Below are 57671 nucleotides of genomic sequence, written 5' to 3' on the forward strand. Positions count from 1 at the left end.
GAACTTAACACAGCGATCAAAGCAGTTTAAGTATAGCGATTTAGACTGCTCTCACGTGATGCACACAATTCAATTTCGATAGTACACAAATTTCTTTTTCGGAGGAATCCAGATCATGCGGAAACTGCTGAGTTTAATGCTTGCCTCAATTATGTTGCTGACGATGCTCGCAGCATGTGGCGGCGACAGCACTCCAACCACTGCACCATCAACCGCAGCGACAGCGACTACTGCTGAAACTGCTGCAACTACTGCACCAACCACTGAAGCTGCTGCAACTCCATCAGTTGAAGCAACCGCTGAAGTTCCCGCTGGTGGTTTGGCCGAAGTCGACCCAGCAACGGTGCAAGGCGATATTGTGAGCGCTGGTTCATCAACGGTCTATCCGTTGAGCGAAGCCGTGGCCGAAATCTTCGGCGAAGATGGCTACAAAGGCAACATTACGATCGATAGCATCGGCACGGGTGCTGGCTTCGAGCGCTTCTGTACTGCCGCCGAAACCGATATCGCCAACGCCAGCCGCGCGATCAAAGACGAAGAAGCCAAAGCCTGCGCCGACAAAGGCCGCGACGTGATTGAATTCCGCGTCGGCACCGATGCCTTGGCTGTCGTGGTCAGCAGCAAAAACACCTTCGTCAGCAATTTGACCGAAGCCCAAGTCGCCGACATTTTCTCCGGCACCTACAAAACTTGGAACCAAGTGGATTCCAGCTACCCAGCCGAAGCGATCAAGCTCTATAGCCCAGGCACCGATAGCGGCACCTTCGATTACTTCGTCGAACACTTCTACGCGAAAGAACAAAAATACATTTTGGGTGCCAACCCCCAGTTGAGCGAAGATGATAACGTGTTGGTCACGGGGATCGAAGGCGATGCCAACGCGATTGGCTACTTCGGCTACGCCTACTACAACGAAAACAAAACCAAACTGAAAGCTTTGACGATTGATAGCGTGGAACCAACCGAAGCGACCACCGAAGATGGCAGCTATCCGTTGGCACGTCCGTTGTATATCTACTCGGCCAAGAACATTTTGGCCGAAAAGCCCCAAGTAGCAGCCTTCATCAACTACTACTTGAGCAATGTCAACGACGTTATCGTCGAAGTTGGCTACTTCCCAGCTAGCGCTGAAGCGTTGGCCGAGGCCAAACAACACTTGGTTGATGCTTTGAGCGGTGGCAGCAGCAGTACCGGTGGCAACACCAACACTGGCAGCGCCGTAACCCTCGAAGAAGTTGATCCAGCAGCGGTGCAAGGCGATATTGTGAGCGCTGGTTCATCAACGGTTTATCCGTTGAGCGAAGCCGTGGCCGAAATCTTCGGCGAAGATGGCTACAAAGGCAACATCACGATCGATAGCATCGGCACGGGTGCTGGCTTCGAGCGCTTCTGTACTGCCGCCGAAACCGATATCGCCAACGCCAGCCGCGCGATCAAAGACGAAGAAGCCAAAGCCTGCGCCGACAAAGGCCGCGACGTGATTGAATTCCGCGTCGGCACCGATGCCTTGGCCGTCGTGGTCAGCAGCAAAAACACCTTCGTCAGCAATTTGACCGAAGCCCAAGTCGCCGACATTTTCTCCGGCACCTACAAAACTTGGGACCAAGTGGATGCCAGCTACCCAGCCGAAGCGATCAAGCTCTATAGCCCAGGCACCGATAGCGGCACTTTCGATTACTTCGTCGAACACTTCTACGCGAAAGAACAAAAATACATTTTGGGTGCCAACCCCCAGTTGAGCGAAGATGATAACGTGTTGGTGACGGGGATCGAAGGCGATGCCAATGCAATTGGCTACTTCGGCTACGCCTACTACAACGAAAACAAAACCAAGCTGAAAGCTTTGACGATTGATAGCGTGGAACCAACCGAAGCGACCACGGAAGATGGCAGCTATCCGTTGGCTCGTCCGTTGTACATCTACTCGGCGAAGAACATTTTGGCCGAAAAGCCCCAAGTAGCAGCCTTCATCAACTACTACTTGAGCAATGTCAACGACGTTATCGTGGAAGTTGGCTACTTCCCAGCCAGTGCCGAAGCCTTGAACGAAGCCAAACAACACCTGCTCGACGCAACCAAGTAAGCACCAAGGGTTTATGGTACCATGGCACAGGCTGCGGAGTTTAGCTCCGCAGCCTGTTGACCTACACAAACCCCGATTCAAAACCGGGAGGTTTCAATGGACGATAAGGTGAGTATTGGTATGGATAGCCGTCGTATTACGACCTCGCAACGTGAGACAACTCGCCCGTTTAGCCTGAAAAAGCAGTCGCGCCTTGGTGAAAACATCATCCAAGGATTTTTGCTCTTTTGTGGCGTGCTTTCAATGTTCACAACCATCGGGATCGTGATTGTGCTTGGCTCAGAATCAATTGCATTCTTTCGCCAAGTCAGCATTGTCGAGTTTTTGACCAACACGGTTTGGTCGCCCCAAATTGATGAGTTTGGGATTTTGCCCTTGCTGCTCTCAACGTTGCTCACTTCAACCATCGCAATGTTTATTGCATTGCCAACCGGCCTCGCTGCGGCAATTTATCTCAGCGAATACGCTTCGCGCCGCGCTCGCAGCATTCTCAAACCAGTCCTGGAAGTCCTCGCAGGCGTGCCAACCGTCGTTTATGGCTACTTTGCGCTTAAATTTATGACTCCCTTGCTCAAGTCGGTCTTTGGTGAAGCCAATGTCAATATCTATAACATGGCTTCAGCAGGCTTGGTGATGGGGATTATGATTATCCCGCTGGTGTCGTCGATGAGCGAAGATGCGCTTAGCGCTGTGCCACGGGCCTTGCGTGAAGGTGCTTATGGCTTAGGCGCAACCCGCCTTGAAACCGCAATCAAAGTGGTGTTGCCAGCAGGCATTTCGGGCATTATTGCAGCCTTTGTGGTAGCAATTTCTCGGGCAGTTGGCGAAACGATGATTGTAGCCGTGGCGGCTGGTGCCAAACCAACCTTCACCTTCAACCCATTTGAAGCCGCCGAAACCATGACTGGTCACATCGCGCGGATTAGCGGTGGCGACTTGAGTTATGCCAGCATCGACTATAACAGTATCTTCGCGATTGGCTTGACCCTGTTCTTGATGACCCTCGGCCTCAATATGATCAGCCGTCGCTTGGTACGCCGCTTCCGTGAGGTATACGAATAATGACAACACTGAATGAAGATGTTAAATCAGGGTTGCCTCAAGGTGAAGCGTCGCGCCGCAATATAGCTAGCCGTCGCCGCAAAGGCGCAATTTGGCGCACTATCTTTCTTTCGGCAACCATCTTTGGCTTGATTGCCCTGAGCTTGTTGATTTATAACGTCGCCAATGAAGTTTTTGGCTATGTTGCGATCGAATATGCAGTTGATCCAGCGACGCTCAGCGATAAACCGCTTGATGAACTCAACAAGGATGAGTTGGTCGCGGTGTTGCAAGGCAATATGCGCAAGAACGCCTTTCGCACCTTGGAAAACGAAAAACCCATGGCCAACCGCAGCGATAGCGAAGTCTACGATTTGGTGGTTGAACGGGTGTTAAAGCCCCAAACCCTTGAAACTTGGACGCTGCGCGATTCGTGGTTCAACAAAGCGGCAATCGATGCCCAAGTTGCTAGCGATTTTCCCGAAGCGAAGCTTGAATTCCGTTCGTGGATTTCGACCAGCTTTTTGACCACGCCAATGTCGAGCGACCCGTTACGCGCTGGCGTGCGCACGGCCTTGCTTGGCTCATTGTGGATGATCGCAATCACGATTTTGTTTGCCTTCCCAATTGGGGTTGGCGCGGCAATTTACCTCGAAGAGTATGCCACCGACAATCGCTTTAACCGCATCATCCAAACCAATATTAATAATTTGGCTGGCGTGCCATCGATTATTTATGGGATGCTTGGTTTGGTGATTTTTGTGCGCACGCTTGAGCCAATTACCAGCGGGCGAATGTTCGGCGCTGATAGTGGCAATGGCCGCACGATTGTGGCTGCCTCGCTCACGATGATGTTGCTGATTTTGCCAATTATGATTATCAACGGCCAAGAAGCAATTCGGGCTGTGCCGTTGTCGCTGCGCCAAGCAAGCTATGGGCTTGGGGCAACCAAATGGCAAACAATTTGGCATCATGTGTTGCCAAACGCCTTGCCTGGCATCTTCACTGGCACCATTTTGGCAATTTCGCGGGCAATCGGCGAAACCGCGCCCTTGATTGTGGTTGGTGCGTCGACCTTTATCGTGACCGATCCCGATGGCCCATTTGCCAAATTTACCGCCCTGCCGATTCAAATTTACAACTGGACATCGCGACCACAACCAGAATTTGCCCATATTGCGGCCTCGGCAATTGTGGTGTTGTTGGTGATGTTGCTATCGCTCAATGCCATTGCCGTCGTGTTACGCAATCGCTTCAGCAAACGAGGTTAAGCCATGACCGAGAAACAAACTGATACCGCTCAATACACCTTGGTTGTGCGCAATATGAATGTCTACTATGGGGCATTCCGCGCCATCAATAATGTTTCGCTGAACATCGAACGCAATAAAATTACCGCCTTGATCGGTCCTTCTGGCTGTGGCAAAAGCACGGTGCTGCGCTCGCTCAACCGCATGAACGATTTGGTCAATGGCGCGCGCGTCGAAGGCGAAGTGCTGTTTCACGAGCAAAACTTGTATGCTAACGATGTTGACGCGGTCGAAGTGCGCCGCCGCATCGGCATGGTCTTCCAAAAGCCCAATCCATTTCCCAAAAGCATTTACGATAACATTGCCTTTGGCCCACGGATCAACGGCTGGAAGGGCACCAAAAGCGAGATGGACGATTTGGTCGAGCGCTGTCTGCGCCAAGCCGCCTTGTGGGATGATGTGAAGGATAAGTTGAAGGAAAGTGGTTTGGCGCTCTCTGGTGGCCAGCAACAGCGCTTGTGTATTGCTCGCGCCTTGGCCGTCGAGCCAGAAGTTATTTTGATGGACGAGCCATGTTCGGCGCTCGACCCCATCAGCACCTTGAAAATCGAGGAGTTGATGATGGAGTTGCGCCAACGCTATACGATTGCAATTGTGACCCACAATATGCAACAAGCAGCTCGTGCCTCCGATTACACGGCCTTCTTTTTGATGAACGATCAACGAGCAGGCGAGTTGGTCGAATACGGCCCAACCGGCGATTTATTCACCAACCCCAAAGACAAACGCACCGAAGATTACATCACTGGACGCTTTGGCTAATTTGCCAATAGGCTGCTACATCGAGCAATGAGCAACGGACAATGTTCGTTGCTCTTGTATATCTGCCACCACGTGGCTGCGAGGTTCGAATGCGCGAACGTTTTCTGCATGCCTTGGCCGAGCTAGAAGGCCAGATTCGTGATATGGGCAATCGGGTTGCTTTGGCCGTGCGCGATGCGTTGTGGTCGCTTGAACGCAACGAGCCGATTTTTGCTCGCCAAGTTATCGCCAACGATAATGTGATTGATGAGTTGCGCTATCAGATTGAAACCAACGCCCTGAGCGTCATCACCCGCCAACAGCCCATGGCCCGCGACCTGCGGGTGGTCAGCATGTTTTTGGAGCTGGCCTCGGAGCTGGAGCGCATTGGCGATTATGCAGAGGGCATCGCCGAATTGGTGATTCGCTGTATTGAATTGCCGCAATTGGCCCAGCCCCCGCAAATTAAAACCATGGCCTTGAAGGCCCAAGCCATGTTGCGCGATGCCCTCGATGCCTTGCACAATCGCGATCCCCAAGCAGCAGAGCGGCTCGAACTCTCCGACGATGAGATTGATGGGCTATATCGCGAGACCTTGGCTTGGACGTTTGCCACCATGCGCAGCCAGCCCGACCATGTTGAGCGTGCAATGTATTATTTGTGGATTGCCCATAACCTTGAGCGCATCGCCGACCGCACGATTAACATTGGCGAACGCACCAGCTTTATCGCCACTGGCATCATCGACAAACATCGGTTGCGCAAAGAAGAAGCCGATAAAGCCTAGTTTTTAGCCACGAATTCCACTAATTACACGAAAACAGGGCATCGGGGATTCGATGTTGGCTAAACCAGAACCACGAAGGGTTCAAAACGTAGGGGTTAAGGAAGCACAGCAACAATCTACAAAATGAATATTAGGGGTGCAGGGGGATGAAAACCCCCTGCGTCTCCCGCCGGCGGCGGGACGGAAGGATGGCGAAAAGAGAGTCTAGTAGTCAGGCGCGAGGGTTCAGGGTTCAGGGTTCAGGAACCGCGAAGCGCACCAAGAACGCGAAGGGTGGCAAACGAGAGGTCAGGGATTAGTCGCTAGCAGTGAAAACAATAATAATCCAGCAAACAAATATTAGGGGGTGCAGGGGGATGAAAACCCCCTGCGTCTCCCGCCAGCAGCGGGACGGAAGGGTGGCGAAATTAATTGAATTTAATATCCATTCAATGATTCATACCCGCGCACATAATCGATCTCAAATGTGTGAGGATAAGCGACTGTGCTTGATTGGCGCTGCGGCAAATCGTAAATCCCGAGCATAAATTGCATTGGATAGTTGGGCGATTGCTGAATCGTGCGCAATTGACGATTATCAAGGTAAATATCGATCTGGCTGGGTGTCCATTCGGCAGCATAAATATGATAATCGCCCACATCAAGCGCTACGTCATCCTCAAAAAACTCGTCAGTGAGTTGCGAATCGCCCCAAGGATGCACGCCATAGCCTAATTTCAAGCCCGCATCACCAATATTCCAGCCTTTGATCTCCATAATTGCTAGCTCGCCGGAATGTTCAGGCTGATCCTCGAAGCCAATCATCCACAAGGCTACCACGTTATTTGGTCCAATTGTGGCTTTGGCGCGCATTTCAAAATAGCCATACTGCGGCGTGTAAGTTCGCATCGAATCTTGCAGCTCGCGCACGACGCAGGCTTGGTTGAAGCGATGTTGGCCGAATGGGCTGCCCAAGGCTCCGCCAAACACCCCCGTTTGCAACGACGAGCAGCGAGTTTGGCCATCGAACTCGGGACACCACGGCGCTTGATCGGCCTGAATTTCGAGCACTAAACTGCTACTGACCAATTGATAACGCGGCGCTGAACGCTCACGCGAACTCCATTGCGGCAAATAAAACGGCAACCATTTGGCTTGATCAAGACTCGGGCTGTTAAATTCATCCTGAAATTCTAAGCGATAGCCAGCTTTTTCGACTGGGTTGGCAGGCATTGTAGTGGTTAAATCCATGGGCGCGAAATCCTTTGCTCACAGCATGTTTGGCCTATTCTAGGCTGCTTTATGATTTTTGTTAAGCCTCAAAGGCTGGTTCATGCTATACTCGCTGTGATGGTTCTCAGTGTGAGGAACGCCGATGCATCGTTCATATCATCGTTGGCATAGTTCAGCGCTTGGCCGCGACATGGAACTCCTGTTGTTTGGCCATCATGGTGCGCCAGTCTTGGTTTTTCCAACCTCAATGGGGCGTTTTTTCGAGTTTGAAGATCGTGGTATGACCGGGCTTTTGGCCGAGCACCTTGAGCGTGGTTGGCTGCAATTAATTTGTGTTGATAGCGTTGATGCTGAAAGTTGGTATTGCAAATGGGCGCATCCTAGCGGGCGTATTGGCCGTCATCTGCAATATGAGCAGTATTTGATCGGCGAAGTTGTGCCGTGGCTGCGTAATTTCAATCAAAATCAATTTTTGATGAGCCTTGGCTGCTCGTTCGGGGCCTTTCACGCGGTGAATCTTGCCTTGCGCCACCCCCACCTGTTTCGGCGTTGCTTGGGCTTGAGTGGTCGCTACAATATGCGTTCATTTATGGATGGCTATAGCGATGATCAGGTTTATTTCAACACGCCGACCGAGTACACGGCCCATTTGCACGATGCCAACCAACTAGCCCATTTGCGCCAGCTTGATATTATTTTGGCGATTGGCCGTGACGATCCTAGCTACCACAGCAACCAAGTGCTTTCGGATAATTTGTGGAATCACGGGGTGGGCAATGCCTTGCGGGTTTGGGATGGCTGGGCCCACGATTGGCCATATTGGGAGCAAATGCTACCCAAATATATTCAAGGCCACGATTAATGCTGAATTGGCGCTGGCACGGCGAGGCCACGGGCGTGCAATTGCTCAGTATAGCTCAACAGCACCCGCTCAAAGACCCGTTGTTGATCAAACTCACGCTCGGCAAATTGGCGAGCTAATTTGCCAAACGCCGCGCGCAAAACCCGATCATCGAGGATGCGGCCAAGGCTCTGGGCTAAGGCCGCAGCATCGCGCACTGGCACCAACATTCCATTTAGGCCATGGGCCACGGTTTCGCGGCAGCCACGAATAGCGCTAGCCACGATTGGCACGCCCATCGCGCTAGCTTCCATCGGCGCCCGCGGAAAGCCCTCACGATACGAGGGATGAGCCAATACATCCATCAAGTGATAGAGCACTGGCATATCGCGGCGCATCCCTGCAAAATGGCTGCGTTCAGCAATGCCATATTCTGCGGCAGTTGCGGCGGTTAGGCCATCGGCTTTATGTGGTTCTTCTGGTCCAACCACCAGCAAATGCAGATTTGGCCTCGTTGCCATCAGCTTTTGGCAAGCCCGAAACAACTCATGATAGCCTTTTTCGGCCACCAAGCGCCCAACCGCGCCAATCACCTGTGCATCGGCGGGAATACCCAAGGCTTGGCGAGCTGCTGTAACCTCGGTTTGGCTAACCGCCCGACGATCAAAGACATTGAGATTAATCCCATTGCCCAACAGGCTAATTTGCTCTGGGCGTGCGATTTTGGCTGCTACGGCTGTGGCCAGATCTTCGCGATTTTGCGAGAGAATCGCATGCGAACAGCGGGCGGCGATTTTTTCCATTGCAATGTAAAAGTTCCGTTGCTTGGCGCTCGAATGTTCATGAAAATAAAAGCCATGAATCGTGTTGATAATAATTGGCACGCCTGCAAGCCGCGCTGCTAGCTGGCCAAGCAAGCCAGGCTTGGGATTATGGGTGTGCACAATCGTTGGTTTAAGTTGGCGAAACAACCGCACCAACTTGGCGATGGCAACTAAATCACTCGTTGGCGTGACTGAGCGCGGCATGGTTACCACTTCAACCGGAATCCCAGCGGCCTCGACTTCAGTGCGATACGGGCCATCGCTGGCAACGCCGCGCACCTGATAGCCTGCATGCTGAATTGCCTGCAGCTGTTCGAGCAGCAAAAAGCGCAAGCCCATATCGGCAGTGGCAATATGCAACACCAACGGTTGATTCATAGCCGTCCCTCGCGATCAAGATAGATCCGTTGCCACAGTTCGAGGTTGAGCAATAGCCACAATAAGGTGTCGGCGACTTCTTTTCCATCACGATGAGCTTGGTAGATGCGCCGGACTTCGTGGGCGTTGAACAAACCTCGCGCCAAAGTGCGTTGATCAAACAAAATTTCTGCTGTCCAGTTGCTCAGTGCGCCGCGAAACCACGGATCGGTTGGCACTGCAAAGCCATGTTTGGGCTTGCGCAGCGTGCGTTGCGGCAGCATTTCACCAAATGCTTGGCGCAGCAACCACTTGGTTTGGCGACCACGCAATTTTAAGCTATTCGGCAAATTCATCGTCCATTCAACCAACGTATGGTCGAGAAACGGCACGCGCGCCTCAATGCTGGCGGCCATCGAAGCCTTATCAACTTTTTCCAAATAGGTATCAGGCAACCAGGTTTGCAAATCAGCCAAGCCCATGTTGGTCAAGGCTGCGCCGCTGCGGGGATACATCTGATCGTAGATTTGCTCCGGCGCATAATCACCAAGCGCTGCACTCAACTGCGGTTGCAGCAACCGCTGGCGCTGCTGAAGATCGGCAATTGTGAGCCAGGCAGCATAGCGCCGAGCAGGATCACGTTGCTCTAAACTGCGGATTGCTTGTTTCAAGCGGCGGTTGCGTGGCAATTGGCGAATCAGCGCGCCAAGCGCTTGGTGGCCAGGCACATATTGCAACATCCGGGCGAGTAATTCAGCTTGATAGCGCCGATAGCCAGCCCATTGTTCATCGCTGCCTTCGCCCGTCAGCACCACTTTGACATGTTCGCGGGCAAAACGCGAAACGAGATAGACCGGCAAGCCTGCGGCATCACCAAATGGCTCGTCGTAGTGATAGACCAAGGTTTGCAAAGCGCCAACCAAATCGTTGGCATCGAGCACTAATTCGTGGTGTTTAGTGCCAAAATGCTGCGCCACTAAGGCCGCATCGGGCAACTCATTAAAGCCTTGCTGATTGGCAAAGCCAACGCTAAATGTATTGATTGGCTCAGCTCCCAAGCGGCTCATCAAGCCCACGATAATGCTTGAATCGAGGCCACCGCTGAGAAACGCGCCCAGCGGCACATCGCTAATCAGCTGCAAGCGCACAGCCTCGCGCAAACGGCTATACACTTCGGCGGCAGCTTCGGCAGGCGCAATTGGCGTGATGGTGGGCTGCAAGTGCCAATAGCGTTGGTTTTGCATCGTTCGATTGGCAACATCCCAAGTCAGAATATGGGCTGGCTCGACTTTGTAAATATGTTGGAGCATGGTTTGTGGCGCGAGGCTATGGCCAAAACTGAGGTAGTTGGCCAAGCCGTGGAGATTAATTTGGCGTGGTACTGCCGGATGCGCCAAAATCGCCTTGATCTCCGAGCCAAAGACCAAGCGCTGGCCATCTGCATACCAGTAGAGTGGCTTGATGCCCAGCCGATCGCGTACCAGTGTGAGCCGTTGGGCTTGCTGTTGCCAAATCGCCAAGGCAAACATGCCATTCAAACGCTCAACACAACCTTTAATCCCCCATTGCTCGATGCCGCGTACAATCACTTCGGTATCGCTGTGGCTATCGAAGGTTTGGCCAAGCTGCTGCAATTGCTGGCGCAAAGCTTGAAAATTATAAATCTCACCGTTGAACACCAACGCCAAATCAGCATCGCGGCTGAACATCGGTTGCGCGCCATGCGCAAGGTCAATAATTGCCAAGCGGCGCATGCCCAGCGCAACCTGATTAACCCAAAAAAAGCCTGCACTATCCGGCCCGCGATGGCGAATTGCCTCGGTTTGTTGCTCAAGAATTGCAGCCTGAGCCATGCCATGCCATTCGAGATGGCCCGTGATGCCACACATACGACGCTCCAAACGCGGGTAATAGCAGGTACAGAATGTTGGAGCAGATTAACCAAAACCCTCTTAGATTAACTCAATAGGCTGATCTATTCCCTCGTAAACTCAACAGTTCGGATTGAGCAGAAGAGGATTGACAATCTAGCACGTAAATATTTGGGGGTGCAGGGGGCTGCAAACCCCCTGCGTTTCCCTCCGGCGGAGGGACGGAAGGGTGGCGATCCAAATAAGGACTGCTGGATACAATTGATAATAGATAGACTCTGCTTGTTAATTAGAGCAGGATTCTAATTACTTAATAGCGAGCGTAGCGTTCGCGTTCCAGTTTGGCGTTGGTCAAAACCACCCCAACCAAATGCGCATTGACCCGTTGCAACAAGGCCACAGCTTCGCGAGCACTATCGCGGCGCGTTTTGCCAGCCCGTGTCACCAGCACCACCCCATCGACTTTGGTGGCCAACAAGGCTGCATCGCTGGCGGCCAACACTGGCGGCGCATCGATTAACACAATATCTGCTTGCTGCTTAAGATCGCGCAGCATGCTATCGAAGCGCTTGGAGCTAAGCAAATCTGCGGGGCTGGGCGGGGTTGCGCCTGCTGGCAACAGTTGCAAGCCATCAATTTCGGTTTTGAGCAGTGGCAAATCGCTGTTTTGGCTCATCGCTTGGCTCAGGCCACGATCGTTGCTTACGCCAAACAAGCTGTGCAAGCTAGGCCGCCGCAAATCGCAATCGAGCACAATCACTCGCTGCTCTGCTTGGGCAAAGGTAACAGCCAAATTAGCCAAGGCAACGCTTTTATCTTCGTCGGGCACGCTGCTGGTGACCAAAATCGTATGCAATTTGCGCTCAATCGATGAAAATTGAATATTGGTGCGCAAGGTGCGATAGGCTTCAGCGGCGGCGGCCCGTGGATCGCGCAACGTGATTAAATCTAATGCCACAATAATACCTCTATCTAGTTGGTTGGCTCAGGCCGACGCTTAGTGTTCGGGAATGCTGCCCAAGGTTGGCAGGCCTGTCCAGCGTTCAATATCGTTGTTAGATTTGATCCGATCGTCGAAATATTCCAGCGCAAAGGCCACCAAAATGCCGATGATGCCGCCCAAAATCCCGCCAGCCAACACATTGATTTTGGTTTTTGGCGAGGCTAACTCAATATATTTGGCTGGCTGCTGAACGCGAATATTAATTGCATCGGTGCTCAAGCGCAGTGCATTCAAGCCAGCAACTTCGCTTTTGAGCGTTTCGCCCAAGGCATCAGCCAATTCAACTGCCTTTTTCGGATCAGGATAATCAACGTTGATCGTCAGCAGTAATTGATCGGGCTGCGGCTGAATTGCAATATATTTGCGCAAATAATCGGGCGTGCGATCCAATTGCAATTGGTTGCTAATTTCCTGCAAGCGCGCATCGGTCAATTGGCCAGGCCAGTTGCCCATGACGCTGGGCAATTGCATCGTCAAGCCCTGATCATAGCGGCTGGTGATCACATTATAGGTGGTTTGGGCGCGATACAAGGGTGTTTGCAATTTGCTAAATCCATAGGCCGCAGCGGCGCTAGCAAAGCCAATTAGCACAATCACCCACCAGCGCCGGAGCAAAATTGCCAAGTAATCTTGTGGTCGAAGCATTACGACTCCTTTGGAATAGCGCTGAGCACTGGCACATTCAACTGGGCCAAATCGCTTGGTTCGCGCACGGTACGGTCGAGGTAGTGACGCAAGAAGGCCAAGCCAAATCCGGCCACCAAGGCCAAAACTAAGCGCAAGGCCAAACGGGTGATTGGCTGCGGCCAGCGACTGAGGGCGGTAGCCGTGGTTGGCAATTCGAGGGTTTCGACCGCCAACGTGCCCCATTGCGCCCGATTCCACCATTGCAAGCCTTGTTCGTCGAGCACCGCAATGCTGCCAGCAGCAATCGCCGTGGCTTGATCGGCGGTATCAGCATCGACCAGAATTGTGGCAATGCGATGTTCTTGCTCAACCGCCGTGATCATGCCTTTAACTGCGCCAGCGTCGAGTTGCAGATTGCGATTGCTGGCAATCCAAGTGCTGACTGCTTGGGCAAAGGCTTCGGATCGCACGACTCCAGGCAAATCATCAACAATGAATTGGGTGCTTTGCCACGAATTGTAAATATTCATATCGGGCAGCACCTCGTTGCCGCCAACTGGCGCGTGAGTAATGGCAAACTTGGCGTTAGCCCGATAGCGCTGTGGATCAGGCTGAAAGCTGAGCAGCGACACCAACAGCACGAGCAGCGGCACACCGAGTACCAGCCACCACGAACGTTGGACAATCGCAAAATATCGGCGTAATTCCATAATTTATCCTTTTGATCCACGAAGGACACGAAGGTCACGAAGGGCTGAAACCGCGAAGCACGCGAAGATCGCGAAGATTTCTTAGCCACAAATTGCACGAATTTCACTAATTATTCTTCTAACCCCCGACCCCTAGCCCTAACCCCCGATGGTTATGTTCTATGTTCTATGCTCTCTGTGCTCTGTTCTAATGTTCATCCTTCATCCCTCATCATTCATCCTTCAACCAAGGCTATGTTGTATGCTCTCTGTTCTCTGTTCTTACTTAGCTCAAGAGCGTTTCAATTTCGGCGCGAATGCGGGCCTCGAAGGCTGGGCGGGCAAATTGCTCGGCATGAGCACGAATTGCCGCTGGATCGTAGTGATCGTTTTGGCTGGCAAGGATGGCGTTGGCTAAATCTTCGACCGTTTGTTGGCTGAAGAAGCGTCCAGTTTGGCCTTCGATCACGCTATCGAGTGCGCCACCTGCTTTGTAGGCGATGACTGGGCGGCCTGCGCCCATGGCTTCGAGCGGCTGAATGCCTGCATCTTCTTCGCCTGGCATTAAGTAGGCGCGACAGCGAGCATACAAACTGCGCAAACTTGCATCATCAACTTTGCCGACGAAGCGCACGCTTGGGCCAGCGACTTTTTCCAGTTCGGCCCGATCGCGGCCATCACCAAAAATCACCAAGGGCAAGCCAAGCTTGGTACAAGCTTTGATCGCCAAATCAAGCCGTTTGTAGGGCACGAGCCGTCCGCCTGCCAAATAAAAATCTTCGACTGGTTGTGGCGCGAATGGCTGCAACTCAACTGGTGGCGTGATGATCGTCGAAGGGCGTTTGTAGAAATGGCCAATTCGATCGGCAACAGTGCGCGAGTTGGCAATAAAACGATCAACCCGCGCCGACGATTGCACATCCCACAGGCGCAAATAGGTCAGAAAGAAGGGCAGAATCGCCCCAAAGATGCCGCTAATTTGCTCGCGTTTGACATAATCGTCGGTGCGCCAAGCAAAGCGCATTGGGGTGTGGCAATAGCACAAATGGCGCGCGCCGGGCTTGGTAATGACGCCCTTGGCATAGGCGCTCGATGAGCTAATAACCAAATCGTAGGCGCTGAGGTCGAAATGCTCGAACGCGCTGGGATAGAGCAAGAAGTATTTACGAAAATGTTTGCGCCAGCCTGGGAGCTTTTGCATAAACGAGGTGCGAATATCCCAACTGCGATATTCGTTGGGCATGGCCTCGGCATCGTAAATTGATGTATAGATTGGGGCTTGCGGAAACATGGCGTGCAACACTTCGAGCACCCGTTCCGCGCCACCATATTGATTCAAATAATCGTGAACTAAAGCTATTTGCATGGAACCTACTCAAACAAAAAGCCCATGGTTGGGCTATCCTGTGGGGTCATTATAGCGCACAACCAGGGCTTCAATGCTGAAAATTAGGTCATAACTGTGTAACTAAGTTGTTGCAAAGGCCCGTTTCATCAAGCGTCGTGCCCGATGAAGTATGCCAGTCAAAAAGGCGCTGCGTTCGCTGCCAAAGCGTTCTGCATATTCGCGGGCTGCTTGCACCGCCTGAATTTCCACGCCCTGACCGCGCAGCATATGCAAGTAATCGGTGATCAGCAAATATAAATCGCCAATCGTATGCTTGGGAAACATTTCGCCAATGTGTTGCTGGGCAATTGCTTGGGTCACTGGGCGATACACCGTGTCGTACCAGCTTTGCACCGCTTCCTCGAAGGTCACTTCGCGATCAAGATCTTTGCCCATAAAATATTGATGATCGATCACATGCAATTTGATGCGGGCATAATCGTTGTCGTTGCTGAGCGGAATGCGCACATCTTGGCGCAATAGATTAAGCTTGCTCCAATGCAAAAATTCTACTTCAACCGCACTTGGTGGATCAGGCAATTTAACCCGATTTTTGCGCTCGCCATAATGGCGGGTATAGTCGATCGCGGCGGTTTTCGGGCCGGGATCAATCCCCTCGGTTTGGGTCAGATAATGGCGGTGATCCATAATCCACAGATACAAGTCGGTGGCGGTGCGTTCAGGGAAGGCCGCCAAAATGCCAGTATCATAAATTTCGTCGATCAAGGGTTTATAAATATTGTCGTACCAGCTTAAAATCGCCTCTTCGCTGCTTGGGTCTTCGCCAAGCTCCAACGATTTGAAATAGCGATGGCCGTTGATATGCCGAATCAAATCTAAATAGCCGCTGGGCTTGGTTAGCTCAATAAATTGGGCTTCTGGCCGTAACTGGGCCAAATTTGTCCATTCCAAAAAATCTGAGCGTTCTTCCAATTGATTTAATTCATTTTGGGTCATGCTGGGCTTGATTGGCACATCGCTCAGCAATTCGATGACATGGGCATCGATAAAATCTTGGCCTTGTTGGCGGGCAACTGAAACTCGATGATTGCCATCGCGCACAAAATAAACCTCGCCAATTTGATAGAGCTCGATTGGCGGCAGCAATACATCGCTATAATGCGCCCGATCAACGTTTTTCCAACGGGCTTTGGTTACTTCGTGACGCGGCAAAAACTGGCGGTCGAAATCGCTATAGCGACCTTCGCTACCAATAATTGAAGCCAAGGGTACGATTTGCATGCCACGGTCGGTTTGGCTGCGAATATTCAGGCGGGCGCGAACCTCTTCAAATGGCAAAAGGGTTTGGGGTTCGTCGCGCAACCGCGCTTTTATGGCATTCAGAAAGGCGCTAAATCGCGCTTTTTGGAAATCACTATCAACTTGCTGATCGATCCATTGATTGTAGCCCATCTTAAGTTCCTCCTTGGTGTCGGCGAGCTTGGCCTGATATGACACCGTTGTGTGTTTGCTAGATTGTTGTTGTTACCACGATGGAACAATCTGCTGGGGCTGGCCCTCGGTGATCCGCCATTCGCGAATCTCGTAGGAATCCAAGCCTCGTGCTACTAATGGGTCTTCTTCGACAAGATCTCTTGCAGCTGCCAACGAATCGGCCTGCAATAAGACAAAGCCACCCCGACGGTCGGTGGCGGGGCCAGAGAGCAACAAGTGGCCAGCGGCTTTGAGCTGGGCCAAATATGCTAAATGATCAGGCAAATGTGGTTCATAGATTGCCCGATCGACGATAATGGTTAATGTTACCAAATACGTTAGCATTGCTGGCTCCCAAAGAAAAAAACGCTCCCCATTGGGAGCGTCATTGCATACTGTTCAACCTTGAAATCATTAACTGGCTCTGGCGTTGCTCAAGGCCGCCATTGGTTCAATATCGAGCAAGCGATAGCCATGGGTATTTACAATTAGTGTATCACCATATTGCAAAGGCCGTTGGTCGCCATAGCCATAATTTAAATGCACATGGCCATGGATAAGATAACGTGGTGCAATTCGATCAATAAAGCGCCGTAGCGCTTGCGGCCCGCGATGAGCGCCGATGCCATCGTGCAAGCCTGCTGGTGGCGTGTGGGTAATTAACACATCCAGCCGCTGGCGATGGCGCATTTGGGCAAAAAAGACCCGGGCGCTGAGCATGGTCATGCGCCAAGCCCATTCTGCTTCGCTATATTGATGTTCGCCTGGGCGATAGCGTAACACGCCGCCAGCCCCAGCGATTAATAGCCCATTCACCATTTCAACCCGCAAATCGAGGTTATCGCAGCCCTGTGGTTTGGTCGAAACTCTGCCGTCTTCATGTTGCTCAGGTGCATCATGATTGCCGTTAACGTAAAAGCAGGGAACGTTGAGCATTGAAACAAGATACTCAAGGTAACTTGGTGGTAAATCACCACAGCCGACAATCGCATCGATCGCCCCTACACGTTGGTGCAGCGCCGATGTTTGCAACATGCTAACTACTTCGTCACTAACCGACAGGAGCCTCATCGCGCCCTCCAGAACTTCCACGATCTACACTCGTTGCAGCATTGCGTTACTCAGCAGTATAGCACAGGTCATTCCAAGGGTGAAAGGAAGAGCATAGAACATAGAGCAGAGAACAGAGCCATCGGGGGCTAGGGGTCGGGGGTTAGAAGGATAATTCGTGCAATTCGTGCAATTCGTGGCTAAGAAATCTTCGTGCGCTTCGCGTCCTTCGCGGTTTCCGTCCTTCGTGCCCTTCGTGCTCTTCGTGGACATAATCCCAATAGCCTTCGTGTGCTTGCTGGAGCAAAAGTCGCAGGAACGTTGCGAAAGCTGCGACTTTTTTGCGAGTTTTTTAGGCTTGCTCGCTGCTATACTCCTACGTGAGCGAAGAACTTTGGAAACCATCAACATCGACAATCAAGGAGGTCTGAGTTACTGATAAGGGGTTTGTTGGTAGTGCGGTGAGAGGCGCTACCTCGGCTCGTAGCTGGTGCGGTGAGAGGCGTTAGCCAAGAGCAATTCTGCGCAATAGCGCCACGGGGTGGTGTGAGTGCAGCCTTATCAAGCATTCAAACTAAAACTGACATTTAGGTAATCGATCGTTTGAGCAGTGCTGCGGCGCTGCTCTTGGCTTTTTAGCTGCATCCTTGCAACAATCCTGCTTCAAATCTGCTCCTTGGCGAGCTGCTGAATCGCTATACTCGATGGTGAGTAGAATAGCGAACACGATTGAAAGGGCTCGCCAGATGCCAAGAAGATGGTTCAGCACAAGCATAGGATGGAGCGTTTTGAGTTTGGTGTTGCTCATGGCTTTCCCTCACTCAGCCCTCTCGCCCGTTGGAAGGTAGAGAGGGCTGGCGAGGAGCGCGGCTTTAGCCACTCACTTCTTGAGTGGCTTGGTCAATTGGCACGCCTTCCATGGTTTCGCGAATCAGCTGATCGACCACGGCTTTAATATCGCCAGTTTCTTCATAGGTTCGCAACTGGCGCTCGGCACTGGTGCCATGTTTGAGCACTTGGTCAATATAATCAATTGCTGCCCGCGAACCAAGGTCATCAACCACATCGTCGACAAACTCGCGCAACTCGACCATAAGATCATGGGCTGATAGCTCTTCGCGCTTGCCAAAATCGATCAACTTGCCACCCATTCCGTAGCGGGCAGCGCGCCATTTGTTCTCGTTGATCAAGGCGCGGCTGTAGACGCGGAAGGTTTGATTTTGGCGGAACAAGCTATAAATTTTGACAAAAATCGCTTGAATCAAGCCAGCAATCATAATCGCTTCATCGACCTTGGTGGCAATGTCGCAAATCCGCACTTCCAGCGTGCCAAACATCGGGTGTGGCCGCGCATCCCACCACACTTTTTTGCCATTGTCGATGCTATGGGTTTTGAGCAAAATGTTGATATATTGCTCAAATTCAGCATACGATTGGAAGGTGTCGGGAATGCCGGTGCGTGGGAAGTTGGTGAAGATGATCGAGCGATACGATTGAAAGCCAGTTTTGCGGCCCATCCAAAAGGGCGATGAGGTTGAAAGCGCCAACAAATGCGGCAGAAAGTAGCGCGCTACGTTCATAATTTCGATGCAGGTTTCGTTATCGGGCATCCCGATGTGCACATGCATGCCGAAAATCAACAAACGCCGCGCTGCCTCTTGCATCTCCTCAATCACGCCATAATAGCGCTCGTGGGGATAAATATCTTGCTTTTGCCACGACGAAAATGGGTGCGTGCCAGCGGCGGCAATCCGCAGGCCTTTGCTAGCAGCCAAACTGCCAATCGCCCCACGCAAGCGAATAATTTCGTTGCGAGCTTCATCGACTGTGCGACAGACGTGCGTGCCCACCTCGACAATCGATTGGTGCATTTCGGGCTTCATCTGTTCGCGTAAAATCAACTGACCTTCGTCAAGAATTTGAGTGATGTACGACTTCAATTCGCGGGTTTCAGGATCGATAATTTGATATTCTTCTTCGATCCCAATCGTAAACGGAAAGTTTGGATGCCCCGGATCACGATATTCCATAAGCTCCCCCGTTGGTGTGTCAGTTGATAGTGGGCTGTTGGTGGGTTGCTGCCTGTGGTAATGCCCATTAGGATAGTTGATGTTTTGGTGCTTGTCTACGCTGAGATTTAGCCTTGCTTCGCAACCTGAAAGGTTGGGGTGGTTGAGCCGCCGCCTGCGGTCACATTCAACAAGGTCACGGTCGATAAACGCGTCAGACAGCCTTGAACTTCGGTGCCAAATAAAAATGGATCGGTATCAACTAAGCGCTGGCTAATCTGCAATTGGCCATCAACCATAGCTGGATAATCTTCGTAGGCGATGACCACCCGCTCTTGAACCACAAATGGCTCAGTTAACGCATGCTCAACTGCCGCATCCCAAGCTTCGGCCTCGGTTTCCCAGCCAATCGTAATCCCATGGCCGCCGTAATCGTCATTGGGTTTGAGCAGCAGCCGATCGCGGTTTTGCTTGATAAATTCAAGCAATTCAACTTCGTTGCCAGCATAATCGGTGCGTCCCGCCGCGACCCGCCGCGTCCATGGAATGTGCTGGGCCAGCTGTTGCTGGGTGGTTTGGCTAATGCCCGCTGCACTAGTAATCGCTGGATCTGAGAGTAAGCCGAAGATCATTTTTTTGTGCAGCAATTTGGCGCGAAAGTTATTGGCCAAGCAAATCGCTCCATCGCGATAGGCCTGAGTTAATGGGTGCTCGAAGGCTTCGTTGCCCAAGCGCTGCAAAAACTCACTGGTCAATAAGCGTTTATACACAAAGTTAACTGGCGTATCATTGGCATACAGCGTGCCAGCGTGATAGCGCAATTCTTCTGGCGCACAAATCACGGTTTTCAAGCCATGCTCGCCAAAGTATTGCTGGAATAATTGAAACTCAGAGAGGGTTGGCAAGCCATGCCAATCGACAATCGCAATCTGTGGCTCGTCGGTGCCGCCCCATTCGCGATAAATTGCCAAAAATGCTTCCAACAAGCGCTGGCGGGCTGGCAAACTTGTAACCTGATAGTGGCGCTGAAACTCCTGCATAATTGGTAATTGCTCAAACACCTGCGAAAGAATATCCTCGTAGGCGATGGCGGCTGGGCTTTCGGCGTTATATTCAACAAATTGGAACGAGCTGCTATCGCTGGTTAAAAATGAATCCAGCCGCGAAGAAACGCTCAACTCGCGGTAACCAGGCTCATAGCTAATTAAGCGTTGTTCGCCCTCGGTTAAGGCCAGCAGATTGAGCACCGTGGGCGTGCGCAAGGCATATTCCACTACGCTGCGGGCTGCTTCGGCGACCAATTGCGAAACTGAGCTAATTAAGCTCGCTTGCTCAACGCTGAGAAAATGCGGGCGCAAGACATTGCACAACGGACGGGTGCCAAAAAAAAGATTTTCTTGTTGTTGCAGGCTGGTGAGACGTTCTTGGGAAGCGCGCGCGAGATCGGGCGTGAGGAGGGCGTGATAATCACGAATCGCTTGCTCTAACATAGGCCGCTCCATCAATCGCAGCAACGAGCATAGCCAAATAGAAAGCGGCTATGCTCGCGCTTGCTTAACCATTCTTATTCACTGGTTGTGGTTGAACGAGCTTTGGGTTTGCTACTCGCGGTGAGCAACGAGTTCCATTGATAGGTAACTTTGGATTGTTTGCGTTTACCTAAGGCATAATCGATACACATATCGGCCATAGCGTTGACCACCCACGGAAAGTAGTGGTCGGTCAACGAATTAATATCCATGTCGGGAGCTGGATTGGTAAAATCGATTGCATAGGCAATGCCATCTTTAATTGCAAACTCAACCGTGTTCATATCGTAGCCAAGCGCTTCGTTGAGCTTGCGCGCCCCATCCAATACCTGTTGGCCTTCTTCTGGGGTGAGGAAGCCAGGCTCGTGGAAATAGCGATGTGGCCATGGCGCATTGGCATCAAACTTCATCACCATAAAATGCTCTTTGCCAATACACATCACGCGGGCATATTTTTCCCATTCGATGCACTCTTGCAGCATCATACATTCGGTGCCAGTGGTGTTATAGGCATCGTACAACTGATCGTAGTTGTAGAGCTTGAACACCTGCTTGAAGCCACCGCCCCACGCTGGCTTGAGAATAACCGGAAAGCCGCCGACGGCCTCGACATGCGCTTCCCACGGAATCGGGTAAATCAAATTGCGCAGCGATTCATCGACCACGCCCTCGACATATGAATGTGATGGCAAGGCGATGGTTCGCGGATGCTTGACCCCGATTGCATCGGAAAGTGATGCGCCAAAAAACTTATCGTCAGCGCTCCACCAAAATGGATTATTGACGACAACCGTGCCTTGAAGCACAGCATTTTTGAGATAGGTTCGATAGTAGGGGATTTCGTGGGAGATGCGATCAACGATTACAGCGTACTCACTCGGCTCGTTCATGGCAGTGCCGCCCAATTGCAAATATTCGGCAGTTACGCCAAGATTGCGGCGGTTGACTTCCTCGATAAATGCCGGTGGCCACGACCATTCACGCCCAACCATAACCCCAATTTTCTTATCGGCTTTTTTTGCTTTTGCCAAGCAAAACCTCCTTGTATCGGTCTAGGCTTTGAGGGAAAATCCTGTGGGTATTTGTGCGGATGCTGCTTCGTTGCGAGGCGCATCATAGCATATCAAGCGCTGCTGTGCCAAAACACCCAAGCGAGGCTTGCCTCATGCGGGGCACTTACAAGCAGATTCTTGACCATCAATTGGGTTAATTGTTGCGCTTATCATCGTTGCGATCTTGCAAATCGCGCTGAAAAAGCACAAACTCATAGACTTGTTGACGCCTATCGGGGCTGAGCGTGGTGAAAATTGAAAGTAGCGCCTCTTGTTCGCGCCGCGAATCGGAGTAGATTTTGGTTTCGGACGAGGCTGCTTCGCTGATCATTTCCAAGGCGGTGGTGCGGAACACTTGGGCTACGCCTTCGACTTCTGCAATCCGCGGCGAGGTATTGCCTGCCTCAACTGCGCTAATATACGAGCCAGAAACCCCAACTTTTGCGCCTAAGTCGTTCTGGGTCAAGCGGTCGCGGGTGCGTTTGCGTTTGATGATTGCGCCAATTGCTTCACTCAAACTAGCCATGCCAATCTCCAATCTTGCTGCTAATTCGGTTGCGATTCCTTTGCATTGTACAAGAAAACCACCGCAAAAGGCAGCAGCCAGAAGAACAGAGAGCATAGAACATAGAACATAGGAATTGCATTATTGATCCACGAAGGCCAAGAAGCCTGAAACCGCCAAGGACGCGAAGAGCGCGAAGTGTACGCAGGCTATGGGCTATAGGCTATAGGCTTTTGCCTTTTGCCTTCTGCCTTTTGATTTTTGATTTTTGACTTTAAACAAAAACGCCCCTCGCCCAATTGCTTGGACAAGGGGCCGTTTGCGAGCTGAATTAAGCAGCGCTGCTGCCAGTTGCCAATTCGACCAAGCGATCTTGCAATTTCTTGTCGAGCAACGAGCCAGCAACTTGCGAGCGCAACTCTTTTTCGAGTCGGCGGCGGGTTGGGCCACGTTGCGCATCAGGGAAATCGTTCAAGATACGTTCGATTTCGGCATTGACTTCGCTATCATCGACGCTCAAGCCTTCGGCTTCAACGATTTTGCGCACAACCAACGACGATTTCAGGCTTTCTTCGCCACGGGGCAACAATTCTTGGACTGCTTCGTCGTGGGTTTTGCCAACGATTTGCAAATATTGCTCCATGTTGATGCCATAGCGGGCCAACGATTCAACTTGCTCGTGGAGCAATTCGTGGGCGCGATCTGCCACCAAGGCATCGGGCACATCGAAGGTGGTTGCAGCAACAACTTCTTCGAGGTATTTATTCAAAACGTTGCGGCGATGATGTTCGCTTGAATTCTTGACCAAGCGATCCATCAGGTCGGCCTTGTAGGCATCCAAGTCGCCTTCGAATTCTTCCAAGCCTGGAAGTTCTTCCCAAGCTGGCAATTGGCGATTTTGAATTTCGCTGACGGTTACTTTGAAGACAACATCTTTGTCTGCAACCCGGGCATCTGGATGATCGGCTGGCAGGTGAGCGCTAATTTCGCGGGTTTCACCAGCTTTGATGCCTTTCAAGCCTGCATAGAGTTCAGGCACGATTCGACGTTCTTCCATGATTAAGGTCGTTGGTTCGCCTTCATCATCGTCATCGTCGTCATCATCGTCATCGTCATCATCGTCATCGTCATCGTCATCATCGTCATCGTCGTCATCATCGTCATCATCGTCATCATCGTCATCATCGTCATCATCGTCATCATCGTCATCGTCGTCATCGTCGTCATCGTCGTCGTCGTCATCAGCATCGAGTTTGTGCAATGGCACGCCATCGACCAAAGTTTGGACGGTAGCGGTCAATTGATCGCCTTCGCCTGCTTCTGGCTCGCCTTCGGGAGCGCTTAACACGACGTGTTTTTCACGAGCTTGATCCAACGCCACTTCCAAGGTTGCATCGGTCACTGGTTCTTCAGTCAAGTCAACCGTGATCGCCTTGTAATCGGGCAAGTTAACTTCTGGCTCGACGGGAACCAAAATGCGGAAGCGGAATGGTTCAGCTTCGACTTTTTCCAATGAAGCTTGGGCAACTGGCGTAATTTTTTCTTGATCGAGGGCAGCGCGGAAGGCCACATTAATAATTTCGTCGGTAGCTTCTTCTAAAATCGCGGCCTTGCCGTAATAATTTTCAACGATAAAGCGAGGAGCCTTACCCTTGCGGAAGCCTGGAATCGCAACCTTGCTGGCAATCCGTTGGGCGGCTTTGTTCAACTCTTTTTCTATCGTCGCTGCGTCTGGCTCGATCTCAAGCGCAACAATGCGCTTTGGTAATTGTTCAGTTGTGACTTTCACACGATCTCCAAAGTATATGCTATTTAATCGATCTTTAACTATCGCCAACGAAGGCAGTCTAGCGTGACATTATACCAGAACATCGCCTAGCTTTGGCTAGCAATTCTGACGACGTTAATCCTCGCTCAACTACTCTTTTTAATTCCTATTTAACACGATTGCCAGCCATAAATTGCCCTTTAGGGAGTGCAGGGGGATTAAATCCTCCTGCGTTTCCCGCCTTGAGTCGGGACGGAAGGGTGGTGAGACCCAAACCGCTCTTAATTGATTGCTTAATAGACAGTTTGCTCAGCCAAGAAATGGCGATACATCGGCGAAACCGCCCGCAAGCGCTCAACAATGGGTGGCAATAATTCCAATACGCGCTCGATTTGCTCGGCAGTGTTATCGCGGCCAAGGGTCATGCGCAGGCTGCCATGGGCGCGTTCGGCGCTAATTCCCAAAGCCATCAAGACATGCGATGGGTCGAGCGAGCCGCTGGTGCAGGCCGAGCCACTTGAAGCATAAATGCCCTGTTGATCAAGCAACAGCAGCATGCTCTCGCCCTCAATAAAGTCAAACGAAATATTGACATTATTCGGCAAACGCTGGGTGCGATGACCATTCAGATACACATGCGGAATTGTTGCTTCAATCCCTGAAATCAGCCGATCGCGCAGGCTGGTGATGTGGCTGACACTTTGGGGCAGTTCATCGACCGCAAGTTGCAAGGCCTTGGCCAAGCCAACAATCCCAGGCACATTTTCGGTGCCCGCCCGCAAACGCCGTTCCTGCGAGCCACCATTAATTAACGGCAGCATTGGCACGCCGCGCCGCATATACAACGCACCAATCCCTTTTGGCCCATAAAATTTATGCGCCGTTAGGCTCAACAAATCAACATTCAATTCTTTAACATTAATTGGTTGTGCCCCGATTAACTGCACTGCATCGGTATGAAACAGCACATCGTGTTCGCGGCAGACCGCGCCCAATTCGGCAATTGGCTGAATTGTGCCAATCTCGTTGTTGGCCGCCATAATGCTGACCAAAACCGTGGTTGGGCGAATTGCAGCCCGTAAATCGGCAACCGAAACCAAGCCAGTGCTATCGACTGGCAAGATGGTTATTTCAAAGCCAAAGTGTTCAAGATATTCAACCGCATGCAGCACCGCGTGATGTTCAATCGCGCTGGTGATGATGTGATTGCCTTTGCCTGCGTCACGCTGAGCAAACGCCACGCCTTTGATCGCCAGATTATCGGCCTCGGAGCCGCCGCTGGTAAACACAATTTCTTTGCGTTTTGCGCCCAACAAGCTGGCGACAGTTTCGCGGGCCTCGTCTACGCCTTCGAGCGCGGCGCGGCCCAGCCGATAGATGCTTGATGGATTGCCGTAGGCTGTGTTGAAATAGGGCAACATCGCCTCAACGACCCTTGGATCAGTTGCAGTCGTCGCTGCATGATCGAGATAAATTGTTTCTGGTGCCATTCCAGACCACCTTTTGCTGCTAATTGCAAGTTTGTCGCTGGTTTGATTTTACCGCTGTTTAGCCCCAAATTGCTGTAAACATTTCGCTACATTCAGCATGGCCCTGCCAGCAGAATGGCAAAATCGTGGGCTTGGAGCACAGCTTGCAATCGCTGGTTTAGCTAGATTCAATGTGGGACTCCTACGACTAATGGTATGCTAAGAAGAGCTGAATCGCAATATTTGGGAGGCACAACTATGATTCAACGGCTTGACGTAGCAGTCATCGGCACAGGCAATTGGGGCACAACCTTGGCCTTGGTTTTGGCGCGTGGCGGGCGCAATGTCACGCTGTTTGGCCGTAATCAAGCAGAGGTTGAGCAACTGCAAGCTGCTGGCGAAAACAGCCGTTTTTTGCCTGGGCAGCGCTTTCCTGCCAATTTGGGCTTGGCGTTTGAGCCGGCGCTCGCAGCCAAAGCCCAAGTTATTTTGTTGGCCGTGCCTTCCAAAACGATTCGCAGCAATGCGCTACAACTTGCGCCGCTGCTTGCCCCCGACACAATTGTGCTTAGCTGCGCCAAAGGCATCGAGACTGGCAGCCTTGAAACGATGAGCGAAGTCTTGGCCGAGGCACTCAGCACCCATCCACGCGGCTTGATTGGCACACTCTCAGGGCCAAATATCGCCAACGAAATTGCCCAAGGCTTGCCCTCGACCACTGTTGTGGCTTTAAGTGATGATCAGGCTGGTCAGCGGGCGCAAAGCTTGCTCACCACCACATTAATGCGCATCTATCGTTCAAGCGATGTGATTGGGGTGGAGCTTGGCGGCGCACTCAAAAATATTGTGGCGCTTGGAGCTGGTATCTGCGATGGTATGGGATTGGGCGATAATGCCAAAGCGGCCTTTATCACCAGAGGTTTGGCCGAGATGACTCGCTTGGGTATGGCACGGGGTGCGCATCCGCTGACTTTTGCTGGCTTGGCAGGCTTGGGCGACTTAATTGCTACATGTGCCTCGCCACATAGCCGCAACCGCCGTTTGGGTGAAGCGCTTGCTCGGGGCCAATCGCTGGAAACTGCGTTGGCCCAGCTTGGCCAAGTTGCCGAAGGCGTGAACACCACCGCCACTGCGCGCCAACTGGCCCAACACTATAATGTCGAATTACCAATTGCCGATGAATTGTATCGTGTGTTGTTTGAAGGCAAATCGCCGCAACAGGCAGGGCTTGATTTGATGCAGCGCGACCCTAAAAATGAATTGGCAGGCTTGCAAGGGCTATTTGCTTAATCGAGGAGCTGAGCAATGCAAGAGTTACGATCATTTACCAAGCAGCATTTGGCCGAATTAGCGCCGTTGATTGCCGCCAGCAGCGCCGAAGGCTATAGCATGGTGCAACGACTGTATGACGAGTGGCAAAGTGGAGTCCAAACGTTTTCGCAGCCAGGCGAAGGCTTTTGGGGCATTTGGCAAGGCCAGCGTTTGCGGGCAATTGGCGGCATCAGCATCGATCCCTATCAACCGACAGCGACAATTGGCCGCATTCGCCATGTGTATGTGTTGCCTGCGTGGCGGCGGCATGGCTTGGCCCAACAACTTGTGCTGCACAGCCTGAAGCATGCAGCTGGTCATTTTGCCAAAATCAGTTTATACACCAATAATCCAGCGGCGGCGAAACTCTACGAGGCCTGTGGGTTTGAGCCAGCTACGGGCTTAGTGCGCAGCACCCATTGCTACAACTACCAAGGTTAGCAGCAATGAGGCTTTTAGCGTGTACTGGTTCATTGGATTGGCAGCATGTGCATTCTCGCACCCCAACCTTCTTCCAAACGTTGGTTTACGCTGCTCACCACCAAATCTGTAGGTTCATCACTGGATGTGGTTCAAACGCGGATTGTCCTTTTAGGGGGTGCAGGGGGGTAAAGCCCCCTGCGTCTCCCGCCTTGAGGCGGGACGGAAGGGTCGTGATCAATCAATGGGCGAGAGAAGGGAGTGGTTAAGGCTATAAACCAGTACCATATGGCTTTTAGCGCATTAGCATGAGCTATTTCGCTTAAGATTCTCATCCAGTTCTCATCCGAAATGTTAAATCGGCTTGACATATCGATTTGCACAGAATCGATTTTGCTGGTATACTCGCAGCCAATGTGCCGCGAATGACGTTGCACAGGGAAGGGTGGGAAAACCGGCATTCCCATGCCCAATTAACAAGGAGGCACACCGTGTCGCTGGATCAAGAAAAATCAACCGTTATCAATAACTATAAACTGCACGAAACAGATACTGGCTCGGCAGATGTGCAAATTGCCCTTTTGACCGACCGCATCAACCAATTAATCGAGCACTTGAAATTGCACAAGCAAGATCACCACTCACGTCGTGGTTTGCTGAAGTTGGTTGGTCGTCGCCGTCGCTTGTTGGCCTACCTGAGCAAAAAAGACAATGCTCGGTTCCGCGCTGTCAGCGAACGCTTGGGTCTGCGGATCAAAGCCTAAATTGGGTAAAGTGTTTGCTTGCAAAGCATGCTAAAATACACGTCTGGGAGTACAGTTGCTCCCAGACGTTTTTGTGTTGAGCCACAATAACGCCTCGTTGGCTCAATGATTGCAGTAAAGAGGCGCACTGATGGTTTTGTGGACGTTAGGAATTGGCGCGTGAACAGTGACCGATGTTGCTGTGCAGGCTCCAGTGCCTAACGATCCACGTTGTGAAGCACCCAAGTGGGGTGTTTGGAGGCATATTTTGACTGAACATCAAGTTCATAGTGTAACGGTGGAGCTTGCAGGTCGCCCATTGACGATTGAAGCAGGCCGCGTTGCTCAGTTGGCCAATGGCGCAGTTTTAGTTCGTTACGGCGATACGGTCTTGTTAGCAGCAGTTACTGCTTCAAATGAACCACGCGAAGGGATTGATTTCTTCCCTTTGACCGTCGATTACGAAGAAAAAATGTACGCCGCTGGTAAAATTCCAGGGTCGTTCTTCAAACGTGAAGGCCGACCAACCGAAACCGCGATTTTGACCTCGCGTTTGACCGACCGCCCATTGCGGCCTTTGTTTCCCAAAGGTTATTACAATGATGTGCAGGTTTCGATCACCACGCTTTCAACCGACCAAGTGAATGATCCAGGCCCCTTGGCAATTATTGGCGCTTCGGCAGCCTTGGTGATTTCGGATATTCCATTTGCTGGGCCAGTTGCCGCAGTGCAAATGGGCCATATCGATGGCGTTTTTGCAATCAATCCCGTGATGGGCTTGATGGAAAATAGCCGGCTCGATTTGGTTGTTTCTGGCACCAGCGAAGCAGTAATGATGGTCGAGGCCAGCGCCTACGAATTGACCGAAGCTGAAATGCTCGAAGCAGTCAAGCGCGGTCACGAAGCCATGCAATCGGTTATCCAAGCCCAGCTTGAATTGGCCGAAAAATGTGGCAAGCCCAAAAAAGAATTTGTGGCTCCTGTCGTCGATACCAGCCTACAAGATGAAATCAAAGCTTGGATGGGCAATCGCTTCTTAGAAGCCTTGAACAACAGCGACAAAACTGCACGCGAAGATGCAACCGATGCCTTGCGGCTTGAAGTGCTCGAAAAATTCAGCGCTGGTGCAACCGAAGAAGAATTGGCTGCTCGCGTTAAGACCGTTACCAAAGCCTACGATGGCTTGGTTAAAAATGAAGTTCGCTCTTCAATTCTTGAGCAAGGCATTCGGGTTGATGGCCGTAAGGTCAACGAAATTCGCCCAATCGCTGTTGATGTTGGGGTGTTGCCTCGGGTTCACGGCTCGGGCTTATTTACCCGTGGCCAAACCCAAGTGCTGACCGTGGCAACCCTTGGCTCGCCTGGCGATGAACAACGCCTTGACGATTTGGGAATTGAAACCACCCGCCACTATATGCACCACTACAACTTCCCTGCCTTCTCGACTGGCGAAGCTCGGCCTTCACGTGGCCCACGTCGCCGCGATATTGGGCACGGCAAGTTGGCAGAACGGGCTTTGGTGCCAGTGTTGCCAGAAAAAGATTCATTCCCTTACACCATGCGCTTGGTTTCGGAAGTGTTAGCATCCAACGGTTCATCGTCGATGGCCTCAGTTTGTGGCTCGTCGTTGGCTTTGATGGATGCTGGGGTTCCAATTAAAGCTCCAGTTGCTGGCGTAGCAATGGGCTTGATTACTGGCAAAGAAGCTGGCCAATTCAGCGTCTTGACCGACATCCAAGGCTTGGAAGATGCCTTGGGCGATATGGACTTCAAGGTTGCTGGCACCAGTGCTGGCATCACCGCGCTGCAAATGGACATCAAAACCACAGGCATCACCTACGAAATTATGCAGCAAGCCTTCGAGCAAGCGCGCCAAGGCCGCGTGTTCATTCTCGATAAGATGAATGAAATTATCAACACTGCGCGCAATGATATTTCGCAATTTGCCCCACGGATTATCACCCTGCAAATTGAGCCATCGAAGATCGGTGCCTTGATTGGGCCTGGTGGTAAGACGATTCGCTCAATTATCGAGCAAACTGGCGCTCAAATCGACGTTGAAGACGATGGCCGCGTATTCGTGACCACGCCTGACGCTGATGGCGCACGCTTGGCTCAATCGTTGATCGAAGGCTTGACCCGCGAAGCCAAAGTTGGCGAAATCTTCACTGGTAAAGTTGTACGGATTATGCCATACGGCGCGTTCGTCAACATTTTGCCAGGCAAAGATGGCATGGTTCACGTTTCCGAACTCGATGAAAAACGGGTCGAAAACGTCGAAGATGTGGTCAAAATTGGCGACGAATTGACTGTGATGGTGATCGATGTTGAGCCAGGCACTGGCAAGCTCAGCCTTTCACGCCGCGCAATTCTCACTGGCGAAACTGCTGAACAACGCAAGAGCAGCAGCAGCAAAGGCGGCCCACGCGGTGGTAATGGTGGCGGCGGCGACCGCGGCCCACGTCCAGGTGGCGATCGCGGCCCACGCCCAGAAGGTGGCGACCGTGGCCCACGCCCTGAGGGAGATCGCGGCCCACGCCCTGAAGGCGACCGCCCTCGTGAAGGTGGCGACCGTGGCCCACGCCCAGGTGGCAACGACCGCCGTGGTGGCGGCTTCCGCGGCTAAATCTACTCGTTAGTTGTTGATCCACGAAGCGACACGAAGAGCACGAATCTTCGCGTCCTTCGTGGATTATTTTTTAACGCAGAGGCATATTAAGGATGAGGGATGAGGGATGAAGGATGAAAGGCATAGAACAGCATCAGACAAATCTGGGTAATCTGTGGCAAAAAATACGTATTCGTGGTTTTTAACGCAGAGGCATATTAAGGATGAGGGATGAGGGATGAAAAGTATAGAATATAGGGCTATAGGCTTGAGGCTATCGAGCGATCTGTGGCTAAAAAATAATCTTCGTGTTCTTCGCGTTCTTCGTGGTTTCCGTCCTTCGTGCGCTTCGTGCCCTTCGTGGATCAAAACCGATCCCCAACAACTATTCCCCAACCCCCATTTCTACAAATGACGTAAAAAGCGATCAGGCTGGTTGAGAAAATCGCGCAACAACGTCACATGCTCAATTGCGTTATATTCAATTGGTTGCAAGCCCGCTGCGCTAATTTGCAGCAACTGGGCCTTGGGATAGGCCATAATAATCGGCGAGTGGGTTACAATCACAAATTGGCTTTGTTGCTGCTCAACTGCATCACGTATGAGCGCCAACAAACTCAATTGGCGAATGGGCGCTAATGGTGCTTCAGGTTCGTCGAGCAAATATAAGCCATTGGGCACAAAACGCGATTGAAACAAACGCAGAAAACTCTCGCCATGCGAAGCGTGATCGAGACCCTCGCCATAACGATGGCGCAGCTCGCCCAAGGTACGCGAATGGGTTTGGCGGGCTTGAGCACGAGCCAATGGCGAAAGCGTGGTATCGGCTTCGACCTCGCGCAAGCCAATTTCAGCCTCGATGCGTAATTGATTCAAGCGCTGAGCATAGCCAAAAAAATCTTCAGCCCGCAGGAAAAAGCCTCGCCCAGAGCGCTTGCGCCAACTCAGGTGCAAATATCTCGCCAAGCGTTGGGCTGAGGTCAGGCTTTGATCCTGCTCAAGATCGTAGGTGCCGACAGCGATTGAACGGGCAGCCACCGCCAAGCCTTCTAAAAAAGTCGATTTGCCAGAGCCATTATCGCCAACAATAATCGTGACTGGCGCGGTAAAATCGATTTCATGGTCAATCAAGGCCTGAATTGCTGGCACATTCAACGGAAATTGCTCGCGATCATCGGCGGTTGGTGCTTTGACTTTGAGGCTGGCTAATAACATCGCTTAATCTCGCAGCTCATCAATTGTGGCCTGAATTTGGCCGTGATGTAGTTGAATGCTGATTGTTTCGCCCACCGCAACTTGGTTGCGATTGGTGATGGCGTGGCCTGCGTGCAACACCACCGCATAGCCACGGGCCAAGGTGCGTTCGGGATTGAGTGCCACTAAACTACGCTCAGCAACTTGCACTTTCAAACGAGCCATTTCAAGCATGCGTTGCATGGCGCGTTGCAAGCGCTGTTGCTGGATGGTCATATGCTCATGGCCTTGTTGCAAGCGCAATTGGGGATCGTGACGGAGCAATTGTTGTTGCTGCTGGTTGAGTTCGCTGCGCAACAATTGCAAACGTCCTTGGAACAAACCATGCAATAACCCAACCTGATTGATCAATTCATCGCGCAGCGTGGCCAAATCGGGCGTGACCAACTCGGCGGCGGCAGAAGGCGTTGGCGCGCGCAAATCGGCAACAAAATCAACGATCGTTGTATCTGTTTCATGACCAACGCCCGTGACGACTGGTACTGGCGAGGCAAACACCGCGCGGGCTACAATCTCTTCGTTGAAGGCCCAGAGATCTTCAATTGAGCCACCGCCACGGGCCACAATAATCACATCTGGCTCGAAATCGAACAGCTCATACAAGGCCTCGACAATTGATGGCGCTGCATCTTCGCCCTGCACGAGGGCTGGCGCGATAATAACTTCGGCCAATGGAAAGCGACGGCGCAGCACATTCAACATATCCTGCAAAGCCGCGCCAGTAGGCGAGGTAACAATACCGATGCGTTGCGGAAAAAGTGGTAAAGGGCGTTTGCGCTCGGTTAAGCCTTCGGCTTCGAGTTGGGCTTTGAGCCGTTCGTATTGAGCTTGCAAAAGGCCTTCGCCAGCAGGGGTGATGAAATCGAGATACAGTTGCAAGCGTCCGTTATACAGCTCGACTTTGCCATGGCCCAAAATTGCCATGCCATCTTGCGGGAGGTAGCTAAGCCGTAAGGCAGTTGACCGCCAAATAACCGCATCGATCCGCGCATCGGCTTCCTTGAGCGTTAAATACCAATGGCCCGATGAATGGCGTTTGCAATTGGAAACCTCGCCAAAGACCCAAACGTCGCTGACGACGGGATCGCTGGTGAGCACCGCATTGATATACCCACATAATTCACTGACTGAAAGTTGTTCCATGGCTTGGCCTGCTTACTGAGGATAGTAGCACAATTGTACGAGGAATTAGCCAAAAAAACAATCGTCGATTGTTAAACCACTGAGTTAACCCACGTTCCAAAATAGTATTTCACGTAGATCATTCTATGATTACAATGCACAAATTGTCCTTTAGGGGGTGCAGGGGGATGAAAACCCCCTGCGTTTCCCTCCAGGGGAGGGACGGAAGGGTGGCGAAGCTTACATTCTTGTAAACATTAATGCCTTAACCCTCCCAAGAATATTTTGCAACTTAATCAAGCGGCACGATTGAAATCAGCACTTGGCCATACTCGACTGGCTGGCTATTTTCAACGTGAATGACTGCGACGCGGCCATGAATTTCGCTTTCAATTTCGTTCATCATCTTCATGGCTTCGACAATGCCGATCACATCGCCTGGATGCACTTCATCGCCAACTTTGACGTAGGGTGGATCTTTGGGCGATGGCGAGGCATAGAAGGTCCCAACCATGGGCGAGGTAATTGGCTGGCCGATTGATGCAGCTGGAGTTTCGGCGCTGCTGGCAGCAGGAGCCGCAGCTACGCCGCTGGTCACCACGACTGGGGCCGCCACAGCATAGGGCGTGCGCTTGACATGAATCTTGGCATCGCCACGCTCAAGGCTCAACTCGGTAATATCGGTTTGGGTGATTAAACGGAGCAACTCACGCACATCCTCGGTGAGTAAATTATGTTCTGGCGTTTGCTCACTCATGGGCTAACATCCTCAACTACACTTTTAGAAATGGCGACGGCGCAGGGAACGTGCCCAGCGCCGTGATGATCAGCTTTAAACTACGCGGCGCAACTCCACCTAGATCCGGGTGAGGTACTTGCCGTTGGTGGTATCGACCCGAATCCGTTCGCCGACGGCGACAAATGATGGCACTTGGACCACCAAACCGGTATCGGTTGTTGCAGGCTTGCCGCCACCTGAAGCGGTATCGCCTTTGTAGTTTGGCTCGGTTTCGACTACCGTCATCTCGACTGATGATGGCAACGAAATGTCCAATACTTCGTCTTCATAGGTCAAGACATCGAAGGTTTCGTTTTCGCGAATGTACAACAAGGCATCTTCGAGCAAATCCACGCTGACGGGGAATTGATCGTAGGTTTCGGTGTTCATCACGTAGATGTAGTTATCTTCGCGGTAGAGATATTGCACATTGCGGGTTGACAAGCGGGCTACTTCGAAGCGTTCGCCAGCCATAAAGGTTTTGACAGTGGTGGCACTGGTGCGGACATTGCGTAAGGTCAGGCGCAAGAATGCCGTCCCACGACCTTGCTTAACGTGGTTAGCTTCCATCACGCGGAACAATTCACCATCAATAATGAGGGTTAGACCTTTGCGTACTTCACCTGTTGAGACCATGATACAAAAACTCCCTTTGGGTTGTAATAAATTTTAGGCTTGCTCGATCACAATAATCGGGTCAAGTGGTGACTGTGTAAGAGTTTCAACGCCATTGGCATTGAGCAGAACCAAGTTTTCGAGCCGCACGCCGCCCCAATCGGGCAGATAAATACCCGGCTCGATGCTGAAAATTGAGCCAACTGGCAGCAGATCGTTGTGCACGCGGCTGAGCCGTGGCTCTTCGTGAATCTGCAAGCCAACCCCGTGGCCAGTGCCATGGCTGAAATATTCGCCATAGCCTGAGGCCTCGATGACATTGCGTGCCAAAGCATCAGCCTCTTTGCCTGTGGTGTTGGCGGTGATGCCGTTGGTGGCATCCGCAAGTGCGTGGCGCACAATGCCATAAATTTCGTCGAATTTGGCATCGGGCTGGCCCAGCACGAGGGTGCGCGTCATATCGCCATGATAGCCAGCATACAGCGCGCCAAAATCAATCACAATCGGTTGACCTTGGCCAAGTGGCGCGTTGCCAGCGTGATAATGGGGCAAGGCACTATTCAGGCCAGCACCCACGATAATCTCAAAGGCTAAGCCATCGCCGCCATGCTCCACAATCGCTTTATGCAATTCCCAAGCAACTTCACGTTCGAGCATGCTTGGGCGCAACATTGGCTTGACTGCTGCCAAGGCTTGATCGGTAATGTTAATTGCTTGACGCAAGGCCGCAACTTCTTCGCTGCTCTTGATCGCGCGGAGTTGCTCAGTCAACGAACCAATGGCAACCAAGGTTACATCAGCAGGCAAGGCTTGGCGCAAAGCATTGTAATCGGCAACGCTGAGTGTCGCTGGCTCGTAGCCCAAACGCTTGATTGGCGCAACATAGCGGCCAACGCAGCTATACAACGTTTCATCAAGCGTGCGCGTGATGGTTTCAAAGTGGCTGGCCTCTTGCGCTGCTTGCACGGTATAGCGGCCATCGGTAATTAATAATGCCCGTTGAGCATCAATTAATAACACGCCCGCCGAACCACTAAACCCGCTCAGATACCGCCGATTTTGGCTATTGACCACCAACAATCCATCAATTTGGGCTGCTTCAAAAAGCATCCGCAACGCTGCGAGCCGTTCTTGAGACACCGCGCACCAGCCTTTCAGCACACTACAAGCCCGCTTGGGGTTGCCAACGGGCTTTGTGTAGTATATATGCCATCAAAGATGCTTGTCAAACGTTTTTTATTGTAAAGCTATGATAGAGAACAGAGAGCAAAGAACATAGAACATAGGATGTTGGGGGTTGGGGATCAGGGGTCGGGGATTGGACGATAGGCTCTTGGCTTTGGGCTATTGGCTATAGGGTATGAAAAAATCATCTGGGCTAATCTGTGACAATCTGTGGCTAAAAGAACGATCATTCGTGCAATTCGTGCAATTCGTGGCTAAAAGAACGATCATTCGTGCTCTTCGTGCGCTTCGTGGATCAATCCGTTAACGCAGAGGCGCAGAGAGAAAAGATAAAGTATGAAGTATGAGGGATGAAGGATGAAATGTGGGGTATAGCAGGATAATCCAAACAATCTGTGGCTAAAAAATCGTTCTTCGTGCTCTTCGTGCGCTTCGCGGTTCCTATCGTTTGTGCAATTTGTTGATCAAAACCTTCCGATCCCCGACCTCCAACACCCGATCCTCAACTTCTACTGATAACTCGCTGCTAGGTGGAGACTGGCTTGGGCTGCGCCTGCAAAATCGCCTAATGCCTCGAAGGCTTGGCGGGCTGCGTCGAAACTAGCACGCGCCGCGAGCACATCGCCCTCCAACGCCCAGGCTCGACCAAGCCCAAGCATGCGCAGCGGCGTTGTTTCCAAGCTAAGCGCCCGTTGATAGAGTGTGACTGCTGCTTGGCCCGAGGCCATAATCAAGGCATGATAGCCAGCCATTTCTGCGTAGCGCGCTGCTTCGTGGGCATTGCCCGCAGCTTCATAATGGCTGGCCAATTGCACCGCCACTAGTGGCAACATACCCGCATAACTGGCGGCCAAAGCTTCGGCAGCCCGCCGATGAAACACTTGGCGCCGCGCCGTACTAAGCTGTTGCTGCCAAACTTCAGCAATCAGCGGGTGGGCAATTTGATATTGGCCCGTTTGCTCAGCCAAAATGCCTTGCTGCAATAAGAGATCAAGCATATCGAGGGCTTGATCTTCGTCGCAATGGCTGACCTGTTGCAACAATTCTAGCTTACTGTTGATGCCCAAAATCATGGCGGCTGAGAGCAAGGCTTGGGCAGCACTCGGCAAACTGATTAAGCGTAAGCCCAATACATCAGCCAACGAGCTAGGAATTTGCTCGCTGGGAGCTTGGATTAATTCATGCAAAAAGTAGGGATTGCCCCGGCTGCGCTGATAAAGTTGGGTGCTGCGTTGCATATCACCGCCGTGTTGGCGAACCAATTGGGCGCTTTCGCTGGCACTCAGCGGTTGCAACTCATGGCGTTGGGCGATGTGGTTGCGTTGCCAATGCCAAATCAAATTGGCCAATTCACCTTGCACCTGATTAGCTCGATAGGTCAGGATAATCAGCACTGGCTTGGATTGCAAGCGTTCCGCAGCAAAGCCCAGCCAACCAAGCGAAAGTTGATCGGCCCAATGCGCATCGTCAAGCACCAACACCAAAGGCTGATCGGCAAAGAGCATCAACACTTGCACCATGGCCTCGAAAATTCGCCGCCGTTCTTCGGCGGGCGTGGCAGTGCTCAGCGGCGGCACAATCTCGCGTTGCTTAAAATCGGGAATCAAGCGCGCCAACTCGCTCTGCCAGTAGGGCGCTAATGGTGATTGTGCGCCAAACAGCCAATCCAACAATGCAGTTTGGTCGGTCCAGGCTAAAAATGGCGCAAATGGTAGCAATTGGGTAATTTCCAGCCCGCGAGCCACAATCACCCGATGCACTTCGCGAATTTGGCCCAGCCATGTTTGCCACAAGCTGGTTTTGCCAATCCCTAGCTCGCCAGTGAGCAATACAACTTGGAGTTGCTGGTGCAAACTGGCTTGCCACGCTTGATGCAACAACGCGTAATCACGCTCGCGGCCAATTAATTGGGCCTTGTTGGTTGGAGTGGGCAAGTGTGGCGGTTGAAGCGGTGCGCTCGTTGGCGAGCCAAGAATTTGCATCCGCAGCGCTTGGGTTGCTGCTGCTGGATCCAAGCCTAGTTGTTGCTCAAGTTGATAGTGGAAATTGGTGTAGTGTTGTAAGGCATTGGCCCGTTGATCAAGCGCCAAGCACGCTTGAATCGCCGCTTGGACAAATGGCTCATGCAGCGGATCAATCGTCAGGCCATGGCTGGCAAGCTGGAGTTTTTGATGCCAATCATCGCAGCGTTGCAACCCCTGTTCAAGCAATTGCAGATAGTGCTGATGCAGCCGATTGCGCTCTTGCAGCAGCCACAATTCAAACTCTGGCGCATCGCGCAAATTCAGGCCATCGAGCAATGGGCCACGATAACATCCAAGCAGCTTTGTGAGATCAGGCTGATCGAATTGCCATAATGTGTGCAGATCGTTCCAGCACTCGCTGCCCAAGCTCAAACGATCATCGTGGCTGCGAATGCAATCGTTGCCCAGTTGTTGGCGCAACAGCCAAAGGCAATTGCTCAAGTTTTTGCGCGCCGCACTGCTGCTACTTTCGGCCCAGAGCAAACCCAAAATGCGTTCGCGCGGCTGTGGCTGTGGTTGGCATGCCAAATAGGCCAATAACGCTATGGCCTTGGCATTGGTCAGGTTAATCAATTGCTGGTTGTAGAAAATTTGCGGCTGGCCCAAAAAATAATAGCATCGTTGCATCGCCATTCCCAACCCAAAATCACCTAGCCAGCATTTTAAACCAAAATTGTATGAACTGGGAATGAACTAAGGAAACCAAACAGGAAAGTAGCTTGCAATAATAGTATGAGTGAATAGTGATTAATCGTGGAGCAACGCCCAATGACGACCGCAACCGCTGGCAAACTACAAATAGGCGACCGCGCCCCAAACTTTCGGCTGCCCAACCAAAATGGCGCAATCGTCGATCTCAACGATTTGCTGGGCAAGCAGCATATTGTGCTCTTTTTCTATCCCAAAGATGATTCGCTGATTTGCGTGGCCGAAGTCTGTGCTTTTCGCGACCAATATGAAGTATTCAAGCAAGCAGGCGCCGAAGTCATTGGCGTAAGCAGCGATTCGGTTGAATCGCATAAGCAATTTGCGGCCAAACAGCGCTTGCCGTTTACCTTGCTGAGCGATGGCGATAGTGCGGTGCGCAAAGCCTATGGCGCAACCACGCTGGGCATTTTTACTGGCCGCGTCACCTACATTATCGATCCGCAAGGCACGATTCAACATATTTTCTCATCACGCTTGAATGCCCAAAAACATATTGACGAATCGTTACGGATTCTGCAACAAGCCTAAATTTTAGTGGGGAGTTTTTAAGATGGCGACTGCAACCACTGGCAAACTGAGCGTTGGCGATCAAGCTCCAGCGTTTAGCCTGCCCAACCAAGCTGGCCAAATGATCGATCTCCAAAGCCTGATTGGCCACAAGAAAATCGTTTTGTTTTTCTATCCCAAGGATCATTCTGCTGGCTGCGTGGCCGAAGTGTGTGCTTTTCGCGACCAATACGAGGTATTCAAACAGGCTGGAGCTGAAGTGATTGGCATTAGCAGCGATTCAGTTGAATCGCACGAGCAGTTTGCCGCCAATCATCGGCTACCATTTACCTTGTTGAGCGATCGCGATGGCACGGTGCGCAAGCTCTATGGTGCAACGACCTTGGGTATTTTGGCAGGCCGCGTAACGTATATCATCGATCAAAAGGGCACGATTCAGCATATTTTCTCGTCGATGCTCAATTTCAACAAACACATCAGCGAAGCGCTGCGCATCATCAACGAGGCCTAACCACGAAGGCTATAGGCTATTGGCTTTTGATCCACGAAGGACACGAAGCGCACGAAGGCGTTAAAATTTCGCGTTCTTCGTGTCCTTCGCGGTTTCAAGCGTAATTTTGCCTTTTGACTTTCCTTCATCCCTCATACTTCATACTTCATCCTTTTACGTCAGGCTGATCAGTTTTTGGCGCACGGCGATGCTGACGGCCTCGGTGCGGTTGGTTGCGCCAAGCTTGCCCAAGATGTTTTGCACATGGACTTTGACTGTGCGCAGCGCAATATCAAGCTCTAGCGCAATCTCGCTGTTGGAGCGCCCACGGCCCAGCAGGTGCAGCACTTCTAACTCGCGCGGCGTCAACGATTCTGGCTGGGGATTGCTCACGCCAGCCACCAGTTTGGCGGCAATATCGGGCGCAAGATGGGTCATGCCACGGGCAACCGCTTGAATTGCCGAAACCAACTCATCAGCAGAAGCATCCTTGAGCAAGTAGCCCTTGGCACCCGCCCGCAAAGCCGCCCAAATAAACTCATCGGTGGCATAGGTGGTGAGCACCAGCACTTTGGCTTGGGGCCAGCGTTGGCACAGCTGACCAATTGCGGTCGGGCCATCCATCACCGGCATTTGCAAATCCATCAATACGACATCTGGTAGTTCTTGGGCATAAAGATGCAGCGCTTCTTGGCCATTGGCAGCCTCACCCACAATCGCAATGCTGGCTTCATCCTCCAAAACTGCAATCAGGCCCTCGCGAACAATCCGTTGATCTTCAACAATTGCAACTCGAATCATGGCAAAATCCTCGGCGATGGCGTTTTTAGCGCCGTACTATCAGCTAGCTATCAGCTTAACACGGGTCTCGCCCGATCTGATTATGCTATAATGGCGCTTATACGAGGGCCAAAAGCCCTTCTTTTTTGGATTAAATGCCCGCTTGCGGGGCTTGTGGCTCCGGCCTGCACCTTGACTTCCTGCCAACCATCCACGCGAGCGCTGCAGCAGAAAGATCATCGCACCATATATGTTTAGATCATTTTTTCGCTCATTTAGCCGCGATATTGGTATGGACTTAGGCACCGCCAATACTTTAGTCTATTTACGCGGCAAAGGCATTGTAATTTCCGAGCCATCAGTGGTGGCCATTGATAAACGCACGGGGATTCCCCAAGCTTTTGGCGCTGCGGCCAAAGCCATGGTCGGCAAAACCCCAGCCAATATTGTCGCAGTTCGTCCACTCCGCGATGGCGTAATTGCCGATTTCGATGTGGTCGAAAAGATGATGAAATATTTTTTCGACCAAGCCCACAAGCACGTTGGCGCAAGCATTGCTGGCCGCCCACGGGTAATTGTCGGCGTGCCCTCGGGCGTGACCGATGTGGAAAAACGAGCTGCTCGTGACGCTGCGATGAACGCTGGTGCCCGCGAAGCCTATGTCATCGAAGAACCAATGGCCGCTGCGGTTGGCGCAGGCTTGCCTGTAACCGAACCAACTGGCTCAATGGTTGTTGATATTGGCGGCGGCACAACCGAAGTTGCCGTGATCTCGCTGGGTGGGATTGTGATTAACCACTCGTTGCGCACCGCTGGCGACGAAATCGACGAAGCAGTGATCGCCTTTGCTCGCCGCGAATATAACTTGCTGATTGGCGAGCGTATGGCTGAAAAAGCCAAAATTGCCGCTGGCTCCGCCTACCCACTCGAAGAAGAAATCAAAGTCACCTTGCGGGGCCGCGATTTGCTGACTGGCTTGCCCAAAGCGATTGAAATTAGCAGTATTGAGTTGCGCGAAGGTATCGCTGGCCCAGTTGCTAATATTGTTTCCGAAGTGCGCACCGCCTTGGAAGAAACTCCGCCAGAGCTGGTCGCCGACATTATGGAACATGGCATTACCTTGGCTGGTGGCGGCTCGCTGTTGCGCGGCTTAGACCGCCGGATTGCCGCTGAAACCAAAATGCCAGTCCACATCGCCGAAGATCCACTTTCGTGTGTGGCTCGTGGCACTGGCAAAATGATCGAAGAATTTGATAAATACCGTGACACGATTCGGCGTTCGCAAGAATCGCGTCGCATCAAACGCGGGTAGCCATGTTAAATCGTTCAAGCAATGCCCAACGTGCCACCAAGCTCATTATTTGGCTGGCTTGTATTGTGGTTGTGCTACTATTGCTCGATCAACGGGGCATTTTGACTCCGGTTACTGCGAGCACGGCCCGCTTTTTGACACCTGTTACTCGAACCTTGACGAATATTCGTTTAGCAATTAGTGATACCTTTGGCGGCATTTTCGGTTCGTCGCAGGCAGCCCAAGATTTGGCGGCCATGCAACAACGCGTAACCGAGCTTGAAAACGAAAATCTGCAATTGCGCAGCGCCGCCGCCGAAAACGCAACCTTGCGCCGAACCGCAGGCATGCGCGAACGCTATGGCTGGCGCACCGTGATTGGCAACGTGGTCAGTCGCTCCGCTGATGCTGGCAATCGCTTAATTAGCATTGATCGTGGCACCGCCGATGGCTTGGCCGTGGGCATGCCGGTCGTCTCGCACGTCAATGGTAGCCCCGATGCGCTGATTGGCTTGGTCGATACGGTGAGCCAACATAATGCCACGGTCTTGCTCATTACTGATTCACGCTCGGTCATTAGTGGCCAAGTGCTAGCGCAAGTTGCTAACGAGCAAGAAGGCGGCATCATTAGCCAACCAATGGGCGATGTGCTTGGGCAATGGCAGCTTGGCTCACGCCTGATTATGCGCCATATCGATCGTGATGCGAAATTTAAGGTTGGCGACGATGTATTGACCGCTGGGATTAGCAAAGCCCTAGCCTTTGATGCGCCTGCAGCGCGGATTCCGCCTGATGTGCCAATTGGTCGCGTGAGCGCAATTCGCCCCGATGGCCACGGCCAACAAGCCGATATTGAACCATATTTTGATCCTGATGTGGTGCGGACTGTATGGATTATCGTCGGCGAAGATTAAGCGAGCGGCTGCGTGGGCAGCTTTGGTTGGCAACAAGCGTTGGATTAACCGTTATCGTGCAGACGACTCTTTTACCAACTGTGTTCAATGCCCACTTGAATTTGGTGTTGTTAGCGGTGGTTTGTTGGACGTTGCTTGCTGACGCCGCCAAGGGCGCGGCAATCGCTATGTATGGCGGCTTGTTAATCGATGTGGTCGGCTATTCGCCCTTTGGTAGCCATGCCTTGGCTTTATTGCTGGTTGCTTGGCTATGTAGCCTCGCCGCCGAGCGCTTTCCGCCTGATACATGGCCAACCTCGCTCTTGCTCACAATCGGCGCAACGCCGCTGTATCATTTGATTACCCAAATGTTTCGCGGTGGCACCGACGATTGGCTGAGTTGGGCGATTGTGGTGCTTGTGCCAGCCATGATTATCAATGCGATTGGGGTTTTGCCGACGTTTCTCGTTTTGCAATGGTGGAACGAACGGCAAATTCGCCACTAAACTTTATCATCAAGGAGAACCCATATGCGCGGTCGCCTGATCGGCTTACGGGTCGTGAGCTTAATTATATTCATTGCCTTGCTCGCCCGTTTGCAGCAATTGCAATTTGGCAGTAGCGCTGCAACCTCGCGGGCTTCGATTGAGCAAAATATTACCCGCCACGATTATATTGCGCCGCAACGAGGCGAGATTTTTGCCAGCGATGGCACGACCCTGCTCGCCGCCTCGGTGCCAACCTCGCTCTTAGGCATTCAAGCTGAATCGCTGCCGCGCAAACGCGCCGATCGCAACGCTGTCTATATGCGGCTGAGTATGCTGTTGCCATTCAGCGATACCTTTACGCTCTCGCCAACCACCAAAATGCAGGAAGATCCTGCTTTGGCTGCGGCAGTCTATGGCATTTCGCCAATTTTGCCCGCCGATACAAGCTTTGCGCCGCATCAAGCGATTACGGTGACGGTGCCAATGGGCAAGGCCTTGACTGCGTTGCAACTGAGCAAAGCCTATACCGATGTGATTACCTTGCAGCCAGGCGTGGAAAAAGCCCTTGCCAAAGCCAATTTGCCATCGTATTTGGTTGTGCCGGTGGCCAAAAATATTCCCAATGATGTGGCCTTGGCAATTCGTGAAAATGCGCTTGCTTTGCCCGGCGTGCGGGTTGTCGATGGTTTCCAGCGTGATTACCCGCTGAGCGCCGAAACCAAATCGCTTTCGCATTTATTGGGCTATATGATTCGAATTAACGATAAGCAACTGGCGCGTTACAATCCCTTGAATGATGCAGATGGCCCGCGCCAATACTTGGAAAGTGATTTGATTGGGGTTGATGGAATCGAAAATTATTACGAATCAACCTTGCGCGGCAAACTTGGCACCAATCAAATCTCGGTCGATGTGTGGGATCGGATTGTCGGCGAGCCAAAGGTGTTGCAACCAATGGAAGATGGCAAGAATCTGATTCTGAATATTGATATGGATTTGCAACGTGATAGCGAGCAGATTTTGCAAAAATGGCTCGATATTGCCGACCAACGCCGCATGCGCTTAGCCAATACGCCGGGCAAAGATCAAGTTAAATATGCCTCCTATGATCGCATCAACAAAGGTGTGATTATGGTGATGGATGTGAATACTGGCGCTGTGCTGGCCTCGGTCAGCTTGCCAGCCTACGATAACAATGCCTTCAATCGCGGCGAGGTCGAGGAAATTACCGATTTATTTACTGATGAAGAAAACACGCCTTTGCTGCATCGGGCGATTGCTGGTAAATATCCACCTGGCTCGACTTTCAAGCAGTTTACCGCTGCTGCCGCTTTGGATAGCGATATTATCAACCCCGATACGCGGATTCAAGACCCGGGCTTTTTGCTTGTGCGCAACGAATATAACGAAGCGCTGACCAACCAATATCCCAACTCCAACCGCCGTGCCAATGGCTTGATCAATGTTTCTGATGCTTTGAAAGTTTCGTCAAACGTCTTTTTCAACACGGTTGCTGGCGGGACTGATTACGTAACCAACCTCAAGCCAAACGATCCCCAAATTAAAGGCGGCTTGGGGATTGATCGCTTATACGAGACGGTTTCAGGCGAATTTGGCTTCGATAAATTAACTGGCATCGACTTGCCTGGCGAAGATTCGGGGATTATTCCCAACAAAGAGTGGAAGAAGCAGCGCCGCGAACGCTGGGGCGTTGGCGATACCTATATTGCGGCGATTGGCCAAGGTGATGTGCAAGTTACGCCATTGCAATTGCTGCGTGCGACCGTCGCCACCGCCAATCGCGGCACGGTTTATCAACCGCAAGTGGTCAAAGCAATTACCGATTTGAACCGCACCGATACGATTACGCTTACGCCAGTCATTGAACACACGATTAATCTTGCGCCTGAGCATTGGGCCGTGATTCGCGAAGGCATGCGGCGCTCGGTGCGCGATTCCGATGCTTATAATCGGATTGCCAATAGCAACAACAAACCAGCAGGCGCGATTCTCGCCGATCTTGATCGGCTGGATTTGGCGGGCAAAACCGGAACCGCCGAATATGCGGAAGGGCCATATTTGCGTTCGCACTCATGGTTTGTTGGCTTTGCGCCATTCGATAATCCTAAGGTCGCGATTTTGGCGATGCTCGAAGGCACTGGCGATTTAGGTGATGGTTCGGGGACGTTGGCCTTGCCTGCGGTTGTTGATGTGCTGCGGGCCTATAACGGCGAAGGCTTCCCCGATATTAATGGCAATATGCCTGCGCCTGCTGCTGGCAGCACTGGCCAATAGAGGAAACAGCGATGCAATTATCAGTTGCCTTGGGCCAAATTGATCTTGTTTTGGGCGATCGCGACGCCAACTTGGCAACTGTGCGCAAACTTGCAGCGCAGGCCGAACTGGCTGGCGCAGATTTGCTCGTGCTGCCAGAATTGTGGGGCACTGGCTATCTGCTGGAGCAAGCTCACGAGCTGAGTGATCCGCTCGGCAAGGGTTTGTTTGAAGAAGTGGCAGTTTTGGCAGCGCGCCATCATCTGGCAATTGTTGGCTCGCTGCTTGAGCGCGATGGCGAGCAGGTTTACAACACCGCCACGTTGTATGATGCTCAAGGCAAACGCCTACATCACTATCGTAAAACCCACCTGATTGGCCTGATGAACGAAGATCAATATTTGGGTGCTGGTCAGCAAGCAGAAGTTTTTGAAGCTGCCTGGGGCACAAGCGCCTGCGCCATTTGCTACGATTTGCGCTTTCCCGAGCTGTTTCGGCGCTACGCTTTGGCGGGTGCAGAAGTAATTATTATTCCTGCTGAATGGCCGACTGCGCGGATTGAACATTGGCGCACCTTGCTAGGAGCCCGAGCGATCGAAAACCAAGCGGTGGTGATAGCCTGCAATCGGGTTGGCAGCGACCGCGCTAACCAGTTTGGTGGCGCTTCGATGCTGATTGATCCATGGGGCACGGTCTTGGTTGAGGGCGATGATCAAGCTGGCTTGCTGACCGCGACCGTTGATCTCGACACTGTTGCCAAGGCCCGCAACTTCCTGCCAGTTTTCCGCGATCGGCGGGTTGATCTGTATTAGCCGAGGGGTCAGGTTTTGATCCACGAAGGGCACGAAGATTAATTTTTTAGCCACAGATTGCACAGATTCGTGTGATTTTGTTCTCATAGACCATAGCCAACAGCCCATAGCCATGGGTTCTCTGCGCCTCTGCGTTAAAAAAACACGAATACTTATTTTTTAGCCACAGATTGCACAGATTCGTGTGATTTTGTTCTCATAGACCATAGCCAACAGCCCATAGCCATATGTTCTATGCTCTATGTTCTATGTTCTTTTTGCCTTTTGCCTTCTGACTTTTGATTTCTGATACCATTTTGCCTTTCCTTCATCCTTCATCCCTCATCCTTCATACTTTTAAAGAGTGGTTGCGTAGTTCTGCTGAATGGTGGATAATCAACCAGCAGAATGCTGGCAGCGAACAAGTGTTGGAATCGTGTTAATATTGGGATGCAAGAGAACGGCCCTCTGCCATGCGCGAGGTTTTTCGGGTAGACTAGATGCATCGACCGAAGTGCGCCGACGCGCACCGTTGCAAGGAGGCTTGCTATGTCCTGGTTTCAATGGCTCTCACCTGCTCACGACATTGTGGCAGCGAAATCGCCCTCGATGGTTGTTCCCTACGTTGTAGAAACGAGCAGCCGCGGCGAACGAGTTTATGACATCTACTCACGTTTGCTCAAAGAGCGGATCATCATTCTCGGTACGCCGATTGATTCGCAAATTGCGAATGTGTTGGTAGCTCAATTATTGTTCTTGCAACACGATGATCCTGATCGCGATATTTCGATCTATATCAATAGCCCTGGCGGCGAAGTAAACGCTGGCCTTGCAATCTACGATACGATGCAAATGGTTTCGCCCGATATTGCGACTTGGTGTGTTGGTTTTGCTGGCAGTATGGCTACCCCAGTACTTGCTGGCGGTACCAAAGGCAAACGCTATTCATTGCCCAACTCAACCATCCACATGCACCCAGCAGGTGGTGGCGCTCGTGGCTATGCGCCTGATGTCGAAATTCAAATTAAAGAGTTGTTGCGTCTGCAAAACATTGTGCGTGGCTTGCTATCGAAGGATACCGGCCAGCCAATCGAACGCATTGCCCGCGACTTCGACCGTGACTTGTTTATGACACCAGAACAAGCAAAAGAATATGGTATCATTGACGAAATTACGACCCACATCGAAGCTGGGCAACAAGATTAATTGAGCAACAAGGATGATGACGCGAGCAGCGTGGCTCGCGTCGTCACCAATGGGAGCAATTCCAATGGCGCATTCCGCCTTTATGCCACCGACCTATTACTGCTCGTTTTGCGGGCGGAGCCAAGATGAAGTCGATCGCTTGGTCACAGGTCCGGGGGCATTGTTTATTTGCAACGAGTGCATTGAGTTATTAAGCGCAATTATTGCCAATGAGGAGCGTAAAGATGCTCCGAATACCCCAACCCTACCACCAACTTTGCCAATTCCCCACGCCATTCGCGACCATCTCGATGAGTACGTGATTGGCCAAGATCGGGCCAAAAAGGTGATGGCGGTTGCGGTCTACAACCACTACAAGCGGTTGCGTGCCCAAGCTCAAGGCGATACCGATGTCGAAATTCAGAAAAGTAATATTCTGTTAGTCGGGCCAACTGGCTCGGGCAAAACCTTGCTGGCCCAAACGCTGGCACGCATGCTCGATGTGCCGTTTGCCATCGCCGATGCCACCGCCCTCACCGAGGCTGGCTATGTTGGCGAAGATGTCGAGACGATTCTGTTGCGTTTGATTCAGGCCGCCGATGGCGATGTTGAGCGGGCACAGATGGGCATTTTGTATATCGACGAAATCGATAAGATTGCCCGCAAAGCCGATAATCCTTCGATTACCCGCGATGTTTCTGGCGAGGGCGTGCAACAAGCCTTGCTGAAAATTCTTGAAGGTGGCGTGGTGAATGTGCCACCAATGCCTGGCCGCAAACACCCACAGCAAGAATTTATTCCCTTTGATACCACCAATGTGCTGTTTATCTGCGGTGGAGCCTTCGAGGGTTTAGAGCACCACATTGCCCAACGCTTGGGCAGTGCTGGAACCTTGGGCTTTGGCAAAACTATCGTCAAAGAAGAACGGATCGAACGTTCAAAGAAATTGCTCTCGTTGGTCAATCCCGACGATTTGCTGCACTTTGGCTTTATTCCTGAGTTTATCGGGCGGATGCCAGTCGTTGCCGCGCTCACGCCACTCGATAAAGCTGCCATGCTGCGGATTTTGACCGAGCCGCGTAACGCAATTATCAAGCAATATCAAAAAATGTTGGCGCTTGATCACGTGCAGCTCGAAGTTAGCAGCGATGCCATGGAAGCGATTGTCGAACGGGCCTTGGCTGGCAAAACTGGCGCGCGTGGTTTGCGCACCGCCGTCGAGGAAATTTTGCTCGATGTGATGTTTGACTTGCCGTCGGAAACCGATGTTGTGCGCTGTGTGATCACTGCCGAAACCGTGCGTGATGGCGCAATGCCAACCTTGATTCGGCGCACAAGCACCCGCAGCCGCGCTGGCAAGCAACCAACAACCAAGGCTAGCTAAATTGCGTTTTGTTGGATCGATGCCTCGTTCTTGCTAAAGAACGAGGCATTTTGTTTTAGCATTTGTTGCCGTGGCTTGACACACTGCGTAAATCGCGGCATCCTGCTAGTAGCACACGTAATATGTGGCTTTTATGGAGGCTCTATGAAGGGTAAAGTTTGTTTGGTCACTGGGGCAACTGGTGGCATTGGTAAGGTGACGGCCTTAGAACTCGCTCGTCAAGGCGCGACGGTGGTGATTATTGGGCGGCATCCTTTGCGCACCGAAGGCGTTACCGAGATGATCAAACGCGAAACGGGCAATCCCAACGTTAGTTATATTCTGGCCGATTTATCCAAGCAGGCCGAGGTGCGCCGCGCTGCCCAAGAATTTCTCAGCAAGCACGATCAATTGCATATTTTGGTCAACAATGCTGGGGCTTTTTACAGCGCCCGCCAAGAAAGCACCGATGGGATTGAATTGACCATGGCGCTCAATCATTTGGCTTATTTTCTGCTGACCGATTTGTTGCTGGATACGATCAAAGCCAGTGCTCCTGCCCGTATCATCAATGTTTCCTCCGAGGCCCATCGCATGGGCACGATGGATTTCAACGATCTCGAAGGTAAGCGCAAATGGAGCGGTTGGCGCATGTATGGTCGTTCCAAATTGGCCAATATTCTGTTTACCAAAGAGCTAGCCCGCCGTTTGGCTGGCACTGATGTTACGGTCAACTGCTTGCATCCTGGTGTAGTCTCAACTGGTTTTGCTGCCAACAATGGCGTTTTTGGGATTGTGATGCGCAAGTTGATGGATCTTGGCTCGATCAGCGCCGAAAAAGGGGCCGAAACGACCTTGTATCTCGCCACCTCGCCCGAAGTTGATCATGTCACGGGCTTGTATTTCGACAAAAAGAAACCCCGTGAATCTAGCCCCATTTCCAACGATCAAGCTGCCGCCGAAAAGCTCTGGCAATGGAGCGAGCAAAAAGTTCAACAGGTCAGCGAACAACAAGCAGCCTAAGCAAGGATGAAGGATGAAGGATGAGGGATGGAAGAGAACATAGAACAAAGAGCATAGAACATAGGGGTCGGGATTTAAACGCAGAGGCGCAGAGCAACCGAAGGATGAAGGATGAGGGATGAGGGATGAGAGTTGGAGAAGTCAAAAATCAAAAAGCTTGTTTAACCGCGAAGAACGCGAAGGGCACGAAGAAATCTTTTTAATCAGGCTCTTGTCTAAAGGCTGCGGGAGTACAAAAAATCAATCCCGAAAATCTGTGCTCATCTGTGGCAAAAAACTTAGCCTTCTTGCGCTTCGCGCTCTTCGCGGTTTCGTCCTTCGTGTCCTTCGTGCCCTTCGTGGATCAAAATGATTGCTGGGCCTCAAGCTGATCGGCGAGGGTATCAGTAAACTCGTACCAATCCCACAAATTCAGATAGTCGGTATCCCACGGTTTGCCATGATAGCGAATTAACAAGCCATGCAACTCACTTCCAATCGCCCGAATCGCTGGCGCATTAGCGTGGACGATGGCTTCCGCTAATCGACCTGACCATGGGCGGTCGGGATTTTCACGCTGTGGTAATGCAGCAATCTTCGCATCATAGATTATCGCTTGCGGTGCATCACCTTCCATCAGGGCCGCTAAGGCCAACAGATCCCAATAGAATTCGACATAGACAGACCACTCAATCCAAACTGGGGACTCTTCGAGTTCTCGTATTTTCACGATACATGCACGCATTGATGCTTGATCGCCAATGAGTCGATACAAATTTGCCGCATAAAACCAATCTCCGGCATGCTTAAATAACGACGAAGGCGAATGTGGATTGATCGTGCTTACCCGTTGCTGGGCGACTAAAAGGGCTGTCTGCCGAAGATACTCCGTTGCTCGTTCATCACGCAGGTAATAATAACAGCGCCCAAGCGCTTCCCAATCTTCCCAACCTAAGTCATAGCCATGGCTTTTTTTTATTTCGATTTGGCTAAACCCCTCGTGTAGCCGTTTTTGCAAGGCCTTCGCTTTTGGCAGCAGCATCACCAGCTCCTTTCTCTTCTTTCTAACTGAATGCTTCTTGGTTATACTTCTGACCCCTAACCGCTAAATGCTGGCCCCTCGCTTACTGCCAAGCATACAAGGTGGTAATAATGCTCGAATAATCATCAGTCCACAAGCGATCGTTGGGCCGATTTTGCAAGCTGCGCCATTGATATTGATCGATAAATTGTTGATAGAAGGCTTGATTTTTGGTAAAAATCACCCATTTGGTGCTGTTATTGCCTTGTTCAAGCACATCCTCATCGGTATGATATTCATGAACTAATGCCAATAACCCCAATTTTTCGGCTAGGTCGTGCAACACTGGCTCTAAATTGAGATAGCGATTTGAAATGTGAAAGGCAATAATTCCATCAGGATTCAATTTGCTCAGATACAGTTCCAGCGCCTCGACGGTTACTAAGTGGGTGGGAATCGCATCTGAGCTATAGGCATCCATAATTAACACATCAAAGGGCTTGGTTTCCGCTGCCAGCGAGATGCGGGCATCGCCGACGACGACGGGAGCTTGGGGTGTACATTGGCTGAGATAGCTGAAATATTGCGGATTCTCAGCAATTTCAATCACCACCGGATCGATTTCAAAATATTTCCAAGTATCTTGCGGCTGGGCATAACAGGCGGCTGCCCCACTGCCTAAGCCCACTACCCCAACATTTTTTGGGGTTGTTTGTTGATTGGCAACTTGGAAAATCTCGTTGAGTGGGCCATTTAGGCTATAGTAGGTCAGTGGGCGTTTACTTAATGCTGGATCAAGAAACTGCATGCCGTGCAAGGTCGTACCATGCATCAAAATATTAAAGCGATCGTTGACTTCGATAATCCGGTTGACGCCGAAAAAGCTGCGTTCTTGATAAACTAAGGTCGATCTTGTAAAGCCAATCAGCGAAACGACTGCAAAAAAGCCACCAATGCTTAAGCCAAATGAGACTGGATTGCGCGATTGGCTATAGGCAAGCAACATTGTGACCGAGAATAAAATTCCATAGCCAAGCGTATCCTCTTCGTAATTAAAAGCTTTGAGCAGCAATACCAATCCAATGCTGAGCACAATCATCAAGCCAGGTTTATACAACGATTGGAGCCATTCTTGGCGATTAGTTGGCTTGGGTTTGCGCCACGGGGCAAGCATTAATCCCAAACACAACATCAATGGATATTCCCAAACTGAATTAAAAATCAACGGTGCAATCAATCCATTAAAAATCCCACCAATCACGCCACCTAACGACATCAATAAATAGAATTCAGTTAACTTCTGTGGCTCAGGCCGATCATCTGCCAGTTGTTGATGCAAAACCATTGTGACAACGAACAGGCTTGCCAAATGCAAAATTAACAACAGTAAAATTGGACTATTCGCCCCAGTAATGATCGTCAGAATAACTAACATCACCAAAATTGGCATTAACCAAACTAAAGCTTGTTTGGGAATCAGTACTTTATTGGCAAACACAAAAATAAACGTCAATAAATATAATGCCAAGGGAATAACCCACAACAACGGCATCGCCACAATATCGGTGGTAATGTAGGTTGTAACGCTTACCAATAAACTTGAAGGCACAGCCGACCATGCGATCCACTTGAGCCTGCGTTGCCATGTAATCGGGCTGCTGGCTTGGCTGGTTGCGCTTGAAACAACCTGCGGCGCTCGTTGCCAAACTCGAATGCCACAGCCAATAAACAGCAACACCAACAGCACATAGCCCCAGCGCCAACCATCGCTTTGCAAGCGCAGGCTGGTGTTTGGCTCGATAATTAATGGATAGGCCAATAACGCCAACATACTGCCAACATTACTCATTGCATAGAGCACATAGGGATTGCGATTTTGCTCGCTACTGCCAAACCATGCTTGCAACAATGGGCTGCTCGCCGAAACCACAAAAAATGGCAAGCCTAAGGCAACTGCAAACAAACTCAGTAGCCAAGCAATGGGAAAATCAGTTGTTGGCGCTTGCCAGCCCGCAGGAATCGCAATTGGCAAAACCAATAATGGCGTTAACAAAAGCCCACAATGAATTAATACCTGTTGCCGAGGTTTAAAATATTTCGTTAGCAGGTGCGAATAGCCATATCCTAGCAATAACACCGTTTGATAAAACACTAACGCCGTATTCCAAACCGACGGCGCACCACCAAGCAATGGTAACGCCATCCGCGCAAACATTGGTTGGATCACAAACAATAAGCTAGCGCTAGTAAAAATTGTTAACGCAAATAATAACGGCATAGATTACTCCTGTTGCTGAGCATAGCTAATCAAAAATGACCGTGCGATTGCCGCTTAAAAAAACTCGTTCACTCAAGACCAAATCGAGGGCTTTTGCCAAAACATGTTTTTCAATTTCGCGCCCAGCTTGAATTAGTTCATCAACGCTATGACTATGATCAATTGGCATAACCTGCTGCGCGATAATTGGCCCTTGATCAAGCTCATCGGTGACAAAGTGCGCAGTTGCGCCAATAATTTTCACGCCACGCTCAAAAGCTTGGCGGTAAGGATTCGCCCCGACAAACGCTGGCAAAAATGAATGATGAATATTGATAATTCGCTGCGGAAATTGGGCCACAAACTGCGGCGAAAGCACCCGCATATATTTTGCCAGCACCAAATAATCTGGTTGCGCTGCGTGAATGACTTCGAGCAAGGCTTGTTCATGTGCTTCGCGGGTATAAGATCGATGTGACAAATAGTGAAAAGGCAGATCGAAACGCTGGACTAATTGGCCAAGTTGCTCATGATTCGCAATTACGCCCAAAATTTCTGCTTTGAGTTCGGCAAATGCATGCCGAATAAGCAAATCGCCTAAACAATGATGTTCTTTGGTGGCTAAAATAAGAATTCGTGGCGTATACGCTCGTGCAAAGCGAATATTTGCATTACTTGGCAAGAGAGTTTGCAGTTCAGCCAATGCTATACTTTGATCAAGCGTACCTTGATATTCAGTCCGCATAAAAAAACGCTGGCGCTGATGATCAACAAACTCTTGATTGCTAATAATATTTACGCCATGGCGATAGAGTACGCCAGTAATCTGATGAACTAAGCCAATCTGATCGTTGCATTCAATCAATAACGCTTGGGGCATCGCTTGCTCCAACCAACCGCTTGAGCCAATCGCTCAGCTCAAGCGGGACAATTATTGGCTAGGTTAACCGACAATTCGTTCAACTTCAACCAAATTATCGTAGAAGGTCGCGCCGCCACCCATATCCGAAAGTGCTTGGGGCGTGGTATGGTTGACGTTACGGCCATCAACCGTCAGCTCCGACCACCAAATCGATGGCGCAACTACCACTCCTTGCCGCACCCGATCAGTCACCACAGCCTTGGCCTGGAAGCCACCGCGATCATTGCGAATCAACAATTGATCGCCATCGTCGATGTTGCGTTCGATTGCGTCGATCGGGCTAATTTCTAGGCTGGGGCCGCTCTCATAGCGCTGCAAAATATTGCCAAAGGTGCTGTTCAAAAAGTGGTGGGCTGGCGGCGAGATCAAGGTTAATGGATAGCGCTCAGCCAAGCGCGGGTTGGTGGCTGGGCTTTCGTAGGGCGCAGTATAGGTCGGCAATGGGTCAAAGCCATCGGCCTGCATGCGCTCGGAATAGAGCTCGCACTTGCCAGACGGTGTGAGGAAATTGCCCTCGGCAAATGGTGCCCAATTGGCTGGCACATTCAAGCGCACCCAACCCTCTGCTTGCAATCGTTCGAGCGTAATTCCAGCCAAGGCTGGGTGGTCAGAATCCAAGGCCTGGCGCGCAATCGTCAAATCATCATCACTAAAACATGGCTCATCAAAGCCCATTTTGGCTGCCAAACGCCGAAATAGCTCAGTGTTAGGAATCGCCTCGCCCAGCGGCTCAATCGCTTGGTTGCTCCACGCCAAATACCAGTGGCCATAAGCTTTATGCAAATCGACATGCTCAAGTTGGGTCGTTGCAGGCAGAATAATATCGGCGTAGCGAGTGGTATCGGTGTAAAACTGCTCATGCACTACGGTAAACAAATCGTCGCGCTCCAAGCCGCGTTTCACTGCTTCCAAATCGGGAGCCACGCTGGCCGGATTAGAATTGTAGACAAATAAGGCTTGCACTGGCGGATCGTTAACTTCGGTCAAAGCCTGCCCAAGCTGATTCATATTGATCATGCGCGTGCCAGCAGGAATCAAATCGGGGCGCTCCAAGGCAGCATTATTAATTGGAAACGTGCCGCTGGTGGAAAGCAAAATGCCGCCTGCGCGCTCGCGCCACGAGCCAATTACCGCAGGCAGACAGGCCAAGGTGCGCACGGCCATCCCGCCGCCAGCATGGCGCTGCAAACCATAATTAATCCGAATCGCAGCAGGCGCGGTGGTGGCATATTCATGGGCCAATTGCTCAATCGTCGCCACATCCAAGCCAGTTAATTCGGCCACGCGGGCTGGTGGATATTCCTGCACCCGCTCGCGCAGTTGCTCGCCGCCAATACAATAAGTATCAAGATAGGCTTGATCGTGCAAGCCATCACGGAAAATAATGTGCATCATGCCGAGTGCTAAGGCAGCATCGGTGCCTGGTAACGGTGCAATGTGCCAATCGCATTGGGCGGCGGTGCGCGAACGCCAAGGATCAATTGCAATCACCCGTGCGCCAGCTTTGCGCGCCGCTTTGATAAACGTCCACAAGTGCACATTCGAGGTGAGCGTGTTGGTTCCCCACAAAATAATCAATTTGGCATCAACATAGGCTTCGGGGTCGGTGCCAACGCTTGCACCAACAGTATAGCGATAGCCAGTTGCGCCGGCACTAGCGCAAATTGTGCGATCGAGCAGCGAAGCGCCCAAGCGATGGAAAAAGCGCCGATCCATTGAGCCATAATGCAACAAACCCATCGTGCCTGCATATGAATAGGGCAAAATCGCCTGCGGCCCGTGGCTGGTGCTAATCGCTTGCAAGCGTTCAGCAATCGTGGTTAATGCTTCTTCCCACGAAATGCGCTCGAATTGGCCAGCACCTTTGGGGCCAACCCGCTTGGCTGGATACAACAAACGGCCTTGATGATAAGTTCGCTCGACATAACGCGAAACCTTGGTGCACAAAAAGCCATTGGTAATTGGATGTTCAGGGTTGCCTTGCACTTTGATCGCCTTGCCATCCTGCACTGTGATGAGCATGGAGCACGTATCTGGGCAATCGTGAGGGCACACCGCATGAATAATTTGCTGATCAAGGGCAATCGTTGTCATGGCATCAATCGGGCTGAAGTACCCGCCTCCTTCGCAGTTGTTGCCAAATACTATACAGCGTTTCGCTTTTTTCAACGAATTATCAGCTGCATGTTATGGAAACTTCACCCCTAATGTGCTTGAATAGGGTATTGAATCGCAGATCTATCCGTGATATAGTGGTCTATCATTAGGCTTTTCTATAGCAGTAGAAAGTCGGTGCTTCCTTGAAAAACGTACTCGAAGTTCTGATGGGGGCCGCCCGTCAGCATCGTTATCTAACGCACGACCAAGTGCTGCTTCATCTTCCTCCCTCCGACAAAAACACAGCGCTGTTCGATGAATTGTGTGTCCGCTGCCAAGCAGAAGATATTCCAATTTTAGAAGAACCGCCAACCGCTGCCGTGCATCTCCGTTCCCGTGATGTCGCCGAAGACGATCTCGAACGGTCGCTGATTCGCGAAGGGCTAAGCCTTGATGATCCGGTGCGCATGTATTTGCGCGAAATTGGCCAAGTGCATCTCTTAACCGCCCAAGAAGAAACGATGCTGGCCAAACAATTGGAACGTGGCGAACGGGCGATGATTCGGCTTGCCCGCCACGAATATCTCCTCGAAGAAAAAGCCCGCCTGCAACAGCAAGTTCTCGAAAGCGAAGCTGCCCGCCAACATCTCATCCAAGCCAATTTGCGCCTCGTGGTGTCGATTGCCAAAAAATATGTTGGCCGTGGCATGTCGTTTTTAGATTTAATCCAAGAGGGCAATATTGGCCTGATGCGGGCAACCGAGAAGTTCGATTATCACAAGGGCTTTAAGTTCTCAACTTATGCTACTTGGTGGATTCGCCAAGCAATTACGCGCTCAATCTCCGATCATAGTCGCACAATTCGCCTGCCTGTGCATGTTGGCGAGACGATCAATCGGGTTAAGCGCACAGCCCACAAGTTGCAGCAAGCCTTAGAACGCGAGCCAAGCGCCGAAGAAATTGGCGAAGCCTTGGGCTTGCCCGCAGATAAAGTGCGGCGCGTGCTCGAAGTTGCCCGTCAGCCAGTTTCGCTCGAAACGCCTGTTGGCAACGAGGGCGATAGCGTCTTGGGCGATTTTATCGAAGATGATCGCTCAGCAGAGCCGCTTGATCATGCCACCGAGCATTTATTGCGCGAGCAACTTGATGAAGTGCTGTGCAAGCTCGATGAACGCGAACGGCGAATTATCGAGCTGCGTTATGGCTTGGTCGATGGCAAATATCGCACATTGGAAGAAGTTGGCCGCGAGTTTGGCATTACCCGCGAACGAATTCGCCAAATCGAAGCTAAAGTATTGCGTAAACTGCGTCACCCAGCCTTTGGTGGGCGCAAATTGCGAGCGTATCTTGAATAACTAAGTTGCAGATTTAACGGCAAAGCAACACACGCGAAGCGCGGGCACCATGCCGTGATTCGCGTGTGTTAGTTTTTAATCAACCCATTTTGGAGGTGTCCGATGGAAACGATTCAAGCTGATGCTGCATTAACTCAATTGGCCAGCTTGTGCCATGCCCTTGGCCATCCGTTGCGCTTGGGAATAGTGCGCTACATCGCCCAGCATCCACGCTGTATTTGCAACGATATTGTGCAGCGAACGAATCGTGCTCAATCGACCATCTCCGAACATTTGCGAGTTTTGGTGCAGGCAGGCATCGTTGAAAGCGAGCACGAAGGCCAAGCAACGGTCTATTGGCTGGCTCCGCAAACCTTGCGGCTGCTTGAGCAAGAAGTTGAGCAACTCTGTGATTCTGCCCAACAAAAAACGGTCGCTGAGCGTGGTGCTCAACGACCGTTTTGGTATCAACTCAATCGTTAGATTAGTCGTTTAATGGTTGACCAGTGTATGGGTCAAAACGTGGTTTTTCTGGTTGGGCTGGCTTTGGCGTTGGGTTGATTGGTTGCCCAGTTTGTGGGTCGAATTTCCAATCGCTTTGGGGCATAGCCGTGTTTG

General features: G+C 51.5%; 51 protein-coding genes (1 of these 51 running past the window's edge). 22 read left to right on the top strand and 29 right to left on the bottom strand.

From position 1 onward, the window contains the following. The first annotated feature begins 115 nt into the window (after positions 1-115). The 5 genes from SE18_RS16910 to phoU all read left to right on the top strand — a co-directional run bounded on the left by SE18_RS16910 (position 116) and on the right by phoU (position 5963). Positions 116-2083 carry a PstS family phosphate ABC transporter substrate-binding protein gene (locus tag SE18_RS16910; protein WP_054535643.1) on the top strand — a complete coding sequence of 656 codons (1968 nt, stop codon included), beginning with the start codon at positions 116-118 and terminating at the stop codon, positions 2081-2083. Between the two features lie 120 nt (positions 2084-2203). Continuing rightward, the gene (gene pstC / locus SE18_RS16915; RefSeq protein WP_054535644.1) at positions 2204-3145 is read left to right on the top strand and encodes a phosphate ABC transporter permease subunit PstC; all 942 of its coding nucleotides are present in this window, start codon (positions 2204-2206) and stop codon (positions 3143-3145) included. Then, complete coding sequence (gene pstA, locus SE18_RS16920) at positions 3145-4395, top strand: phosphate ABC transporter permease PstA (protein WP_054535645.1); 1251 nt, start codon at positions 3145-3147, stop codon at positions 4393-4395. Before pstC ends, pstA begins: the two co-directional genes overlap by 1 nt. Positions 4396-4398: 3 nt before the next feature. Continuing rightward, on the top strand, positions 4399-5196 hold the full coding sequence (pstB, locus tag SE18_RS16925; protein ID WP_054535646.1) for a phosphate ABC transporter ATP-binding protein PstB: 798 nt from the start codon (positions 4399-4401) through the stop codon (positions 5194-5196). A gap of 89 nt (positions 5197-5285) precedes the next feature. Beyond that, a complete protein-coding gene (gene phoU, locus SE18_RS16930) occupies positions 5286-5963 on the top strand; it encodes a phosphate signaling complex protein PhoU (RefSeq protein WP_160319521.1) in 678 nt (225 codons plus the stop codon). A 417-nt stretch (positions 5964-6380) separates the two neighbouring features. Here phoU and SE18_RS16935 read toward each other — a convergent pair whose 3' ends face one another. Continuing rightward, on the bottom strand, positions 6381-7193 hold the full coding sequence (locus tag SE18_RS16935) for a glycoside hydrolase family 16 protein (protein ID WP_054535648.1): 813 nt from the start codon (positions 7191-7193) through the stop codon (positions 6381-6383). A 124-nt stretch (positions 7194-7317) separates the two neighbouring features. Here SE18_RS16935 and SE18_RS16940 point away from each other — a divergent pair, with 124 nt between their 5' ends. After that, entirely contained in the window at positions 7318-8037 is a 720-nt protein-coding gene (locus tag SE18_RS16940) for an esterase family protein (protein ID WP_054535649.1), read from the top strand. Here SE18_RS16940 and SE18_RS16945 read toward each other — a convergent pair. The 16 genes from SE18_RS16945 to nifS all read right to left on the bottom strand — a co-directional run bounded on the left by SE18_RS16945 (position 8034) and on the right by nifS (position 25611). Beyond that, positions 8034-9218, bottom strand: a complete 1185-nt coding sequence (locus tag SE18_RS16945; protein ID WP_054535650.1) for a glycosyltransferase family 4 protein — start codon at positions 9216-9218, stop codon at positions 8034-8036. The genes SE18_RS16940 and SE18_RS16945 overlap by 4 nt on opposite strands. Beyond that, complete coding sequence (gene asnB / locus SE18_RS16950) at positions 9215-11086, bottom strand: asparagine synthase (glutamine-hydrolyzing) (RefSeq protein WP_054535651.1); 1872 nt, start codon at positions 11084-11086, stop codon at positions 9215-9217. The genes SE18_RS16945 and asnB overlap by 4 nt, the downstream gene beginning before the upstream one ends. 292 nt (positions 11087-11378) lie before the next feature. Beyond that, positions 11379-12026 (bottom strand): CpsD/CapB family tyrosine-protein kinase, encoded by a 648-nt coding sequence (locus SE18_RS16955; protein WP_054535652.1) that lies wholly within the window; start codon positions 12024-12026, stop codon positions 11379-11381. A gap of 39 nt (positions 12027-12065) precedes the next feature. Then, positions 12066-12716, bottom strand: coding sequence for a YveK family protein (locus tag SE18_RS16960; protein WP_054535653.1), 651 nt, complete (start codon positions 12714-12716; stop codon positions 12066-12068). Then, a complete protein-coding gene (locus tag SE18_RS27545) occupies positions 12716-13408 on the bottom strand; it encodes a YveK family protein (RefSeq protein ID WP_054535654.1) in 693 nt (230 codons plus the stop codon). Before SE18_RS27545 ends, SE18_RS16960 begins: the two co-directional genes overlap by 1 nt. 265 nt (positions 13409-13673) lie before the next feature. After that, positions 13674-14753: a glycosyltransferase gene (locus SE18_RS16970; RefSeq protein WP_054535655.1), complete on the bottom strand. Its 1080-nt coding sequence runs from the start codon at positions 14751-14753 to the stop codon at positions 13674-13676. Positions 14754-14855: 102 nt separating this feature from the next. Beyond that, positions 14856-16187, bottom strand: coding sequence for a P-loop NTPase family protein (locus tag SE18_RS16975; protein ID WP_054535656.1), 1332 nt, complete (start codon positions 16185-16187; stop codon positions 14856-14858). Positions 16188-16259: 72 nt separating this feature from the next. Continuing rightward, a complete protein-coding gene (locus SE18_RS16980) occupies positions 16260-16553 on the bottom strand; it encodes a YciI family protein (RefSeq protein ID WP_054535657.1) in 294 nt (97 codons plus the stop codon). Between the two features lie 69 nt (positions 16554-16622). Beyond that, the gene (locus SE18_RS16985) at positions 16623-17243 is read right to left on the bottom strand and encodes a metallophosphoesterase family protein (protein WP_054535658.1); all 621 of its coding nucleotides are present in this window, start codon (positions 17241-17243) and stop codon (positions 16623-16625) included. Between the two features lie 589 nt (positions 17244-17832). Then, positions 17833-18066 carry a hypothetical protein gene (locus SE18_RS27225; protein ID WP_152976677.1) on the bottom strand — a complete coding sequence of 78 codons (234 nt, stop codon included), beginning with the start codon at positions 18064-18066 and terminating at the stop codon, positions 17833-17835. A 64-nt stretch (positions 18067-18130) separates the two neighbouring features. Further along, the gene (locus tag SE18_RS16995; protein WP_054535660.1) at positions 18131-19288 is read right to left on the bottom strand and encodes a carboxylate-amine ligase; all 1158 of its coding nucleotides are present in this window, start codon (positions 19286-19288) and stop codon (positions 18131-18133) included. A 107-nt stretch (positions 19289-19395) separates the two neighbouring features. Beyond that, positions 19396-20757, bottom strand: coding sequence for a hypothetical protein (locus tag SE18_RS17000; protein WP_054535661.1), 1362 nt, complete (start codon positions 20755-20757; stop codon positions 19396-19398). 74 nt (positions 20758-20831) lie between these two features. Further along, on the bottom strand, positions 20832-21827 hold the full coding sequence (locus SE18_RS17005; RefSeq protein ID WP_083469970.1) for an ATP-grasp domain-containing protein: 996 nt from the start codon (positions 21825-21827) through the stop codon (positions 20832-20834). Positions 21828-22002: 175 nt separating this feature from the next. Further along, positions 22003-22374 carry a helix-turn-helix domain-containing protein gene (locus SE18_RS17010; protein ID WP_054535662.1) on the bottom strand — a complete coding sequence of 124 codons (372 nt, stop codon included), beginning with the start codon at positions 22372-22374 and terminating at the stop codon, positions 22003-22005. A 310-nt stretch (positions 22375-22684) separates the two neighbouring features. Then, a complete protein-coding gene (locus SE18_RS17015) occupies positions 22685-24142 on the bottom strand; it encodes a trigger factor (protein ID WP_152976678.1) in 1458 nt (485 codons plus the stop codon). 272 nt (positions 24143-24414) lie between these two features. Then, the gene (gene nifS, locus SE18_RS17020; RefSeq protein ID WP_054535663.1) at positions 24415-25611 is read right to left on the bottom strand and encodes a cysteine desulfurase NifS; all 1197 of its coding nucleotides are present in this window, start codon (positions 25609-25611) and stop codon (positions 24415-24417) included. A gap of 237 nt (positions 25612-25848) precedes the next feature. On the opposite strand from nifS, the gene SE18_RS17025 reads away from it, so the two are divergent. From SE18_RS17025 to pnp, 4 genes are all read left to right on the top strand, one after another. Next, entirely contained in the window at positions 25849-26880 is a 1032-nt protein-coding gene (locus SE18_RS17025) for an NAD(P)H-dependent glycerol-3-phosphate dehydrogenase (protein ID WP_054535664.1), read from the top strand. A gap of 15 nt (positions 26881-26895) precedes the next feature. After that, the gene (locus SE18_RS17030) at positions 26896-27342 is read left to right on the top strand and encodes a GNAT family N-acetyltransferase (RefSeq protein ID WP_054535665.1); all 447 of its coding nucleotides are present in this window, start codon (positions 26896-26898) and stop codon (positions 27340-27342) included. Between the two features lie 470 nt (positions 27343-27812). Then, on the top strand, positions 27813-28085 hold the full coding sequence (gene rpsO, locus SE18_RS17035) for a 30S ribosomal protein S15 (RefSeq protein WP_054535666.1): 273 nt from the start codon (positions 27813-27815) through the stop codon (positions 28083-28085). A gap of 247 nt (positions 28086-28332) precedes the next feature. Then, a complete protein-coding gene (gene pnp / locus SE18_RS17040) occupies positions 28333-30690 on the top strand; it encodes a polyribonucleotide nucleotidyltransferase (protein ID WP_054535951.1) in 2358 nt (785 codons plus the stop codon). A gap of 387 nt (positions 30691-31077) precedes the next feature. Here the strand turns inward: pnp and SE18_RS17045 are convergent, their stop codons facing one another. The 6 genes from SE18_RS17045 to SE18_RS17070 form a co-directional block, all read right to left on the bottom strand. Beyond that, a complete protein-coding gene (locus SE18_RS17045) occupies positions 31078-31887 on the bottom strand; it encodes an AAA family ATPase (protein ID WP_054535667.1) in 810 nt (269 codons plus the stop codon). A gap of 3 nt (positions 31888-31890) precedes the next feature. After that, entirely contained in the window at positions 31891-33069 is a 1179-nt protein-coding gene (xseA, locus tag SE18_RS17050; protein ID WP_054535668.1) for an exodeoxyribonuclease VII large subunit, read from the bottom strand. 271 nt (positions 33070-33340) lie between these two features. Next, positions 33341-33805: an acetyl-CoA carboxylase biotin carboxyl carrier protein gene (gene accB / locus SE18_RS17055; protein WP_054535669.1), complete on the bottom strand. Its 465-nt coding sequence runs from the start codon at positions 33803-33805 to the stop codon at positions 33341-33343. A 99-nt stretch (positions 33806-33904) separates the two neighbouring features. Next, a complete protein-coding gene (gene efp / locus SE18_RS17060) occupies positions 33905-34462 on the bottom strand; it encodes an elongation factor P (protein WP_054535670.1) in 558 nt (185 codons plus the stop codon). Positions 34463-34495: 33 nt separating this feature from the next. Then, positions 34496-35581, bottom strand: coding sequence for a M24 family metallopeptidase (locus SE18_RS17065; protein ID WP_054535671.1), 1086 nt, complete (start codon positions 35579-35581; stop codon positions 34496-34498). Between the two features lie 554 nt (positions 35582-36135). Continuing rightward, on the bottom strand, positions 36136-38277 hold the full coding sequence (locus tag SE18_RS17070) for an AAA family ATPase (protein ID WP_054535672.1): 2142 nt from the start codon (positions 38275-38277) through the stop codon (positions 36136-36138). Positions 38278-38418: 141 nt separating this feature from the next. Here SE18_RS17070 and SE18_RS17075 point away from each other — a divergent pair, with 141 nt between their 5' ends. Then, complete coding sequence (locus SE18_RS17075) at positions 38419-38886, top strand: peroxiredoxin (RefSeq protein WP_054535673.1); 468 nt, start codon at positions 38419-38421, stop codon at positions 38884-38886. A 22-nt stretch (positions 38887-38908) separates the two neighbouring features. Further along, a complete protein-coding gene (locus SE18_RS17080) occupies positions 38909-39376 on the top strand; it encodes a peroxiredoxin (protein ID WP_054535674.1) in 468 nt (155 codons plus the stop codon). A 153-nt stretch (positions 39377-39529) separates the two neighbouring features. Here SE18_RS17080 and SE18_RS17085 read toward each other — a convergent pair whose 3' ends face one another. Continuing rightward, entirely contained in the window at positions 39530-40156 is a 627-nt protein-coding gene (locus SE18_RS17085) for a response regulator transcription factor (RefSeq protein WP_054535675.1), read from the bottom strand. A 229-nt stretch (positions 40157-40385) separates the two neighbouring features. On the opposite strand from SE18_RS17085, the gene SE18_RS17090 reads away from it, so the two are divergent. The 8 genes from SE18_RS17090 (at position 40386) to SE18_RS17125 (ending at position 49443) form a co-directional block, all read left to right on the top strand. After that, positions 40386-41447: a rod shape-determining protein gene (locus SE18_RS17090; protein WP_054535676.1), complete on the top strand. Its 1062-nt coding sequence runs from the start codon at positions 40386-40388 to the stop codon at positions 41445-41447. Positions 41448-41449: 2 nt separating this feature from the next. Beyond that, positions 41450-42340 (top strand): rod shape-determining protein MreC, encoded by an 891-nt coding sequence (mreC, locus tag SE18_RS17095; RefSeq protein WP_054535677.1) that lies wholly within the window; start codon positions 41450-41452, stop codon positions 42338-42340. Continuing rightward, the gene (gene mreD / locus SE18_RS17100; protein WP_054535678.1) at positions 42316-42825 is read left to right on the top strand and encodes a rod shape-determining protein MreD; all 510 of its coding nucleotides are present in this window, start codon (positions 42316-42318) and stop codon (positions 42823-42825) included. Before mreC ends, mreD begins: the two co-directional genes overlap by 25 nt. A gap of 24 nt (positions 42826-42849) precedes the next feature. Then, the gene (locus tag SE18_RS17105; RefSeq protein ID WP_054535679.1) at positions 42850-45102 is read left to right on the top strand and encodes a penicillin-binding transpeptidase domain-containing protein; all 2253 of its coding nucleotides are present in this window, start codon (positions 42850-42852) and stop codon (positions 45100-45102) included. A gap of 11 nt (positions 45103-45113) precedes the next feature. Beyond that, positions 45114-45893 (top strand): carbon-nitrogen family hydrolase, encoded by a 780-nt coding sequence (locus SE18_RS17110; protein ID WP_083469973.1) that lies wholly within the window; start codon positions 45114-45116, stop codon positions 45891-45893. Between the two features lie 528 nt (positions 45894-46421). Continuing rightward, a complete protein-coding gene (locus tag SE18_RS17115) occupies positions 46422-47078 on the top strand; it encodes an ATP-dependent Clp protease proteolytic subunit (protein WP_054535680.1) in 657 nt (218 codons plus the stop codon). A 64-nt stretch (positions 47079-47142) separates the two neighbouring features. Next, on the top strand, positions 47143-48441 hold the full coding sequence (clpX, locus tag SE18_RS17120; protein ID WP_054535953.1) for an ATP-dependent Clp protease ATP-binding subunit ClpX: 1299 nt from the start codon (positions 47143-47145) through the stop codon (positions 48439-48441). Positions 48442-48585: 144 nt separating this feature from the next. After that, positions 48586-49443, top strand: coding sequence for an SDR family oxidoreductase (locus SE18_RS17125; protein ID WP_054535681.1), 858 nt, complete (start codon positions 48586-48588; stop codon positions 49441-49443). A 343-nt stretch (positions 49444-49786) separates the two neighbouring features. On the opposite strand, the gene SE18_RS17135 is transcribed toward SE18_RS17125, so the two are convergent. From SE18_RS17135 to SE18_RS17150, 4 genes are all read right to left on the bottom strand, one after another. Next, complete coding sequence (locus tag SE18_RS17135; protein WP_054535683.1) at positions 49787-50464, bottom strand: hypothetical protein; 678 nt, start codon at positions 50462-50464, stop codon at positions 49787-49789. 82 nt (positions 50465-50546) lie between these two features. Beyond that, on the bottom strand, positions 50547-52721 hold the full coding sequence (locus SE18_RS17140; protein ID WP_054535684.1) for a fused MFS/spermidine synthase: 2175 nt from the start codon (positions 52719-52721) through the stop codon (positions 50547-50549). A 25-nt stretch (positions 52722-52746) separates the two neighbouring features. Continuing rightward, complete coding sequence (gene purU, locus SE18_RS17145; RefSeq protein WP_054535685.1) at positions 52747-53580, bottom strand: formyltetrahydrofolate deformylase; 834 nt, start codon at positions 53578-53580, stop codon at positions 52747-52749. A 63-nt stretch (positions 53581-53643) separates the two neighbouring features. Next, positions 53644-55716 carry a molybdopterin-containing oxidoreductase family protein gene (locus SE18_RS17150; protein WP_054535686.1) on the bottom strand — a complete coding sequence of 691 codons (2073 nt, stop codon included), beginning with the start codon at positions 55714-55716 and terminating at the stop codon, positions 53644-53646. A 230-nt stretch (positions 55717-55946) separates the two neighbouring features. Between SE18_RS17150 and rpoD the strand changes: the two genes are divergently transcribed. Together rpoD and SE18_RS17160 are read left to right on the top strand one after the other, a co-directional pair. Beyond that, a complete protein-coding gene (gene rpoD, locus SE18_RS17155) occupies positions 55947-57074 on the top strand; it encodes an RNA polymerase sigma factor RpoD (RefSeq protein WP_054535687.1) in 1128 nt (375 codons plus the stop codon). Between the two features lie 102 nt (positions 57075-57176). Then, positions 57177-57536 carry an ArsR/SmtB family transcription factor gene (locus SE18_RS17160; RefSeq protein ID WP_054535688.1) on the top strand — a complete coding sequence of 120 codons (360 nt, stop codon included), beginning with the start codon at positions 57177-57179 and terminating at the stop codon, positions 57534-57536. A gap of 1 nt (position 57537) precedes the next feature. Here the strand turns inward: SE18_RS17160 and SE18_RS26835 are convergent, their stop codons facing one another. Next, positions 57538-57671 carry the final stretch of a PspC domain-containing protein gene (locus SE18_RS26835; protein WP_083469974.1) on the bottom strand. It continues 304 nt past the right edge of the window, so the window shows 134 of its 438 coding nt (coding positions 305-438); the start codon falls outside the window, past its right edge; the stop codon is at positions 57538-57540.

This window comes from Herpetosiphon geysericola (assembly GCF_001306135.1).
GTDB classification, from domain to species: Bacteria; Chloroflexota; Chloroflexia; order Chloroflexales; family Herpetosiphonaceae; genus Herpetosiphon; species Herpetosiphon geysericola.

Coding starts and splice junctions, on each gene's coding strand:
- SE18_RS16910 (WP_054535643.1), top strand. CDS start 116: ATGCGGAAACTGCTGAGTTTAATGCTTGCCTCAATTATGTTGCTGACG.
- pstC (WP_054535644.1), top strand. CDS start 2,204: ATGGATAGCCGTCGTATTACGACCTCGCAACGTGAGACAACTCGCCCG.
- pstA (WP_054535645.1), top strand. CDS start 3,145: ATGACAACACTGAATGAAGATGTTAAATCAGGGTTGCCTCAAGGTGAA.
- pstB (WP_054535646.1), top strand. CDS start 4,399: ATGACCGAGAAACAAACTGATACCGCTCAATACACCTTGGTTGTGCGC.
- phoU (WP_160319521.1), top strand. CDS start 5,286: ATGCGCGAACGTTTTCTGCATGCCTTGGCCGAGCTAGAAGGCCAGATT.
- SE18_RS16935 (WP_054535648.1), bottom strand. CDS start 7,193: ATGGATTTAACCACTACAATGCCTGCCAACCCAGTCGAAAAAGCTGGC.
- SE18_RS16940 (WP_054535649.1), top strand. CDS start 7,318: ATGCATCGTTCATATCATCGTTGGCATAGTTCAGCGCTTGGCCGCGAC.
- SE18_RS16945 (WP_054535650.1), bottom strand. CDS start 9,218: ATGAATCAACCGTTGGTGTTGCATATTGCCACTGCCGATATGGGCTTG.
- asnB (WP_054535651.1), bottom strand. CDS start 11,086: ATGTGTGGCATCACGGGCCATCTCGAATGGCATGGCATGGCTCAGGCT.
- SE18_RS16960 (WP_054535653.1), bottom strand. CDS start 12,716: ATGCTTCGACCACAAGATTACTTGGCAATTTTGCTCCGGCGCTGGTGG.
- SE18_RS27545 (WP_054535654.1), bottom strand. CDS start 13,408: ATGGAATTACGCCGATATTTTGCGATTGTCCAACGTTCGTGGTGGCTG.
- SE18_RS16970 (WP_054535655.1), bottom strand. CDS start 14,753: ATGCAAATAGCTTTAGTTCACGATTATTTGAATCAATATGGTGGCGCG.
- SE18_RS16975 (WP_054535656.1), bottom strand. CDS start 16,187: ATGGGCTACAATCAATGGATCGATCAGCAAGTTGATAGTGATTTCCAA.
- SE18_RS16980 (WP_054535657.1), bottom strand. CDS start 16,553: ATGCTAACGTATTTGGTAACATTAACCATTATCGTCGATCGGGCAATC.
- SE18_RS16985 (WP_054535658.1), bottom strand. CDS start 17,243: ATGTTGCAAACATCGGCGCTGCACCAACGTGTAGGGGCGATCGATGCG.
- SE18_RS27225 (WP_152976677.1), bottom strand. CDS start 18,066: ATGAGCAACACCAAACTCAAAACGCTCCATCCTATGCTTGTGCTGAAC.
- SE18_RS16995 (WP_054535660.1), bottom strand. CDS start 19,288: ATGGAATATCGTGATCCGGGGCATCCAAACTTTCCGTTTACGATTGGG.
- SE18_RS17000 (WP_054535661.1), bottom strand. CDS start 20,757: ATGTTAGAGCAAGCGATTCGTGATTATCACGCCCTCCTCACGCCCGAT.
- SE18_RS17010 (WP_054535662.1), bottom strand. CDS start 22,374: ATGGCTAGTTTGAGTGAAGCAATTGGCGCAATCATCAAACGCAAACGC.
- nifS (WP_054535663.1), bottom strand. CDS start 25,611: ATGGCACCAGAAACAATTTATCTCGATCATGCAGCGACGACTGCAACT.
- SE18_RS17025 (WP_054535664.1), top strand. CDS start 25,849: ATGATTCAACGGCTTGACGTAGCAGTCATCGGCACAGGCAATTGGGGC.
- SE18_RS17030 (WP_054535665.1), top strand. CDS start 26,896: ATGCAAGAGTTACGATCATTTACCAAGCAGCATTTGGCCGAATTAGCG.
- SE18_RS17045 (WP_054535667.1), bottom strand. CDS start 31,887: ATGTTATTAGCCAGCCTCAAAGTCAAAGCACCAACCGCCGATGATCGC.
- xseA (WP_054535668.1), bottom strand. CDS start 33,069: ATGGAACAACTTTCAGTCAGTGAATTATGTGGGTATATCAATGCGGTG.
- accB (WP_054535669.1), bottom strand. CDS start 33,805: ATGAGTGAGCAAACGCCAGAACATAATTTACTCACCGAGGATGTGCGT.
- efp (WP_054535670.1), bottom strand. CDS start 34,462: ATGGTCTCAACAGGTGAAGTACGCAAAGGTCTAACCCTCATTATTGAT.
- SE18_RS17070 (WP_054535672.1), bottom strand. CDS start 38,277: ATGCAACGATGCTATTATTTTTTGGGCCAGCCGCAAATTTTCTACAAC.
- SE18_RS17075 (WP_054535673.1), top strand. CDS start 38,419: ATGACGACCGCAACCGCTGGCAAACTACAAATAGGCGACCGCGCCCCA.
- SE18_RS17080 (WP_054535674.1), top strand. CDS start 38,909: ATGGCGACTGCAACCACTGGCAAACTGAGCGTTGGCGATCAAGCTCCA.
- SE18_RS17085 (WP_054535675.1), bottom strand. CDS start 40,156: ATGATTCGAGTTGCAATTGTTGAAGATCAACGGATTGTTCGCGAGGGC.
- SE18_RS17090 (WP_054535676.1), top strand. CDS start 40,386: ATGTTTAGATCATTTTTTCGCTCATTTAGCCGCGATATTGGTATGGAC.
- mreC (WP_054535677.1), top strand. CDS start 41,450: ATGTTAAATCGTTCAAGCAATGCCCAACGTGCCACCAAGCTCATTATT.
- mreD (WP_054535678.1), top strand. CDS start 42,316: ATGGATTATCGTCGGCGAAGATTAAGCGAGCGGCTGCGTGGGCAGCTT.
- SE18_RS17105 (WP_054535679.1), top strand. CDS start 42,850: ATGCGCGGTCGCCTGATCGGCTTACGGGTCGTGAGCTTAATTATATTC.
- SE18_RS17110 (WP_083469973.1), top strand. CDS start 45,114: ATGCAATTATCAGTTGCCTTGGGCCAAATTGATCTTGTTTTGGGCGAT.
- SE18_RS17115 (WP_054535680.1), top strand. CDS start 46,422: ATGTCCTGGTTTCAATGGCTCTCACCTGCTCACGACATTGTGGCAGCG.
- clpX (WP_054535953.1), top strand. CDS start 47,143: ATGGCGCATTCCGCCTTTATGCCACCGACCTATTACTGCTCGTTTTGC.
- SE18_RS17125 (WP_054535681.1), top strand. CDS start 48,586: ATGAAGGGTAAAGTTTGTTTGGTCACTGGGGCAACTGGTGGCATTGGT.
- SE18_RS17135 (WP_054535683.1), bottom strand. CDS start 50,464: ATGCTGCTGCCAAAAGCGAAGGCCTTGCAAAAACGGCTACACGAGGGG.
- SE18_RS17140 (WP_054535684.1), bottom strand. CDS start 52,721: ATGCCGTTATTATTTGCGTTAACAATTTTTACTAGCGCTAGCTTATTG.
- purU (WP_054535685.1), bottom strand. CDS start 53,580: ATGCCCCAAGCGTTATTGATTGAATGCAACGATCAGATTGGCTTAGTT.
- SE18_RS17150 (WP_054535686.1), bottom strand. CDS start 55,716: ATGACAACGATTGCCCTTGATCAGCAAATTATTCATGCGGTGTGCCCT.
- rpoD (WP_054535687.1), top strand. CDS start 55,947: ATGGGGGCCGCCCGTCAGCATCGTTATCTAACGCACGACCAAGTGCTG.
- SE18_RS17160 (WP_054535688.1), top strand. CDS start 57,177: ATGGAAACGATTCAAGCTGATGCTGCATTAACTCAATTGGCCAGCTTG.